The organism is Cellulosimicrobium composti, assembly GCF_009711085.1.
Lineage (GTDB): Bacteria > Actinomycetota > Actinomycetes > Actinomycetales > Cellulomonadaceae > Cellulosimicrobium > Cellulosimicrobium composti.
Window position 1 is genome coordinate 171821 of sequence record NZ_WMKA01000001.1, and the last position, 46320, is coordinate 218140.

Annotated in this window: 40 protein-coding genes, 1 tRNA gene and 1 pseudogene (1 of these 42 running past the window's edge); 11 read left to right on the forward strand and 31 right to left on the reverse strand. The window is 74.5% G+C overall.

All coding sequences use genetic code 11. The features are described 5' to 3' along the window. The 5 genes from GJV82_RS00740 to GJV82_RS00760 form a co-directional block, all read right to left on the reverse strand. Positions 1-6132, reverse strand: the 5' portion of a protein-coding gene (locus GJV82_RS00740) for a GH92 family glycosyl hydrolase (RefSeq protein ID WP_155097886.1). 66 nt of this gene lie to the left of the window's left edge; 6132 of the gene's 6198 nt are visible here — the first part of the coding sequence; it begins with the start codon at positions 6130-6132; its stop codon lies beyond the left edge, outside the window. 140 nt (positions 6133-6272) lie between these two features. Then, a tRNA-Thr gene (locus GJV82_RS00745) sits at positions 6273-6348 on the reverse strand. Between the two features lie 91 nt (positions 6349-6439). Further along, positions 6440-7294 (reverse strand): DsbA family protein, encoded by an 855-nt coding sequence (locus GJV82_RS00750; RefSeq protein ID WP_024841963.1) that lies wholly within the window; start codon positions 7292-7294, stop codon positions 6440-6442. Positions 7295-7383: 89 nt separating this feature from the next. Further along, on the reverse strand, positions 7384-7959 hold the full coding sequence (locus GJV82_RS00755; RefSeq protein WP_143314357.1) for a hypothetical protein: 576 nt from the start codon (positions 7957-7959) through the stop codon (positions 7384-7386). Positions 7960-8037: 78 nt separating this feature from the next. Further along, a complete protein-coding gene (locus GJV82_RS00760; protein WP_024841961.1) occupies positions 8038-9744 on the reverse strand; it encodes a protein kinase domain-containing protein in 1707 nt (568 codons plus the stop codon). 191 nt (positions 9745-9935) lie between these two features. Here GJV82_RS00760 and GJV82_RS19760 point away from each other — a divergent pair, with 191 nt between their 5' ends. The 5 genes from GJV82_RS19760 (at position 9936) to GJV82_RS00780 (ending at position 17216) form a co-directional block, all read left to right on the forward strand. Beyond that, the gene (locus tag GJV82_RS19760; RefSeq protein WP_318657131.1) at positions 9936-11399 is read left to right on the forward strand and encodes an alpha,alpha-trehalose-phosphate synthase (UDP-forming); all 1464 of its coding nucleotides are present in this window, start codon (positions 9936-9938) and stop codon (positions 11397-11399) included. Beyond that, entirely contained in the window at positions 11396-12247 is an 852-nt protein-coding gene (otsB, locus tag GJV82_RS19765) for a trehalose-phosphatase (protein ID WP_318657132.1), read from the forward strand. Before GJV82_RS19760 ends, otsB begins: the two co-directional genes overlap by 4 nt. Positions 12248-12518: 271 nt before the next feature. After that, positions 12519-13643: an ABC transporter ATP-binding protein gene (locus GJV82_RS00770; RefSeq protein WP_155097887.1), complete on the forward strand. Its 1125-nt coding sequence runs from the start codon at positions 12519-12521 to the stop codon at positions 13641-13643. Between the two features lie 196 nt (positions 13644-13839). After that, positions 13840-15510 carry a discoidin domain-containing protein gene (locus GJV82_RS00775; RefSeq protein ID WP_196217155.1) on the forward strand — a complete coding sequence of 557 codons (1671 nt, stop codon included), beginning with the start codon at positions 13840-13842 and terminating at the stop codon, positions 15508-15510. 446 nt (positions 15511-15956) lie between these two features. Further along, positions 15957-17216 carry a DUF4032 domain-containing protein gene (locus GJV82_RS00780; protein ID WP_115943177.1) on the forward strand — a complete coding sequence of 420 codons (1260 nt, stop codon included), beginning with the start codon at positions 15957-15959 and terminating at the stop codon, positions 17214-17216. Positions 17217-17259: 43 nt separating this feature from the next. Here the strand turns inward: GJV82_RS00780 and GJV82_RS00785 are convergent, their stop codons facing one another. The 4 genes from GJV82_RS00785 to GJV82_RS00800 form a co-directional block, all read right to left on the reverse strand. Further along, positions 17260-17475 (reverse strand): hypothetical protein, encoded by a 216-nt coding sequence (locus GJV82_RS00785; protein WP_155097889.1) that lies wholly within the window; start codon positions 17473-17475, stop codon positions 17260-17262. A gap of 77 nt (positions 17476-17552) precedes the next feature. After that, positions 17553-18563, reverse strand: a complete 1011-nt coding sequence (gene rlmB / locus GJV82_RS00790) for a 23S rRNA (guanosine(2251)-2'-O)-methyltransferase RlmB (RefSeq protein WP_024841909.1) — start codon at positions 18561-18563, stop codon at positions 17553-17555. Between the two features lie 126 nt (positions 18564-18689). After that, positions 18690-20120 (reverse strand): cysteine--tRNA ligase, encoded by a 1431-nt coding sequence (cysS, locus tag GJV82_RS00795; protein WP_318657133.1) that lies wholly within the window; start codon positions 20118-20120, stop codon positions 18690-18692. A 79-nt stretch (positions 20121-20199) separates the two neighbouring features. After that, positions 20200-21468 (reverse strand): alanine racemase, encoded by a 1269-nt coding sequence (locus GJV82_RS00800; RefSeq protein ID WP_155097890.1) that lies wholly within the window; start codon positions 21466-21468, stop codon positions 20200-20202. Between the two features lie 44 nt (positions 21469-21512). Between GJV82_RS00800 and GJV82_RS00805 the strand changes: the two genes are divergently transcribed. Further along, complete coding sequence (locus GJV82_RS00805) at positions 21513-22928, forward strand: D-arabinono-1,4-lactone oxidase (RefSeq protein ID WP_318657134.1); 1416 nt, start codon at positions 21513-21515, stop codon at positions 22926-22928. 16 nt (positions 22929-22944) lie between these two features. Here the strand turns inward: GJV82_RS00805 and GJV82_RS19315 are convergent, their stop codons facing one another. Beyond that, complete coding sequence (locus GJV82_RS19315; protein ID WP_024841913.1) at positions 22945-23583, reverse strand: TetR/AcrR family transcriptional regulator; 639 nt, start codon at positions 23581-23583, stop codon at positions 22945-22947. Between the two features lie 158 nt (positions 23584-23741). Between GJV82_RS19315 and GJV82_RS00815 the strand changes: the two genes are divergently transcribed. Then, positions 23742-24308, forward strand: a complete 567-nt coding sequence (locus tag GJV82_RS00815) for an LpqN/LpqT family lipoprotein (RefSeq protein WP_196217156.1) — start codon at positions 23742-23744, stop codon at positions 24306-24308. Between the two features lies 1 nt (position 24309). On the opposite strand, the gene ispF is transcribed toward GJV82_RS00815, so the two are convergent. The 3 genes from ispF to GJV82_RS00830 all read right to left on the reverse strand — a co-directional run bounded on the left by ispF (position 24310) and on the right by GJV82_RS00830 (position 26184). Further along, positions 24310-24858: a 2-C-methyl-D-erythritol 2,4-cyclodiphosphate synthase gene (gene ispF, locus GJV82_RS00820; RefSeq protein WP_024841915.1), complete on the reverse strand. Its 549-nt coding sequence runs from the start codon at positions 24856-24858 to the stop codon at positions 24310-24312. Next, the gene (ispD, locus tag GJV82_RS00825; RefSeq protein WP_115943779.1) at positions 24855-25607 is read right to left on the reverse strand and encodes a 2-C-methyl-D-erythritol 4-phosphate cytidylyltransferase; all 753 of its coding nucleotides are present in this window, start codon (positions 25605-25607) and stop codon (positions 24855-24857) included. Before ispD ends, ispF begins: the two co-directional genes overlap by 4 nt. Before the next feature lie 94 nt (positions 25608-25701). Beyond that, positions 25702-26184: a CarD family transcriptional regulator gene (locus tag GJV82_RS00830; protein WP_024841917.1), complete on the reverse strand. Its 483-nt coding sequence runs from the start codon at positions 26182-26184 to the stop codon at positions 25702-25704. A 314-nt stretch (positions 26185-26498) separates the two neighbouring features. Between GJV82_RS00830 and GJV82_RS00835 the strand changes: the two genes are divergently transcribed. Both GJV82_RS00835 and GJV82_RS00840 read left to right on the forward strand, forming a co-directional pair. Continuing rightward, entirely contained in the window at positions 26499-27005 is a 507-nt protein-coding gene (locus tag GJV82_RS00835) for a hypothetical protein (RefSeq protein ID WP_196217157.1), read from the forward strand. Positions 27006-27116: 111 nt separating this feature from the next. Continuing rightward, positions 27117-27644: a septum formation family protein gene (locus GJV82_RS00840; protein WP_196217158.1), complete on the forward strand. Its 528-nt coding sequence runs from the start codon at positions 27117-27119 to the stop codon at positions 27642-27644. Between the two features lie 91 nt (positions 27645-27735). On the opposite strand, the gene pstB is transcribed toward GJV82_RS00840, so the two are convergent. The 6 genes from pstB to GJV82_RS00870 form a co-directional block, all read right to left on the reverse strand. After that, positions 27736-28515: a phosphate ABC transporter ATP-binding protein PstB gene (gene pstB, locus GJV82_RS00845; RefSeq protein WP_024841920.1), complete on the reverse strand. Its 780-nt coding sequence runs from the start codon at positions 28513-28515 to the stop codon at positions 27736-27738. Positions 28516-28529: 14 nt separating this feature from the next. Further along, entirely contained in the window at positions 28530-29513 is a 984-nt protein-coding gene (gene pstA, locus GJV82_RS00850) for a phosphate ABC transporter permease PstA (RefSeq protein ID WP_024841921.1), read from the reverse strand. After that, positions 29513-30538: a phosphate ABC transporter permease subunit PstC gene (gene pstC / locus GJV82_RS00855; RefSeq protein WP_024841922.1), complete on the reverse strand. Its 1026-nt coding sequence runs from the start codon at positions 30536-30538 to the stop codon at positions 29513-29515. The genes pstA and pstC overlap by 1 nt, the downstream gene beginning before the upstream one ends. 97 nt (positions 30539-30635) lie before the next feature. Continuing rightward, complete coding sequence (gene pstS, locus GJV82_RS00860; protein ID WP_024841923.1) at positions 30636-31775, reverse strand: phosphate ABC transporter substrate-binding protein PstS; 1140 nt, start codon at positions 31773-31775, stop codon at positions 30636-30638. 213 nt (positions 31776-31988) lie between these two features. Further along, positions 31989-32693, reverse strand: coding sequence for a response regulator transcription factor (locus tag GJV82_RS00865; RefSeq protein WP_115943189.1), 705 nt, complete (start codon positions 32691-32693; stop codon positions 31989-31991). Further along, positions 32690-33928 carry a sensor histidine kinase gene (locus GJV82_RS00870; RefSeq protein ID WP_231492900.1) on the reverse strand — a complete coding sequence of 413 codons (1239 nt, stop codon included), beginning with the start codon at positions 33926-33928 and terminating at the stop codon, positions 32690-32692. The genes GJV82_RS00865 and GJV82_RS00870 overlap by 4 nt, the downstream gene beginning before the upstream one ends. Before the next feature lie 220 nt (positions 33929-34148). On the opposite strand from GJV82_RS00870, the gene phoU reads away from it, so the two are divergent. Continuing rightward, the gene (gene phoU, locus GJV82_RS00875; protein ID WP_155097893.1) at positions 34149-34832 is read left to right on the forward strand and encodes a phosphate signaling complex protein PhoU; all 684 of its coding nucleotides are present in this window, start codon (positions 34149-34151) and stop codon (positions 34830-34832) included. 152 nt (positions 34833-34984) lie between these two features. Here the strand turns inward: phoU and GJV82_RS00880 are convergent, their stop codons facing one another. After that, a complete protein-coding gene (locus GJV82_RS00880) occupies positions 34985-35722 on the reverse strand; it encodes a phosphoglyceromutase (RefSeq protein WP_155097894.1) in 738 nt (245 codons plus the stop codon). Between the two features lie 123 nt (positions 35723-35845). On the opposite strand from GJV82_RS00880, the gene GJV82_RS00885 reads away from it, so the two are divergent. After that, complete coding sequence (locus tag GJV82_RS00885; protein ID WP_155097895.1) at positions 35846-36292, forward strand: nitroreductase family deazaflavin-dependent oxidoreductase; 447 nt, start codon at positions 35846-35848, stop codon at positions 36290-36292. A gap of 28 nt (positions 36293-36320) precedes the next feature. Here the strand turns inward: GJV82_RS00885 and mshA are convergent, their stop codons facing one another. From mshA to GJV82_RS19770, 11 genes and pseudogenes are all read right to left on the reverse strand, one after another. After that, positions 36321-37577, reverse strand: a complete 1257-nt coding sequence (mshA, locus tag GJV82_RS00890; protein ID WP_155097935.1) for a D-inositol-3-phosphate glycosyltransferase — start codon at positions 37575-37577, stop codon at positions 36321-36323. Between the two features lie 68 nt (positions 37578-37645). Beyond that, positions 37646-38827: a lactonase family protein gene (locus GJV82_RS00895; protein ID WP_155097896.1), complete on the reverse strand. Its 1182-nt coding sequence runs from the start codon at positions 38825-38827 to the stop codon at positions 37646-37648. A 141-nt stretch (positions 38828-38968) separates the two neighbouring features. Then, complete coding sequence (locus GJV82_RS00900) at positions 38969-39304, reverse strand: histone-like nucleoid-structuring protein Lsr2 (RefSeq protein WP_318657135.1); 336 nt, start codon at positions 39302-39304, stop codon at positions 38969-38971. A 177-nt stretch (positions 39305-39481) separates the two neighbouring features. Then, positions 39482-39661, reverse strand: a complete 180-nt coding sequence (locus tag GJV82_RS00905; RefSeq protein WP_024841932.1) for a hypothetical protein — start codon at positions 39659-39661, stop codon at positions 39482-39484. 26 nt (positions 39662-39687) lie between these two features. Next, positions 39688-41151 (reverse strand): lysine--tRNA ligase, encoded by a 1464-nt coding sequence (gene lysS / locus GJV82_RS00910; RefSeq protein WP_155097936.1) that lies wholly within the window; start codon positions 41149-41151, stop codon positions 39688-39690. 131 nt (positions 41152-41282) lie between these two features. Continuing rightward, positions 41283-42260, reverse strand: a complete 978-nt coding sequence (gene nadC / locus GJV82_RS00915) for a carboxylating nicotinate-nucleotide diphosphorylase (RefSeq protein ID WP_318657136.1) — start codon at positions 42258-42260, stop codon at positions 41283-41285. A 58-nt stretch (positions 42261-42318) separates the two neighbouring features. Further along, entirely contained in the window at positions 42319-42777 is a 459-nt protein-coding gene (locus GJV82_RS00920) for a hypothetical protein (protein ID WP_155097898.1), read from the reverse strand. A gap of 67 nt (positions 42778-42844) precedes the next feature. Next, positions 42845-44545 carry an L-aspartate oxidase gene (locus GJV82_RS00925; protein WP_318657137.1) on the reverse strand — a complete coding sequence of 567 codons (1701 nt, stop codon included), beginning with the start codon at positions 44543-44545 and terminating at the stop codon, positions 42845-42847. Continuing rightward, complete coding sequence (gene panD, locus GJV82_RS00930) at positions 44542-44982, reverse strand: aspartate 1-decarboxylase (RefSeq protein WP_034605323.1); 441 nt, start codon at positions 44980-44982, stop codon at positions 44542-44544. Before panD ends, GJV82_RS00925 begins: the two co-directional genes overlap by 4 nt. A 53-nt stretch (positions 44983-45035) precedes the next feature. Continuing rightward, positions 45036-46061, reverse strand: a complete 1026-nt coding sequence (gene panC, locus GJV82_RS00935; protein WP_155097899.1) for a pantoate--beta-alanine ligase — start codon at positions 46059-46061, stop codon at positions 45036-45038. Continuing rightward, a pseudogene (locus GJV82_RS19770) lies at positions 46058-46320 on the reverse strand (oxidoreductase); the annotation flags it as partial. The pseudogene GJV82_RS19770 and the gene panC, both read right to left, overlap by 4 nt.

The window sequence follows — 46320 nt, forward strand, 5'->3', positions numbered from 1 at the left end:
GGTGACCGTGACGGTCCCCGCCTCGACGCCGCCCGACCGCGACGAGAACGACTGGTAGCCGTTCGCGCCGCCGGCGACGTCCGCGAAGGTCTTCTCGCCGAACGGCGTCGTGACCGTCACGTCGAGCGGGCCGTCACCGAGGTTGTGCGCACGGACCGCGACGTACGCGGTGCCCGCGAGGCAGCGGACCTGGACCTCCGCCCGCACCTGCGGCGCCTGCGGCGTCGCCGCGAGCAGGGCGCCGAGCGCGCTCGCCTGCGTCCTCCAGTCGAACACGTTGGGGTGCTCCGCGGTCCCGCCACCGGCCCACCGCACGCCGAGCCGGTCGCCGTCCGCCCGGTCCTGCGCCCAGATCGTCGCGGCCTGGCGGTCGACGAACTCCTGGTACCGCGCCTCCCCCGTGGTGTCGACGAGGTCCATGACGTACCGCATGAAGATGCCCTTGAACTGCTTGCCGTTGTCGTCGCACGTGCGGTCGAGCGCGTCGCAGGCCTCGGTGAGGACCCCGTCCACGACGAGCGCGTCGGACGCCAGCGCGGCGTCCGCGAGGCGCACGGCCGTCTCCAGCGGGGCGGCGTCTCCCGTGGCCCGGTGGAGCTCGAGGCCCGCACCGATCGCGAGGCCCTGGTTGTAGCTCCACACGGTGCCGCCGTTGTTGCGGCAGTCGCCGGTGAGCCCGTCGTTGACGAGGCCGTCCTCGTTCACCATGCCGCTCGCCCGGAGCCAGTCCCAGCCGGTCTGCGCGCGCTCGAGCCACACGGTGTCACCGTCGATCCGGTTGTGGAGCTCGGCCGCGAGCCGCACGTAGAGGCCGTTGGTCACGGCGTTCTTGTACGTCCTCTCGGCGTCCCACCACACGCCGCCGCCGCACGTGCCCGGGTCCCAGTACCCGTGCACGTACTCGGCGATCGTGACCGACATGTCGAGGTACTTCTGGTCCCCCGTGAGGTCGTAGGCCGAGGCCCACGTGAGGCCCCACCACGCGGCGTCGTCGATCGCGCGGCTCGTGAAGTTGCCGAGGATCTCGTCGCTCGACATCTCGCCCGCGGGGAACGGCGCCTTGTTGCGCTCGAACGTGCGGTCGACCTGGGCCAGGTAGCTCCGGTCGCCCGTGCGCTCCATGTAGTCGATCACGGTGTTCGTCGCGACGGCGGAGTTCCACCAGCTCGACGGCCACCAGGCCTTCTCGGGGTCGTAGTCCGCCATGAGCGTCCGGACCGCGCTCGCCGCCCGCTGGGTCGCGGGCGGGTTCTCGATGAGGGCGTCGACCAGCGGCACGAGCACCGTGCGGGCGTGCTCGCTCACCGCGTCCGCGGACGCGTCGGCGATCGCGGCGCGCAGCGCGGTCAGGGCCTGCGCGACGCCGGCCGCGTGGGCCCCGTCGAGCTGCTCCGCCGCGTCGTCGACGTGCGCGACGAGGGCCTGCGCCGTCCCGGCGTCGACGTCCCCGCTCCGCTGGAGCGCACCGATCTGGGCGCGGATCTCGTCGAGGCCGGTGCTCGCCGTGAGCCACTGCGAGACGAGCAGCGTGAGCTCGGCGCGCGTGCGGTCGTCGAGCAGAGCGGTCGGCGTCGTGTCGACCGCGGCGCGCAGCAGGCGCAGCTGTGCGCGCACGGCGTCGGCGTCGTGCGCGTCCTCAGCCTCCTGCGCCGCGGCCACGAGGCCGCCGAGCCGCTCGGCCGTCTCGGCCGGGATGCGCCCGGCGTCGACCGCCGCGGTGATCGCGTCGTCGAGCTCGCTCACGCGCGGGGCGTGGGCGAGGAGCTCCACCTCCGCGAGCGCCGTCGTCGCACCCGTCGACGCCGTGACGCGCAGGCGGTACTGCCGGTGCACGCCCGGCTCGGCGATCGAGAACGCCCGCGTCTCGCGGCGCGACGCGAACGACTCGCCCGAGCGCTCGTCGAGCGTCGTCCACGTCTCGCCGTCGGTCGAGCCCTCGAGCGTCCAGGCGCTCGGGTCCGTCCCGTCGCCCGCGGCGGACGTGAGGGTGTACATCGCCGCGCGCGCCGTCGTGCCGGTCGCCTCGAACGTGACGCCCGGCGTCGCGGTCGTGAACGCGACCTCGGCCGCCGCGGTGTCGTCGGTGAGCGCGGCGACGTCCGTGCCCTCGTCGTCCGTCGTGACGTCGTAGGTGCTCGTGACGTCGGCGAGCGGGTCGGGCAGGTCGTCGCCCTCGGTGATCGACGGCGGCGCGTCGTCCGCCCCGGTGCCCCATGCCGACGGCGTCGGGCCCATGTCGAACACGATCGTGCCGCCGTCGGCGAGCTGGTCGTGCGTGAGGTACGTCGCCGACTGCGGCACCCCGTCGACCGTCACGCCCTGCACGTAGACGTTCTCCGCGCTGTTGTCCGGCGCCTCGATCACGAGGTCCTCGCCGTTCTCGAGATGGATGGTCGCGCGCGTGAAGAGGGGCGAGCCGATCACGTACGTCGGGCTGCCCACCTGCAGCGGGTAGAACCCGAGCGCGCTGAACAGCCACCAGGCCGACATCTCGCCGTTGTCCTCGTCGCCCGGGTAGCCCTGGCCCATGTCGTTGCCCGTGAACGAGCGGGCCAGCGCGGTCCGCACGATCTCCGCGGTCTTCGCCGGCTCGCCCGCGAACGCGTACATGTACGGGATGTGGTGCGACACCTGGTTGCTCAATCCCCACTGGCCCTGGCGCACCGCCTTGGCCTCGCGCATCTCGTGGATGACGCCGCCGTACGAGCCGGGCTTGGCCGCCGTCTCGGGGGTCGCGAAGAACGCGTCGAGCTTCGCGCCGAGCGCGTCCGGGCCGCCGAGGAGGTTGGCGAGGCCGCGACCGTCCTGCACGGCGTGGAACGCGAAGTTCCAGCCGTCGGTCTCGGTGAACTCGTTGCCCCAGACCTCGGGGTCGAAGTCGGCCGCGGACTGCGCCCACGAGCCGTCCTCGGTCCGCCCGCGCAGGAAGCCGGTGGCGGGGTCGAACAGCGTCGCGTAGTTGAGCGCGCGGTTCAGGTAGTACTCGTGGTTGTCCGCGTACTCCTGGCGGCGCGGGTCGTCCTCGCCGCTCGCGTCGAGCAGCTTCTTCGACATCGTCGCGATGCCGTAGTCGTTGAGGTAGTCCTCGAGCGACCACGACGCGCTCTCGTGCGTCGACGTCGGCGTGTAGCCGAGGAACGTCGCCGGGTCGAGGCCCTTGCGTCCCACGCTCGCGTCCGGCGGCACGGTCGACGCGTTCTTCAGCGCGGCGTCGTACGCGGCCTCGACGTCGATGCCGGGCACGTCCTTGAGGTAGGCGTCGGCGAACGCGACGTCCGAGCTCGTGCCCGTCATGCTGTCGGCGTACCCGGGCGCGGACCAGCGCGAGACCCAGCCGCCGTCGCGGTACTGCTGGACGAAGCCGTTCACCATCTCCCCGGCCTCGGTCGGGTACAGCAGCGAGTACGCGGGCCACGCCGTGCGGTAGGTGTCCCAGAACCCGTTGTTGACGTAGACCTTCCCGTCCTCGACGCGCGCACCGGTCTCGGTCGCCGTCGTGCCCTCGGGCGCGGGGTCCGACGACGCCGACGACTGCACGACGTGCCGGTAGACGGGCTCCTCGGCCGTCCCGACGTTCTCGTGGCCCGAGTTCGGGTAGAGGCTCAGCCGGTAGAGGTTCGAGTAGAGCGAGACGAGGTCGTCGTGGCTCGCGCCCTCGACCTCGACGACGCCGAGCGTGTCGTCCCAGAGCTGCTGCGCGCGGTCCGTGACCGTGTCGAACGTGTCGTCCGCGGAGATCTCGAGCTCGAGGTTGTGCCGCGCCTGGTCGACGCTCATGAGGGACGTCGCGAGCCGGAGGTGGACGACCTTCTCGTCGGACGTGTCGAACGACAGGTAGCCCGTGACGTCGCCGCCCCCGCCGCCCGTGAGGCGGCCGCTGCCGGTCACCGGACGGTCGACGGTGCCGTAGACGAACATGCGCGTCATGCCCGCGGAGCTGCCCGGCGTGCTCACGTCGGTGTAGCCGGTGACGACGCCGGCGTCCGCGTCGAGCGTGAGACCGCCCGCGCTCGTGACGTTGTCGAAGATCAGGTGCGACTCGTCGCCCGTGAACGTGAAACGGAAGATCGCCGCGTGGTCGGTCGGCGCGATCTCGGTGCGCAGGCCGTCGTCGAACGTCACGCCGTAGTAGTGCGCCCGCGCCTCCTCGGCGTCGTGGCTGAACGTCAGGGCGCGCGCCGCGCGGTTCGCGTCGGGCGTCCCGGACGCCTCGGAGGGCATGACCTGGAACGTCTGGCGGTCGCCCATCCACGGGCTCGGCTCGTGGCTGAGCGAGAACGCCTCGATCGCGGTCCGGTTCTGGTCGTCGTTGCGGTTCTGGTACTCGTAGACCCAGCGGTTCGACCCCGCGTCCGTCACCGGGGTCCAGAAGTTGAACCCGTGGGGCACGGCCGTCGCGGGGATCGTGTTGCCGCGGGAGAAGTCGCCGTTCGCGTTCGTGCCGCGGGTGGTGACCACGTAGTCCGAGGGGCGCTCGGCGCTCGGCTGCTCCGGCTCGGCCGTCACGGCGACGTCGTCGATCCAGCCGCTGAAGTCCGCCGGGCCGTCCGGGTTGTCGTAGCCGACGAGCACGCGGTCGATCGTGCGGCCCGCGGCGACGTCGCCGATCCGGGACACGACCCTGTTCCACTGGTTGACGTAGAGGGTCTTCGCCTCGCCCTGGCCCTGCGGGCTCATCCCCGCCCCGTGCCGGTCGACGGCGCCCAGCTCGCTGAGGTAGGTGCCGTCCGTGAACGCGAGGTCGATCGCGGCGTACGTGCTCGCGTAGCCCAGGTCGTTCTCGGCGGCCTCGGGGAAGACCACGTACGACAGCTCGGTCTCCTCGCCGACGGGCACGTCGACGTCGAGCACCTTCGCGTACGCGTACCCGCGCCCGTCCGTCGTGTGGCTGCCGCCGTAGTGCAGGGCGCCCAGGCCGGTCCACCCGACCTCCGACGGCGCGGTGTACGCGCTGCTCGGCCCGGAGCCGACCTCGGCCGTCATGTCGGTCGCGGCGAGCGGCTCCGTCGCGAGCTGCAGCTCGGCGAGCTGCGTGCCGTCGCTCCCGCTGTTGGACGTGATGCCGAGCCGGTAGTACCGGTACTCGCCCGGCGACGCGACCGTGTACGCGCGCGTCTGGAACCGCTCGGAGAACGTCTGGTTCGTCCGCTCGTCGAGCGTCGTCCACGCGGACCCGTCCTGCGAGCCCTCGAGCGTCCACGCGCGCGGGTCGCGGCCCGGCGCGTCGTTCGCGGACGACAGCGCGTACGCGCGCACCGTCGTCGCCGCGTCGAGCTCGTAGGTGACCTGCGCGGTGCGCGCACCGGCCAGCCACTTCGTGGCGACGTCGCCGTCCGCGAGCTTGTCCGCGGTCTCGTCCGGCGGGTTCTCGCGCGTCGCGGTGACGCCCGCGACGCGGTCCGTCACGTCGCCCGGGAAGTCGACCGTGCCGGGCACGAGGCGCCGGACCGACGTCCCGGAGATCACGACGTCGACGGCCGCGGCGTCGTGCGTGCGGATCTGGAGCTGGGGCGTGCCACCGCCCGACGCGGGCCGCACGACGTCCACGGTGACGGTCCGCGGCTCGTCGGAGAGCGTGAGGTACGTGCCGCCGACGTCCGAGCTCCCGCTGTAGACGTTGAGGAACGCGCGGCCGGACCCGGACAGGGTCGCCTCGGCGCGCATCGTCACGCCGCGCTCGAGGTCGGGCATCGGCACCTGCACCCACGTCTCGCCCTGCGCGTCCATCGCCCAGCGCTGCGCCGGGTCGCCGTCGGCCGTGGTCGTCGCCTCGAGCGTGCCGGGCACCGAGCCGACGCCGTTCTGGAACGGCCCCTCCCACGCGAGCTCGTCCGTCGCGCCGCCGAGGACGTCGTCCCCGCTGGGCGTGCTCGGGCTGCGCTCGAGGACGGACGTCCCGACGACTCCCTCGACGCGGGGGCCGTCGGCCGTATCCTCCGGGGTGCTGGTCCAGTCGAGCGGTGGGTCGTCCTCCTCGAACGACGTCGACAGGTCGCCCGGTGCCGCGTGGGCCGCGACCGAGCCGGTCACGAGGGTCGTGCCGCTGAGCAGGAGGCTCAGCGCGACGGCCGCGGCGACGCCGGGCCTGGTCGGGCCCCGGAGCAGGGACGGGTGCGTGCGGTGAAGTGACATCGATGTCCTTCGGGGAGAGGGCGAGCGACGATGCTCGCGCAGGCATGACAGCGCTGGCAGGCTCGACGCTGCCAGATGACGGGGGCAACGGTCAACCCTGCGGGGGGATCGCCCGGGAGGCCGGGCGGCGCGGTCGCGCGTGGAGCCGCCTGTCGGGTTCGAACCGACGACCTTTCGCTTACAAGGCGAGTGCTCTACCAGCTGAGCTAAGGCGGCGTGCCCGGGCGGCCGGGCGAGCGAACAGACTACCTGCTCGCCCGACGGCCCGGGACGACGGGCCGCGCCGGTCCCGGCGCGGCCCGGTGGGTCAGCCCTGCGCGTCCGCGACGGCCTGGGGCAGCGCGTTCGGGTCGCCCCAGTTGCCGTCCCAGCGCACGCCGTCGATCGTGATCGTCGGCGTGCCGAAGCCGCCGGACTGCGGGTTCGCGAGCGCCTCGTCCTGCGTCACGAGGCTCGTCGCCGTCGCGACCCAGTCGCCGTACGTCTCGACGGCCGTGCCGTCCTCGATGCCGGCGGCCACGTCGGCGGGCACGCCCGCCTGCTCGGCGATGTCGGCGATCTGGGCGTCCGTCAGCGTGCCGCTGCCCTCGGCCGGCTGGTTGTCGAACATGGCGGTGTTGAACGCGTTGAGCGCCTCGGGCGCCTGGTCCGCGACCCACGCCGCGGCCGAGGCCGCACGGGTCGAGAACTGCTGGGACTGCGCGACGCGGTCCAGGATGGAGACCGGGTGCAGGACGACCGTGACGTCGCCCGACTCGCGGAGCTGGTCGAGCGTCTCGCCGTTCGTCTCCTCGAACTGACCGCAGATGGGGCACATGTAGTCGAGGTAGACGCCCACCTCGACGGCGCCCTCGCTCTCGGTGCCCGCGGCGCCGTCGACACCCATGGGGATGCCGCCGTCCTCGCGCGCGGTGGACGGGTTCGCCACCTCGGACAGGTTGCCCGCCGCGACGGCGTCGATGGTCTTGTTGCGGTCGTTCATCGCCGGGATCCACACCGCGAGGAAGACGCCGACGAGGACGACGACGCCCGCGACGAGCGCTCCGATCGTGATGAGGCGGTTGCGCTTGTCGCGCTTGGCCTGGGCCTCGCGCAGGGCGAGGGCCTCGGCGCGCGCGGCCTCGCGGCGCTGGGCCTTGGTCTGGGGTTCGTTGGTGGGCATGGTGCGTCCTCCGCGGGAGTGTGCGAGAGCTGGGGTGGGTCGGGTGCGCGCCGTCGAGGGTCGCGCGGGCCGTGCGTCCGACGGCGCCGTCAGACGAGGGCGAGCCGCGGGGGTCCGCGCCGCGTGCGCACCACCGCGTCGGCGAGATGGTGCAGGGCGGCGGGGACGGCGTCGGGCACCGGCCGCGCGACCGTGCGGGCGCCTGCGACGAGCGCGCCCACCGGCCGGAGCACGCCCCGCACGACCGTGCGCAGCGCACGCGCCGCCCCGCCCACGACGGCGCGCGAGCGCTCGTGCGCGCGCCGCGCCCACGCCGAGACGCCCCACGCGACGCCGGCGGCGACGGCGTGCGCGACGACCACCGGGAGGGCGAGCGCACCGACGACCGTGACCATCGCGGCGGGGTCTGCCCCGAGCGCCGTGCCGGACGGGCACTCGGGCGTGGAGCGGACGAGCGCGAGGTGGATCCCCGCGACGCCCCACGCGCCGGGCACCGTCACGCACTGGTGCACGACGGCGTACCCGCGGTCGGCGAGGTGCGTCACCACGGCGGCGACGAGCGTGAGGAGCAGGAGGGCGGGGCCGAGGAGCCGGCCGGCGCCGGGCACGACGGACGTGCGCGTCACGCCGCGCGACCACGCGCGCGGCACCGTCGTCCGGAGCACGGCGCCCATCCTACGCACGACCTCTGGGAGGGCGCTGGGAGCGTCGTGCACGCCCCGCGGTGTTCGGTCGGCGGGCCGTCAGCGCAGCGACGGCGGCCCGGGGAACGGCCACCACGCGACCTCGGGACCGCCCGCGAGGAGCACGACGCACACGACCGTGAGCACGAGCCCGACGCCCGCGAGCACGAGCGTCCCGGTGCGGCCCGGCGCGAGCCGCGCGAGCGCGGTGCGCGTGCCGTACCGCGTGAGGTACGTCAGCGGCCCGGCCCACGCGAGCACGACGGCCGCGAGCGCCGCCACGCACAGGACGACGGTCGTGACCACGGGCGAGTTCCCGCCGTCGGCACCCGCGGCGACGACCCAGCGGTCGGACTCCAGCAACCACCAACCCGCCACGACGACGAGGACGCCCGCGCACGCCGCGACGAGGAGCGACGGCAGGGCGCCGACGAGCGCGCGCACGACGTACCAGGGCGACGCCGCGACGGCGCGCGCCGTGTCGCGCGGCGAGACCCCGCGCCGCTCACGGCGAGCGTGCAGGGACTCGGTGGTGACGCCGACGACGCGCGCGAGCACGACGAGGACGGACAGCACGACGAACGCGACGCCCGGGTACATCGCCCCGAGCAGCACGAGGGGCGCGGCGAGCAGGAGCAGCGCGGTCCGGCGCGCGGGCGGCACGGGCCGCACGTAGAGGGGCTCGCCGTCGTCGCCCAGGGGCGGGGCGCCGAGCTCGTCCATGAGGTCCGGGTCGACCGGGACGGCGGTCGTGCGGCCGTCGTTGACCTGGGACTGCGACGTGGGCAGGGGCGGCGGCACGACGGCGGCCTGGCCGGTCCACCCGGCGGGCACGACGGCGGCGGGCGGCACGACCTGCGTCGGGCCCGTGGGCGGCGACACGAGCTGGGTGGGGGGCGCGGCGTCGCCCGAGTCCGCGGCGTGCCGCAGGGCGGCGACGACCTCGGTGGGGCCGAGGCGCCGCGCGGGGTCGGCGTGCAGGGCGCCGGCGAGCGCGCCGGCCGTGACCGGCCCGAGCCCCGCGAGGTCGGGCCGCCCGCTGCGCGCGCGGGCGAGCACGACGTCGGTCGGGCGGACGCCGAACGGAGCCCGCCCCGTCGCGGCGTACGCGAGGAGGGCCGCCCACCCCCACCAGTCGGTGTCGACGCTCGGCGCCGCGCCCTCGAGCAGCTCGGGCGCGAGGTAGCCGGGCGTCCCCATGACGAGGCCGGTCGACGTGACCCGGGCGTCCTCGAGACCCTGCGCGATGCCGAAGTCGATGAGCACGGGGCCGCGCGAGGAGACCATGACGTTGCTGGGCTTGAGGTCGCGGTGCACGACGCCCGCGGCGTGCACGGCCTCGAGCGCGGCGGCGAGCTGGTCGGCGAGCTCGTAGAGGTCCCACGGGTCGAGCGGCCCGCCCTCGGCGATCTCGTCCTCGAGCGTCGGGCCGTCGACGAGCTCGGTGACGATGAACGCGTCGGGTCCGTCGAGCTCGACGTCGAGGATCTGGGCCACGGCGGGGTGCCGCAGGCGCTGGAGCGCGAGGGCCTCGCGGCGCAGGCGCTCGCGCCCCTGGGCGGCCGTGTCGAGGTCGAGGTGCGCGTGGAGCAGCTTGATCGCGACGAGGTTCCCGCCGCCGTCGTGCGCGCTGTGGACGGTCCCCATGGCCCCCGAGCCGAGCCGCGCGCCGATGAGGTAGCCCCCGACCTCGCTGCCGGGAGCCGGTCCGCGCGACGTCCCGCCGGGGACGGTCCGCGCGTCGACGCGCTGCGTGGGCTCCTCCATGGTGACAAGGTAGCGGCAGCGGGCCGGGTCGGCGGCCCGACAGGGCCCGTCGGGCCCGGCGGAGCGCGGCGGCTCGGGGTGGTCGGACCGTCCGCGCGACGGCGGGGCCGACTACCCTGGGTCGCCCAGACGCGATCCATCGAAGCTCAAGGAGAAGTCCATTGGCAGGCAAAGAGGGATTCGATCTCGTCGTGGTGGCCAACCGGTTGCCCGTCGACTTCACGGTCGGTCCGGGCGGCGACGTCGAGTGGAACCGCTCGCCCGGCGGGCTGGTCACGGCCCTCGAGCCCGTCATGCAGGCGTCCGACGGCGCGTGGGTCGGCTGGTCCGGCGCGCCCGACCTCGCGAGCGAGCCGTTCGACGCGGACGACATGCGGCTCGTGCCCGTCACCCTCTCGGCCGACGAGATCGAGCGCTACTACGAGGGCTTCTCCAACGACACACTGTGGCCGCTCTACCACGACGTCATCTCGCCGCCCACCTACCACCGCACGTGGTGGGAGGCGTACCGCCGGGTCAACCAGCGGTTCGCCGACGCCGCCGTCGCGCAGGTCGCGCAGGGCGGCGTCGTGTGGGTGCACGACTACCAGCTCCAGCTCGTGCCGCAGATGATCCGGGCGCAGCGGCCCGACGTCCGCATCGGCTTCTTCAACCACATCCCGTTCCCCCCGCTCGAGCTGTTCCAGCAGCTCCCGTGGCGCCGCCAGGTGCTCGACGGCCTCCTGGGCGCGGACCTCGTGGGCTTCCAGCGCGCGGGCGACGCCGCGAACTTCATCCGCGCCGTGCGGCGCCTGCGTGCGCACACGACGCGCGGGCCGATGATCACGGTCCCGGGCGAGGACGGGCGCGACCGCCACGTGCGCGCCGCCGCGTTCCCCATCTCGATCGACTCGCGCCGGTTCGACGAGCTCGCGCGCACGCCCGAGGTGCAGCAGCGCTCGCGCGAGATCCGCGCGGACCTGGGCGACCCGGACATCATGATGCTCGGCGTCGACCGCCTCGACTACACCAAGGGCATCCGCCACCGCATCAAGGCGTACGGCGAGCTCCTGCAGGACGGCCGCCTCGACGTCGAGCACGCGACGCTCGTGCAGGTCGCGAGCCCGAGCCGCGAGAACGTCGACGCGTACCAGGAGCTGCGCGAGCACGTCGAGGGCGCCGTGGGCCGCATCAACGGCGAGTACGCGGAGATCGGGCACGCGGCCATCCACTACCTGCACCACTCCTACCCGCCCGAGGAGATGGCGGCCCTCTACCTCGCGGCGGACGTCATGCTCGTCACCGCGCTGCGCGACGGCATGAACCTCGTGGCCAAGGAGTACGTCGCCGCGCGCTCGGACGACCGCGGCGTGCTCGTGCTGTCGGAGTTCACGGGGGCCGCGGACGAGCTCTCGTCGGGCGCGCTCCTGGTGAACCCGCACGACATCGACGGGATGAAGGACATCATCGCGGCCGCCGCGCACATGGACCACCGCGAGCAGCGCAAGCGCATGCGCCGCCTGCGCCGCAAGGTCCTCAACGACGACGTCGCGAAGTGGTCGGAGTCGTTCCTCGGCGTCCTCACCGCGATGCCGTCGCGCGTGCCGCACGGCCGCGCGGACCAGGGCGCGCAGGACTCCGACCGGGTGGGGGCCGCCGCGGAGAGCCGCGCGTGACGCGGCCGGACGACGCGGCCGCGCTGCCCGGCGCGGTCGCCGACGCGGTGCGCGCGTTCGCGGCGCACGGGGCGGACGACCCCGACGCGCGCCTCGTCGCGCTCGACTTCGACGGCACGCTCGCCCCGCTCGTGGACGACCCGCTCGCGGCGTGCATGGCGCCCGCGGCGCGCGCGGCGGTCGACCGGCTCGCGGCGGCCCTCGCCGGGACGACGACGCGCCTCGCCCTCGTCTCGGGCCGCAACCTCGCGGACCTCGCCGAGCGCAGCGAGCCGCCCGTGGGCACGTACCTCGTGGGCAGCCACGGCGCCGAGACGGGCCACGTGACGGCCGACGGCCTCGACGCGGTCCCGCTCGAGCTCGACGCCGAGCAGGCCGACCGGCTCGCGTCGCTGCGCGCGGGCATGGCGGACGCGGTCGCGGGCCGGGAGGGCGCGTGGGTGCAGGACAAGCCGAGCGCTGCCGTCCTGCACACGCGCCTCGCGTCCGCGGCGGACACGCGCGCGGCCGTCGCGGACACGGACGCGGTGGCCGGGCGGCTCGGGCTGCACGCCATGCACGGCAAGGACGTGGTCGAGGTCGCGGTCGTCGAGACGTCGAAGGGCGAGGCGGTCGACCGGCTGCGCGACGTCGTCGGGCAGGACTGCGGGCTCCCCGACGGGCGCACGCGCGTGCTCTACGCGGGCGACGACACGACCGACGAGACCGCGTTCGCCGTGCTGGGCCCGGGCGACCTCGGGATCAAGGTCGGGGACGGCGACACGCTCGCCGCGCAGCGCGTGGCCGACGCCGACGCCCTCGCCGCCGTGCTCGACCTCCTCGCCGGCCTGATCGAGCAGCGGCGCTGACGCGACGCCCGTCCCGGCCTCCGCGGGCCGGGACGGGCGCCGCGGAACCGCTACCGGATCGTGACCCGCGCTGTGACGAAGCACTCAGGACCCGGAGTAGGATCAGGTCCACGATGACGTCGGGTCCTCCGCTCGTACCAGGGGGGTCCCGACTTCTTCTGTGTCGTCGAAGACACGCTCGTCCGCCATCGCGAACAGCTACGTCGACGTGGCACGTCACTGCACAACGGATCGTCCGGCACGTACCTGCCGGTGGAGGGATGTACCAGTCATGGCTACGGTCACCTACGACCACGCAACCCGGCTCTACCCCGGGACCGAGCGTCCCGCCGTGGACCAGCTCAACCTGCACATCGAGGACGGCGAGTTCCTCGTCCTCGTCGGCCCCTCGGGCTGTGGCAAGTCGACGTCGCTCCGCATGCTCGCGGGCCTGGAGGACGTCAACGGCGGTCACATCTACATCGGCGACCGCGACGTCACGGACGTCCAGCCGAAGGACCGCGACATCGCGATGGTGTTCCAGAACTACGCGCTCTACCCGCACATGTCCGTCGCGGACAACATGGGCTTCGCGCTGAAGATCGCCGGCACGCCGAAGGCGGAGATCCGCCAGCGCGTCGAGGAGGCCGCGAAGATCCTCGACCTCACCGAGTACCTCGACCGCAAGCCGAAGGCGCTCTCCGGTGGTCAGCGTCAGCGTGTGGCCATGGGTCGCGCGATCGTGCGCCAGCCGCAGGTGTTCCTCATGGACGAGCCGCTGTCGAACCTCGACGCCAAGCTCCGCGTCCAGACGCGCACGCAGATCGCGTCGCTCCAGCGCCGCCTCGGCGTCACCACGGTCTACGTCACGCACGACCAGACCGAGGCCCTCACCATGGGTGACCGCATCGCGGTCCTCAAGGACGGCCTGCTCCAGCAGGTCGGCACGCCGCGCGAGATGTACGACACCCCGGCCAACGTGTTCGTCGCCGGCTTCATCGGCTCGCCGGCCATGAACATCGGCACGTTCGCCGTGAACGACGGCGTCGCCGAGGTCGGCCCCGCCCGCATCGCGCTCGAGCGCGACACGGTCGCGAAGATCACCGAGGCCGACAACGGCAAGGTCACGATCGGCTTCCGCCCCGAGGCCCTCGACGTCGTGTCGCAGGCCAACGAGGCCGCGTTCCCGGTCGAGGTCAACATCGTGGAGGAGCTCGGCTCCGACGCGTTCGTCTACGGCACGCTCAAGGGCGACCTGGCCTCCCAGGCCGACGTCCACTCGGGCGCCGGCGACAACCAGGTCATCGTCCGCGTCGACCCGCGCAACGTCCCGGCCAAGGGCGAGCGCATCTACGTGACGATCCGCCCGGGTCAGTCGCACGTCTTCGGTGCGGCCTCGGGTCAGCGCATCAGCTGACGCCGCTCAGCACCGCCGCAGGGCGGGTCCTCCTCCGGGAGGGCCCGCCCTTCGTCGTTCCCGGCTCGACCTGCCTCGCGGGCGTCAGACCTGTTCTTGACAGGGGCAACAGTGGACACCAGACTGCTTTTGCACACCAATCACCAGAAGTCGCATGATCGTCAACCAAAACGACAACGCTGTCAATGGGAGCCCCATGCACATCACCAGACCTTCGTCGCGCGCCCGGAGCCTCGGCGCGGCACTGACGGGCGGAGCGCTCGTCGCCGGCACCCTCGTCGCGGCCCCCGCCTCGGCGACGAGCCCGGCCGTCGTGACCAGCCCCTCGCCCGTCACCACCGCCGAGACGTGCGGCGCGGACGACGGGCTCCCCGACTCGCGGATCTCCATCCAGCTCTACACGCACGTCGGCGAGCTCGGCGGCTCGGGGACACCCTCCGCGGAGACGCTCGACCGCGTGCTCGGCGAGGTCGCGAACGCCGGGTTCAGGAACGTCGAGCCGTACAACCAGCCCTACTCGATGCCCGTCGAGGAGTACCAGGCGATCCTCGACCGGTACGGCCTGGAGGTGTCGTCGAGCCACGGCAGCACCGACCGTGCGACGTGGCCCGAGACGGTCGCGTACGCCGTCGCGCTGGGTCAGGACTACGTCGGCTCCGGCGGCATGGCGGGCGGCTACGGCACGTACGAGGAGGCCGTCGCGACGGCCGCGTACGTGAACGAGCTCGGGCAGTACGCGCACGAGAACGGCGCGAACAAGATCGCGCTGCACAACCACCAGGGTGAGTTCACCACGCGGTACGTCCACCCCGAGACCGGCGAGACCGTCAGCGCCTGGGAGGTCATCGAGGAGAACACCGACCCGCGCTACGTCACGTTCGAGCTCGACGTCGGCTGGGCGGCGGACGCCGGCCTCGACGTCCCGGCCTGGATCGAGGAGCACGGCGACCGCATCGAGCTCCTCCACATCAAGGACGCGGTGAACGTCGACGCTCCCGGTGACATGCGGCAGGTCGCGCTGGGCCGGGGCGAGCTCGACCTCCCGGCGATCATCGCGGCGGCCGAGCCGTACGTGCAGTACTTCACCTACGAGTGGGACTGGGCGCCGTCGTTCGAGACGTCCGCGGAGTCCTACCGGTACCTGCGCTGCTTCAAGACCGAGGACGGCGGCGGCGACGACGGCGACGACTCGCTGGCCCTGGGCCGACCCGTCACGGCGTCGAGCGTCGACGAGCCCGGTCACGAGCCCGAGCTCGCCGTGGACGGCAACGCCGGCACGCGGTGGAGCAGCGCGTGGAGCGACCCGGAGTGGATCGCGGTGGACCTCGGCGCGAGCTACGACCTGAGCCGGGTCGTCATCGACTGGGAGACGGCGTACGGGTCCGGGTACGAGGTCCAGACCTCGCCCGACGGCGACACGTGGACCACGGTCCGCACCGTCACCGACGGCGACGGCGGCTTCGACGACCTGGAAGTCTCCGGCACCGCTCGGCACGTGCGGCTCCTGCTCACGGAGCGCGCGACGCAGTGGGGCTTCTCCCTCTACGAGCTCGAGGTCTACGGCACGCCCACGGGCGGGCTCGACCTCGACGTCCAGGCGCAGGCGCGCTGCCTGGCCGGGCAGGCGTACGTCGCGGTCCGCGCCACGAACGGCGAGGACACGCCCGTCGACGTGACCCTCACGACGCCGTACGGCACCCACGCCGTCGCGGACGTCGCCCCGGGCGCGAACGCCTACCAGTCGTTCGCCGTCCGCTCGACCACGGTCGAGAGCGGCACGGTGACCGTCACGGGCACCGCGACGGTCGACGGCGAGGACGTCACCGCGACCTTCGACGTCGACCACGACGCCCTCACCTGCGCCTGACACGACCTGACTGACGAGCCCATCCACGCGCGGGGCGGGTCCGACCCGAGGCCGGACCCGCCCCGACGGACGTGGCGAGCCGCCCCGGGAGCCGACACCGGAGCGACGAACGAAGCGACTCGGCCGCAGAACCGCCCGCCCCCACCAGCGCTCTGCCTGACCCCAGGTCGAGGCGCGCCGACCACGGAGCGGACGCCGGAGCGAGGAACGAGGCGACTCGGCCGCAGAACCGCCCGCCCTACCAGCGCTCTACCTGACCCCAGGTCGAGCCGCGCCGACCACGGAGCGGACGCCGGAGCGAGGGGCGGGGCGGGTCGTGGCGGGTCTGGCGGGAGCCGCGAGGGACGAGCGGCGGATGGTAGACCCGCCCCGCCCCTCGCGCAGGCGTCCGCGACCGCGCCCCGCCGACGCCGACGCCGACGCCCCGACGCCGACGACCATGGACAATGGGTCCCGTGACGGTGCACAACCTGCAGATCACCGCGTCGGCCCCCGACCCGGCTCTCCTCGACCTGCCCTGGGACATCCCGCTCGAGGAGTGGCCGGACGAGACGCTCGCCGCTCTCCCCCGCGGTATCTCCCGGCACATCGTGCGGTTCGTCCGGCTCTCCGGGCGTGTCATCGCGATCAAGGAGATCGGCGAGACGGTCGCGTACCGGGAGTACGAGCTGCTGCGGCAGCTGCGCCGGCTGGAGGTGCCGAGCGTCGTGCCGGTGGGCGTGATCACGGGTCGTCAGGACGCGAACGGGGAGCGGCTGGAGGCGGTGCTCATCACGGAGCACCTGCAGTTCTCGCTCCCGTACCGCGCGCTGTTCAGCCAGTCGCTGCGCCCGGACACGGCGACGCGCCTCATCGACGCGCTCGCGGTGCTCCTGGTGCGTCTGCATCTCGTGGGGTTCTACTGGGGCGACGTGTCGCTGTCGAACACGCTGTTCCGTCGTGACGCGGAGACGTTCGCGGCGTACCTCGTGGACGCCGAGACGGGCGACCTGCACCGCGAGCTCTCCCCGGGGCAGCGGTCGTACGACGTGGACCTGGCGCGGACGAACATCATCGGCGAGCTCATGGACCTGGCGGCGGGCGAGCTGCTCGACGAGGACGTGGACGAGATGGCGATCGGTGATGCTCTCGTCGCGCGGTACGAGGAGCTGTGGGAGGCGCTGACGACGTCGGAGTCGTTCGACGCGAACGAGCGGTGGCGTGTCGCGGCGCGCATCGAGCACCTGAACAACCTCGGCTTCGACGTGGACGAGCTCGCGATCACGACGGACATCGACGGCACGACGGTGCAGATCCAGCCGAAGGTCGTGGACGCGGGGCACCACTCGCGGCGCCTGCTGCGCCTGACGGGCCTGGACGTGCAGGAGAACCAGGCGCGTCGTCTGCTCAACGACCTGGACTCGTTCCGCGCGGCGGCGGAGCGGCAGAACGACGACGAGGAGTTCGTGGCGCACGACTGGTTGAGCGGCGTGTTCGAGCCGACGATCCAGGCGGTGCCGCGCGACCTGCGTCGCAAGCTCGAGCCGGCGCAGCTGTTCCACGAGATCCTGGACCACCGCTGGTTCATCTCGGAGCGTGCGGGCCGCGACGTCCCGATGCCGGAGGCGACGCAGTCGTACGTGGAGAACGTCCTGCGGCACCGCCCGGACGAGAAGGCGATCCTGGGTCTCGCGCCGGGCGAGAAGGACCCGGAGTACTACGGCTGAGGCGCGTCGCGCCGGTGCGTCGACGAGCGCGTGGAGCCGCGGTTCAGGCGACGCGTCCGTTGCACTCCGGGCACTCGTGCACGGCCGTGACGGCGGCGTCGCGGGAGACCGCGCAGCGGTGCTCGCACAGGACGCTGACGCGGTGCGGGACGGGGGTGCCGGGGATCGACCCCCAGGCGATGATGTGCTGGACCCGGGCGCGGGCGGGCGCGCCGCAGCCGGGGCAGACGACGGGGACCCACTTCTCGATGACGCTCATGCCCGGACCATGCCCTGACCCTACGCCACGGCTCGGGGCGTCACGACCGAGCCGTGGGGTCGGGGTGGCCGGCCGGGTCAGGCCTCGCGGCGCAGGCGCGCGACCTCGTAGAGCGAGATGCCGGTCGCGACGGCGGCGTTGAGGGACTCGGTGTCCGAGCCGATGGGGATGGAGGCGACGACGTCGCACGCCTCGCGCACGAGGCGGGACAGGCCCTTGCCCTCGGACCCGGCGACGACGACGAGCGGTTCGGTCGCGAGCTGGAGGTCGCCGATCGCGGTGTCGCCGCCGGCGTCGAGCCCGACGACGAAGCAGCCGGCCTTCTTCAGCTCGCCGAGCGCGCGCACGAGGTTGGTGGCCCGCGCGACGGGCACGCGCGCGGCCGCACCGGCGGAGACCTTCCACGCGGACGCGGTGACGCCCGCGGCGCGGCGCTCGGGGACGAGCACGCCGTGCGCGCCGAACGCCCCGGCGGAGCGCAGGACGGCGCCGAGGTTGCGGGGGTCGGTCACGCCGTCGAGCGCGACGACGAGCGGGGGCCGCCCGGAGGCCTCGGCGGCGTCGAGCAGGTCGTCGACGTCGGCGTACTCGTACGGCGGCACCTTGATCGCGACGCCCTGGTGCACGGCGCCGTCGGTGAGGCGGTCGAGCTCGGGCTTGCCGACCTCGAGCAGGTCGTAGCCGCGGCCGGCGACGATGTCGACGATCTCGCGCGTGCGGTCGTCCGCCTCGAGCCGGGAGGCGAGGTAGACGACCTCGACGGGGATGCGTGCGCGCAGCGCCTCGAGCACGGAGTTGCGGCCTGCGACGATCTCCTGCGCGGCCCCGCGGCCCTTGGGGCCGCCGCCGCGCGTCGCGCTGCCGCCCCGGGTCGTGCCGGGGCGCGCGGTGCCGGGTCGCGCGGTGGCCGCGCGCTTCTCCTCGGCGACCTTGCGCTTGTGCGCGGCGTGGTAGACGCGGTCCTCGGCCTTCGGGGTCGGCCCGCGGCCCTCGAGGCCCTTGCGTCGCTGACCGCCGGAGCCGACGGTCGCGCCCTTCTTGCTGCCGGGCTTGCGGGTCGCGCCGCGTCGTCGTGAGTTGCCAGCCATGGGTGTACCCGTCGTGTCGTGGTGGTGGATCGAGTGGTTCAGGGGTGCGGCGCCCGCGCGTCGCAGGGTCCAGTGTCCCTCAGACTGCGGCCCGGGGCCGAACGTGCCTGGTGGGCACGAGGTGGGTCAGGCGAGCGCCCAGCGCGCGCCGTCGGCGGAGTCCTCGACCGCGACGCCCGCCGCGGCGAGCCGGTCCCGGATGGCGTCGGCGGTCGCGAAGTCGCGCGCGGCACGCGCCTCGGCCCGGGCCGCGAGCTCCGCGCCGACGACGGCGTCGAGCACCGTCGCGTACCGCGAGTCGCCGCGGTCGGCCCACTGCGGGTCGCCCGGGTCGAGGCCGAGCACGTCGAGCATCGCGCGCACGGCCACGAGGTGGTGGCGCGCCACGGCGTCGGCGGCCGACGTCCGGTCGGCGAGCGCGGCGTTGCCGGCGCGCAGGTGCTCGTGCACGACGGCGAGCGCGGCCGGGACGTTGAGGTCGTCGTCCATCGCGGCGGTGAACGCCGTGGGCAGCTCGGCCTCGGCGACGTCACCCACGTCGCCCACGCGCTCGGTCGCGCGCTGGACGAACCCGGAGAGCCGCTCCCACGTGGCCTCGGCCTCGGTGACGGTCGCGGGCGTCCACTCGAGCATCGAGCGGTACTGCACGGACGCGAGCGCGTAGCGCAGCACGGCAGGGCTCGTGGTGGCGAGGACCTCGCGCACGAGGAGGCCGTTGCCGAGCGACTTGCTCATCTTGGCGCCGCCCTGCGTGACCCAGGCGCTGTGCAGCCAGTGCCGCGCGAACCCGTAGCCCGCGGCGCGCGACTGGGCCTGCTCGTTCTCGTGGTGCGGGAACCGCAGGTCGAGGCCGCCGCCGTGGATGTCGAACGTGTCGCCGAGGTAGCGCCGCGCCATGGCGGAGCACTCGAGGTGCCAGCCCGGGCGGCCGCGCCCGAACGGCGTCTCCCACGACGCGGTCTCGGGCTCGCCCGGCTTCGGGGCCTTCCACAGCGCGAAGTCACGCGGGTCGCGCTTGGCCGCGGCCTCCTCCGCGTCGGCGGGGACGTCGTCCGGCACAGGGTTGAGGTCCTCGAGCCGCTGGTTGGTGAGCGAGCCGTAGTCGGACCACGACCGCACGTCGAACCACACGTCGCCGGGGCCCGTCGTGTAGGCGTGCCCGCGCTCGACGAGCCGCTGCATGAGCTCGACCATGTCCGGCACGTGCCCGGTCGCGCGCGGCTCGTACGTGGGCGGCAGGACGCCGAGCGCGTCGTACGCGGCTGTGAAGGCGCGCTCGTACGTCGCGGCCCAGGCCCACCAGGGCTCGCCCGCGTCGGCGGACTTGGCGAGGATCTTGTCGTCGATGTCGGTGACGTTGCGGATGAGCGTCACGCGGGACCCGCCGCGGCGCAGCCAGCGCACGAGCACGTCGAACGCGACGGCGGAGCGCATGTGCCCGATGTGGGGCGCCGCCTGGACGGTCGCGCCGCACAGGTAGATGCCGACCTCGCCCGGGGTCAGGGGGACGAAGTCGCGCACGTCCCGTGTCGCGGTGTCGAACAGGCGAAGGCTCACGTCCGCAAGGGTACCGGGGACCTCCCTCCGGGGCCGAAGCGGCGCCCGTCGGGCCGCGCGCAGGCGGCCGCGCGCCCCGTCAGCCGAAGCTCCTGCCCTCCCCGCGGTACGTCGGCACCACGTCGACGACCTCGTCGCCGCGCACGAGGTGCACGCGGTCGAACCGCTCCATGGCCTCGCCGGCCTTGCCGTGCCGGAACCAGACGCGGTCGCCCACCGCGAGGTCGGGCGCCCCCGCGGCACCGCGCGACCGGCGCAGCGGCGTCTGGACCTCCCCAGCGCCCTCGCGGCCGGTGAGCGACCACCCGGGCGTCGCGACGCGCGGCAGCCGGGTGCGCGACGCCGGGCCGGACGCGACGTACCCGCCGCCGAACGCCGTCGCCCACCCGGGGGCGGGCACGCGCACGACGTCGAGGCCGAAGAACGCGGCGGGCCGCGGGCGGAACGCGCGGTACTCGTCGAACAGCCCGGGGACGTAGAGCCCCGAGCCCGCGGTGACCTCCGTGACGACGTCGTCCGCGGCCGACGTCTCGAGCGATCCCGTGCCGCCGGAATTGACGAGCTCCACGTCGTGCCCGACGACGTCCCGCACCGCCGCGACGACCTCGCCCCGGCGCTCGTCCAGCTCGCGCACCGACAGGCGCTTGACCGCGCGCACGGCGACGCTCGAGTCGGGCATGCCCGCGACCTGCGCCTCGTAGAACATCAGGCCGCGCAGCGCGAGCCCCGGCGTCGAGGCGACGCGCGCGGCGAGGGACGCGACGTCGCGCGCGTCGTGCAGCGGCGACCGCCGCGTGCCCAGGTGGACGGTGACGAGGCCGAGCCCGACGCGCAGCGACGCGTCCACGTCGAGGCACGCGCGCACGGGCGGGGCGTCGCCCGCACCGGCCTCCGCGAGCGCCTGGCGCACGAGCTCGAGGTGGGCGGCGTCGTCGACCATGAGGGTGACCTCGCGCCGGCCGGCCTCGTGGCGGGCGAGCGCGGCGAGGGCGCCGCGGTCGACGGACGGGTAGCCCACGAGGACGTCGCGGAACCCCTCGTCGACGAGCCACAGGGCCTCGCGCACCGAGTAGGCCATGACCCCCTGGAAGCCGCGCTCGACCGCGCGCGCGACGAGCGGGCGCACGCGCACCGACTTCGACGCGACGCGCACGGGCACTCCCCCGGCGCGGGCGAGCAGCTCGTCCGCGTTGGCGTCGAACCGGTCGAGGTCGACGACCGCGAGCGGCCCGTCGAGGGCAGCCGTCGCACGGGTCAGACGGGCGAGCAGGGACGGGGTCGTGCCCCGCTCCTGGGCCGCTCGAGCGGCCTCGTCCACGTTCGTCCCCGCTCCCGCGTCGGTCGTCATGGGGAGAACGTACGCCACGCGCGGAGCGTGAGACAGTACGACCTGTGAGCAGCGACGACGCCCTCTCCTGGACCAACTGGGCCCGCACCGCGACCGCGAACCCGCAGCGCCGCGAGTCCCCGCGCGACGAGGCGGAGCTGAGCAGCCTGGTCGCCCGCGCGGCGGCCGACGGCCTGTCCGTGCGCGCGGTCGGCGCGGGCCACTCCTTCACCGCCGCGGCCGTCACGGACGGGCTCCTGCTCGACCTGGACCGCATCGGCCTCGTCGAGCGGATCACGCGCGGCACGGGCGCGCCCGGCGGCGCCGACGCGGACGCGATCCTCGTGACGGTCGGCGCGGGCATCCGCCTGCACCGGCTCAACGCGGCGCTGGCCGCGGCGGGCCTCGCGATGCGCAACCTCGGGGACATCGACCGCCAGTCGGTCGCGGGCGCGATCTCGACCGGGACGCACGGCACGGGGGCGCGCCTCGGCGGTCTCGCCACGCAGGTGCGCGGCGTCCGCGTCGTCGGGGCGGACGGCGAGGTCCGCGAGGCGTCGGCGACGCAGGACCGCGACCTGTTCGAGGTGAGCCGCCTCGGCCTGGGCGTCACGGGGGTGCTGTCCGCGGTGACGCTCGAGGTCGTGCCCGCGTTCCTCCTGCGCGCGCAGGAGGAGCCGTGGCCGCTCGACCGCGTCCTGGAGGACCTGGGGGCGCCCGACGACCCGGACGGCCTCGTCGGCGGCAACGACCACTTCGAGTTCTACTGGTTCCCGCACACGCGCCGGGCCCTGACCAAGCGCAACAACCGGCTCGCGCCCGACGAGGAGGCCGCCGAGCTCGACAGGCTGCGGACCACGGGTCCGAGCCCGGTCGCGCGGGCGCGCACGTGGCTCGACGAGGAGCTGCTGTCGAACGGCGCGTTCGAGCTCGTCAACCGGCTCGCGACCGCCGTCCCCCGCGTCACGCCGCGGCTCAACGCGGTCTCGGCCCGGGCGCTCGCGCCGCGCACGTACGTGGCGCCGTCGTACCAGGTGTTCGTCACGTCGCGCCGCGTGCGGTTCCGCGAGATGGAGTACGCGGTGCCGCGCGAGCGGCTCGTGGACGTCCTCGCGAGCATCGACGCGTGGCTCGGCCGCTCGGGCGAGCACGTGCCGTTCCCCGTCGAGGTGCGCTTCGCTGCGCCGGACGACGTGTGGCTGTCCACGGCGCACGGGCGCGAGACCGCGTACGTGGCGGTGCACCAGTACGCGCGACTGCCGCACGAGCGCTACTTCGACGCGGTCGAGCGGATCGTGGCGGAGGTCGGCGGGCGGCCCCACTGGGGCAAGCTCCACGGCCTCGACGCCGACCGCCTGCGCGCGCTGTACCCGCGCTTCGACGACGCCGTGGCCGTGCGCGACGCGGCCGACCCCGAGGGCGTCTTCGCCAACCCGTACACGGACCGCGTGCTCGGCCGCGCGCCGGGCGCGCGGGCCTGAGGAGCGCGGGCGCGCGTCAGTCGACCGGCTCGGGACCGTGCTCGCGCACGGGCGACCCGTCCGGCCGGACCATGACCGACAGGACGTATTCGGCGAGCGCGTGGAAGCTGCGGATCGCCGTCTCGTCGTCCTGCTCGACGAGCCAGGCGATCTCGATGCCGTCGATGTACCCGGCGACGATGCGCGAGAGGAACCCGAGGTCCATCGAGTACGTGACGTTGCCGCGGTCCGCGACGTTCTCGAGGAAGCCGCGCGTCATCGCCCAGGTCTGCTCGAGATGCGTGTGCGCGACCGAGCGCAGCGCCCGGCTGCGCACGCCCGCGGTCGCGAACTCGAAGGTGAGGAGCCGCATGTGGCGGCGCGGGGTGAGACCGCTCCACAGCCCGTCGGCCGCCGCGTGGGCGAGCTCGACGACGTCGCCGTCGACGTCGAGGGCCGCGCGGACGGGCTCGGACGCGACGAGCGCGAGGCTGTTGCCCATCGCCTGGAGGAGCTCGTCCTTGTCCTCGAAGCAGTAGTGCACCACGCCGAGCGAGACGCCGGCCTCCGCGGCGACGCCGCGGATCGTGACCGCCTCGACGCCCTCACGGACGGCGATGGTCATCGCGGCGTCGACGAGCTGCGCGCGGCGCTCTTCCACGGACATTCGGTTCATGTGCGATTCATCCCATGTGTCGATCTTGGGAAAGTCAAACACATCGATGCGCTCCCAGCGATCGTAGTGTCTGTGGCTGGCCCTGGCACGCGGGACGCGCGCCGACGAGAATGGCCAGCCGAGCCCCGCTCGCCTCCCTCTGCCGACGAAGGACGACCGTGCCCCGACCCCGCCCCGCTCGCATCTTCTGGACCCCCGCGCTCCTCGCGGCGACGGTCGCGCTCGCCCTCGGCGGCTGCTCGGGCGCGGACGCCGACGGCGGTGACGGCGAGCCGACCGCCTACGACGTCCCCGACGTCCCGGTCCAGCTCACGGCGCCCGCGGGCTGGGAGCGTGTGACCCGCGACGGGGCCTTCGTGCTGCGCGCGCCGGGCGGGTCGCAGGAGTTCCGGGCGAACGTCGTCGTGACGGGCGAGAAGTCCGCGCAGACGCTCGAGCGGGCGGGCGCGGAGACGACGGTGGCCGTCGGGGCGATCCCTGGCTGGATCCCCGACGTGGACGGCCAGGGCGCGACGACCCTCGGCGACCTGCCCGCGTTCCGCGTCGCGGGCACCTACGACGCGTCCGGGACGGTCGTCGCGCAGGAGATCGTCGCGGTGCGCACCGGCGACGGCGCCGACGCGTGGGTCGTGGACCTCACGGCCTCGTACGCCGTCGACGACGCCGAGGGCGCGGCCCAGGCGCGCGAGATCCTCGAGAGCGTCGAGCTCGCCCCGGCGGGCTGAGTCAGCCGGCCGGCCGCACGGCGACGACGAGCGCCGTCGCGACCGCCGCGACGCCCTCCCCGCGGCCCGTGAGGCCGAGCCCGTCCGTCGTGGTGGCCGTGACCGTCACCGGGGCCCCCGCGGCCCGCGAGAGGGCCTCCTCGGCCTCGGCGCGACGCGGCCCGAGGCGCGGGCGGTTCCCGATGACCTGGACCGCGACGTTCCCGATCTCGAACCCCGCGGCGCGCACGCGGCGCGCCGCCTCCGCGAGCAGGCTCGACCCGCTCGCGCCGGCCCACTCGGGCGCGCTCGTGCCGAAGTTCGAGCCGAGGTCACCGAGCCCCGTCGCCGAGAAGAGCGCGTCGGCCGCGGCGTGCGCGGCGACGTCGGCGTCGGAGTGCCCCGCGAGGCCGCGCTCCCCCGGCCAGTGCAGCCCCCCGAGCCACAGCTCGCGGTCCTCGCCCTCGGGCGCGAGCGCGTGCACGTCGACGCCGACGCCGGTGCGCGGCAGGGCGGGCGCGGCAGCGGCGGCCGGTCGCGGATCGGCGGCGTGGTGGTCCGGGCTCGTCATCGTTCCTCCCCGAGAGTCAGCGCGGCGACCCGCAGGTCGTGCGCCGTCGTGATCTTCGCGGCCGCGGCGTCGCCGGGCACGACGTGGACGGGCAGGCCGAGAGCCTCGACGAGGCCGGCGTCGTCCGTCGCGGCGAGGGCCTCGTCGCCGGCCCGGTGCGCGGCTGCCTCGTGCGCCCGCACGAGCGTCGCGCGGTCGAACCCCTGCGGCGTCTGGACGGCCCGGAGCGCCGCGCGGTCGACGGTCTCGGCGACGGGCTCCGCCCGGGTCGGGTCGTCGGGACGCGCAGCCGTCACGCGCTTCACCGTGTCGGCCACCGGGAGGCCCGGCACGACAGCGCCGTGCCCCGACCGCACCGCGTCGACCACGCGCCGGACGAGGCGTGGGGGCGCGAGCGGGCGCGCCGCGTCGTGGACGAGCACGACGTCGACCGGCCCGTCCGCGTCGGACGTGCTCGCGTCGAGGCCCGCGCGCAGTCCGGCGGCGACGGACGCCTGGCGCGTCCCCGCGCCCGCCACCACGCGGACGGGACGGTCGACGGCCGGGTCGTCGCCCAGGAGCGACGCGACGTGGTCCTCGAGCCCCGCCGGGGCCGTGACGACGAGCGCGTCGACCGCGCCGGACGCGCACAGGCGCCGGGCGGCGTGCACGACGAGCGGCAGGCCGTCGAGCTCGACGAGGGCCTTGGGCAGATCCATCCCGAGGCGGGTCCCGGAGCCGGCGGCGGTGAGGACGGCGAGAGTCGGCACGGGCACACGCTACCGGGCACGACGACGGGGAGGGCGCCGTCCGTGCGGACGGCGCCCTCCCTGGTGTCCGTGTCGCGGGCCGGAGCCCGGGACGTCAGGAGGCCAGCACCTCGTCGAGGATCGCCTCGGCCTTCTCCTCCTCGGTGTGCTCCGCCAGCGCGAGCTCCGAGACGAGGATCTGGCGGGCCTTCGAGAGCATGCGCTTCTCGCCGGCCGACAGACCGCGGTCCGCGTCGCGGCGGGAGAGGTCGCGCACGACCTCCGCCACCTTGATCACGTCGCCCGACGCGAGCTTCTCGAGGTTCGCCTTGTACCGGCGCGACCAGTTGGTCGGCTCCTCGGTGTAGGGTGCACGCAGCACCTCGAACACGCGGTCGAGGCCCTCCTGGCCGACGACGTCACGCACGCCGACGAGGTCGACGTTCTCGGCTGGGACTTCGATGGTCAGGTCGCCCTGCGCGACCTTGAGCTTGAGGTAGATCTTGTCCTCTCCGCGGATGGTGCGCGTCTTGATCTCCTCGATCAGTGCGGCTCCGTGGTGCGGGTAGACAACGGTCTCGCCTACTGTGAACGTCATCTGCAGATGTCCCCTTTCGCGGTGGTCCACCTTACCACGTGGAAGGGCGGAATTCCGAGCCCCTGAGCCCCTTGACAAGCCGTGCTACGACGCGTCGTCGCAGGTCAGAGCGCTGGCAGCGGGGCTCACGAACCTCGCCGGAGGGGCCCGAGGGCCCGGGCGCGGACCCGGTCGCGGCGCGGCCGGCCCGTTCCTCGCGCGTGACGCGCCTCACGCGACCGCCCCGGGGAGCGGGTTCCGGCCGCCCGACCTCGCGCGACGCACTAGGCTGGGCGCGGAAACCGAGTCCCCCCTTCGCAGCCCAGGAGTGCCCCGTGACCCGCATCCCGACCCCTCGAGCAGCGACCCGCGCCGCGTCCCGAGCGACCGGCCGCGCGCGCTACTGGGCCGTCCCCCTCGTGGTCGCGAGCGTGGCCGTCGCCTCCGCGTGCTCCCCGATCGAGACGACGCGCCCCTACTCGCCGTCGGACGGCGTGCGCGTCGACCTCACGGACGACCTGCGGGGGCTCAACCTCCTCGTCGTGAGCGCCGCCGAGGGCGACGCGGGCGCGCTGATCGGGGCGTTCGCCAACGACTCGACCGAGGACGTCGAGTTCGACGTCCTCCCGGAGGGCGGCGCGGCCGTGACGATCCCGGTCGCCGCCGGCGAGACCGTCTATCTCGGCGCCGAGGACGGGTTCGACGCGCAGATCGGCCGCGTGGACGCGGCTCCGGGGGCCACGCTCCCCGTCACCGTGAGCGTCACGTCGGGCGAGGAGCAGGACCTCGCCCTGCCCGTCCTCGACGGCACCCTCGAGGAGTACGCGCACCTGCTGCCGTGAGCCGCGCGGACCGGGGCGGAATGAGGTTCCGCCCTGTCACCGGGCGGCGCTAGCCTTCGCGAGCCCGTCCCCGCCATCCCGGCGAGGACCACGTTCCCGAAGGACACCCAGGTGACACCCACCCGTTCCACCCGCCGGCCGCTCGTCCTCGTCGTGAGCGCCGTCGCCCTCGCCCTCACCACGTCGGGCTGCGGCGCCGTCCTCGACGAGATCAGCGGTCCTGCCGAGGCCCAGCGCGACGAGCCCGGCGGCGAGGTCACGGCGGCGTCCGACGCCGACGTCTTCTCGATCCAGGTCGGCGACTGCATCGTCACCGCGAAGCTCACCGACGGGGAGAACGTCGAGTCCGTGCCCGTCGTCCCGTGCTCCGAGCCCCACGACGCCGAGGTCTACGCGGAGACCGAGCTCCCCGAGGGCGACTTCCCCGGTGACGAGGCCCTCGCGGCGAGCGCCGACGAGTTCTGCCTCGGGGAGTTCGAGTCGTTCGTCGGCGTCTCCTACGACGAGTCGGCCTACTACTACTGGCCCTTCACGCCGCTCGAGGAGGGCTGGAACACGATGGACGACCGCGTGATCCAGTGCGTCATCGACACCGACGGCACCGACGTCACGGGCACCCTCGAAGGTTCCGCGTCCTGACGCGTCGCCTCCGCGCACGACGGCGCCCCTCCCGCCCGGGAGGGGCGCCGTCGTCGTCTCGTCCTGACGTGCCTGCGGCGCAGGCGCGCACTCAGCCGAAGCGCCCCGAGATGTAGTCCTCGGTGGCCTGCTGCGACGGCGAGGAGAACATCGTCGCGGTGTCGTCCATCTCGATCAGGCGCCCCGGCCTGCCGGTGCCCGCGATGTTGAAGAACGCGGTCCGGTCGCTCACGCGCGCGGCCTGCTGCATGTTGTGCGTGACGATGACGATCGTGTACTCGTCCTTGAGCTCGGCGACGAGGTCCTCGATCGCGAGGGTCGAGATCGGGTCGAGCGCCGAGCACGGCTCGTCCATGAGGAGCACCTGCGGCTTGACCGCGATGGCGCGCGCGATGCACAGGCGCTGCTGCTGCCCGCCGGAGAGGCCCGAGCCCGGGCGGTCGAGGCGGTCCTTCACCTCGTTCCACAGGTTCGCGCCGCGCAGCGACGACTCGACGAGGTCCTCGGCGTCGGACCTCGAGATGCGCTTGTTGTTGAGCCGGACCCCCGCAAGCACGTTCTCCCGGATGGACATCGTGGGGAACGGGTTCGGCCGCTGGAACACCATGCCGACCTGGCGGCGGACGGCGACCGGGTCGACGTCGTCGCCGTAGAGGTCGACGCCCTCCATCTCGACGGTCCCCTCGACCCGCGCGCCGGGGATGACCTCGTGCATGCGGTTGAGCGTCCGCAGGAACGTCGACTTGCCGCAGCCGGACGGGCCGATGAAGGCCGTCACGGACCGCGGTTCGATCGTCATGCCGACGTCCTGCACCGCGAGGAAGTCGCCGTAGTAGATGTTGAGGTCCTTGACGTCGATGCGCTGTGCCATCGGGCTGTCCTTCTCTAGCGGAGGGTCTTGGGGGCGAACCAGCGGGTGACGAGCCGCCCGACGAGGTTGAGCAGCATGACGAGGAGGATCAGCGTCAGCGCGGCCGCCCAGGCCCGGTCGTAGTTGATGTCGGGCAGGCACACGGCGTCCGTGACGCTGCTGCAGGGGACGAGGCCCTGGCTGTACTGCCGGTACACGTACACCGGGAGCGTCATCATGCGGCCCTCGAAGAGGTTCCCGTTGATCGAGTCGACGACGCCGACCGTGATGAGCAGCGGCGCCGTCTCGCCGATGACGCGCGCGACGGCGAGCATGACGCCCGTCGTGATGCCGGCGACCGACGTGCGCAGCACGACGCGCACGACCGTGAGCCACTTCGGGACGCCGAGCGCGTACGCGGCCTCGCGCAGCTCGTTGGGCACGAGCCGGAGCATCTCCTCGCACGAGCGCACGACGACCGGGATCATGAGCACGGACAGCGCGACGGAGCCGACGACGCCCATGCGCACCCCCGGGCCGAGGATCACGGCGAAGAGCGCGTACGCGAAGAGGCCCGCGACGATCGACGGGATGCCGGTCATGACGTCGACGAAGAACGTCACCGCGCGCGCCAGCGGCCCGCGCCCGTACTCGACGAGGTAGATCGCGGCGAGGAGGCCGATCGGCACGGAGATGACCGCGGCGCCCAGCGTGATGAGGAGCGTGCCGAGGATCGCGTGGTAGATGCCGCCCGCGTCCATGCCGCCGAACACGCCGCGCATGGAGTGCGTGAGGAAGTACAGGTCGAACCGCTCCGCGCCGTGCACGACGACGGTCCACGCGACGGACGCGAGCGGCACCATCGCGAGGGTGAACGCGCCCCACATGAGGACCGTCATCGCGCGGTCGGTGCGGCGTCGGCGCCCGTCCGCGCCGCGCAGGAGCGCGCGCACGGCCGTGGTGCGCGCGGGGTCCTGCACCGCGTCGCCGCGTGCGGGGCTGGTGCTGAGGGCGCTCATCAGTTGGCTCCCGAGAAGTCCTTGCGCCGCGCGACGATCGCGCGGGCGCCCATGTTGACGAGCAGGGTGATGAGGAACAGCGCGAGGCCCGTCGCGATGAGCGCGCTCACCCCGAGCGGGTTGGCCTCGGGGAAGTCCGCCGCGATGTTCGCGGCGATCGTCTGCTGCTGCCCCGCCTGGAGGATCGCGAACGAGTAGAGGAGCCCGGGCGAGAGGATCATGAGCACGGCCATCGTCTCGCCGAGCGCGCGCCCGAGGCCGAGCATCGCGGCCGAGACGACGCCCGAGCGCCCGAACGGGAGGACTGCGGTGCGGATCATCTCCCAGCGCGTCGCGCCGAGGGCGAGCGCCGCCTCCTCGTGGAGCTTCGGCGTCTGGAGGAACACCTCGCGGCTCACGGCCGTGATGATCGGCAGGATCATCACGGCGAGCACGAGCGCGACGGTGAGCAGGACGCGACCGGTCGGCGACGCCGGACCGGCGAACAGCGGGAACCACCCGAGGGTGTCGGCGAGCCAGGACCACACCGGCACGACGACCGGCGGGAGGACGAGCGAGCCCCACAGGCCGTACACGACGCTGGGGATCGCCGCGAGCAGGTCGACGACGTACCCGAGGGTCGACGCGAGCCGGCGGGGCGCGTAGTGGGAGATGAACAGCGCGATGCCCATCGCGACCGGCGTCGCCAGGACGAGCGAGAGGGCCGCGGCGAGCAGCGTGCCGAAGACGAGCGGGCCGACGAAGGACACGAGCGACGCGCCTTCGGGGAACCACGCGACCTCCTCGCCCAGCACGTCCCCGCCCGCGGTGAGCGCGGGCCACGCGCGCAGGACGAGGAAGATCGCGACCGCGGCGAGCACGCCGAGGATGAGGCCCCCGGCACCGGTCGCCGTCCAGCGGAACACGCGGTTGAGGCCGCGGTCGGTCGTCCGTGCCCGACGGCGCGGCGCGGCCGCGCGGGGCGCGTCGCCGCGCTCCCGGCCCGGGGCCGGGCCCGGCGTGGTCGGTGAGTCTGTCGTGGTCACTCGTGCTCCTGGTGGCGGTGCTGCGGTCCGACGGCGTGCCTCGCGGGTCGGGGCGGCGGGGCCCGCAGGCCCCGCCGCCCCTGGCGTCCGCGGGTCGTCAGCCGACGGTGCCGACGGTGATGGCCTCGATCGCGGCGTGGACGTCGGTGCGCAGGTCCTCCGAGATCGGCGCGCTGCCCGCGGCCGACGCGGAGGCCGCCTGGCCCTCCTCGCTCGAGAGGTAGGTGAGGAACGCCTTGACGAGGTCGCCCGTCGCCTCGTCCTCGTAGCTCGTGCACGCGATCGCGTACGAGACGAGCACGAGCGGGTAGGCGCCGGCCTCCGTCGTGGTGCGGTCCAGCTCGACCGCGATGTCGTGCTCGGCGCGGCCCTCGACGCGCGGCGACGCGTCGACGACCTTCGCGGCGGCCTCGGGCGAGTACGCGACCCACTCCTCGCCGACCTTGATCTTCGCGGTGCCGAGGTCGCCGGCCTTCGAGGCGTCGGCGTAGCCGATGGTGCCCTCGCCGCCCTGGACGGTCTGCACGACGCCCGACGTGCCCTGCGCGGACTCGCCGCCCTGCGTCGGCCAGTCGCCGCTCGGCTCGTGGCCCCAGGCGTCGCCCGCCGTCGCGGCGAGGTACTCGGTGAAGTTCTCGGTCGTGCCCGACTCGTCCGAGCGGTGGACCGGCGTGATCGCGAGGTCGGGGAGCGTCGTGCCCGGGTTGTCGGCCGCGATCTCCGGGGCGTCCCACCGCGTGATGGTGCCGTTGAAGATCCCCGCGATGGTGGCCGGCGCGAGGTTGAGCTCCGCGACCTCCGGCAGGTTGTAGATGATCGCGATCGGGCTGACGTAGACCGGCAGGTCGATCGCGCCGTCGGGGCCGCACACGGCCTGCGACTGCGTGATCTCCTCGTCCTTGAGCACCGCGTCCGAGCCGGCGAACGCGACCCCGCCCTCGAGGAACTGGGTGCGGCCGCCGCCGGAGCCGACGGGGTCGTAGTTCACCGTGACGTCGGGGTTCGCGCTCTGGAACCCGGCGCGCCACGCCTCCATCGCGGACTCCTGCGAGCTCGCCCCGGCGCCGTTGAGCTCGCCGCTGAGGTCGCTCGCGGTCTCGGACGAGCCGTCGGCCGGGCCGGTGGCGTCGCCGCCGGCGCCGCCGACGGGGTCGTCCGACCCGCACGCGGCGAGGGTCAGCGCGAGCGCGCCGATCGCGACGGCGGATCCAGCACGGGAGATTCGGCTGAGCTTCACGTGTCGTTCCATCCTGTTCAAGCGTCTCGTGCACCAGCGAGCGCCGGTGACGAGCCCGACGCTAGGAGCGCCGGGTGACGCGCCGCCCGAGAGCGGGTGAACGACGGATGAACAGTGCACAGACCTTCCGTGCCGCCCGACGACGACGGCCCCGGCCGTCCTCGCAGGACGTGCCGGGGCCGTGCGCGCGCCGCGCGGGCCGGTCGGGCGGCGTCAGGCCTGGCCCACCCCGTCCGCGATCTTGTACCCCAGGCCGCGCACCGTGAGCAGGTAGCGCGGGCTCGCGGGCTCGGGCTCGATCTTCGACCGGATGCGCTTGACGTGGACGTCGAGCGTCTTGGTGTCGCCCACGTAGTCCGTGCCCCACACGCGGTCGATGAGCTGCCCGCGCGTGAGCACGCGCCCGGCGTTGCGCAGGAGCAGCTCGAGGAGCTCGAACTCCTTGAGCGGGAACGGCACGACCTGCCCGTCGACGCTCACCGTGTGGCGCTCGACGTCCATGCGCACCGGACCGACCTCGAGCGCGCCGTCCCCGGCGGGCTCGCCCCCGTTCTCCCCGCCCTTGCGGCGCAGCACGGCGCGCACGCGCGCGAGCAGCTCGCGGAACGAGTACGGCTTGGTCACGTAGTCGTCGGCGCCCAGCTCCAGGCCCACGACCTTGTCGATCTCCGAGTCCTTCGCGGTGAGCATGATGACGGGGACGTCCCCGCGCTGCCGCAGCTCGCGGCACACCTCGGTGCCGCTCAGGCCGGGGAGCATGAGGTCGAGGAGCACGAGGTCGGCCCCGTCCGCGTCGTACCGCTCGAGCGCCTCGGTGCCCGTCGCGGCCTCCACCACGTCGAAGCCCTCGCGCCGCAGCTGGTACGTCAACGGGTCGCGGTACGACTCCTCGTCCTCCACCACCAGGATGCGCGTCACGCGTCTACCTCCTCGTCCTGTCCGTCGTCGGGTGCGGCGGCCTCCACGGGCTGCCGCTCGTCGTCCTGCCCCCGCTGGTCCGCCTCGGCCGGCGCGGTCTCCCCCGCAGCCGGGATGCGCAGCGTAAAGGTCGAGCCGCGCCCCGGCTCGGACCACATCGTGACCTCGCCGCCGTGGTCGGCCGCGACGTGCTTGACGATGCTCAGCCCCAGGCCCGTGCCCCCGGTGTCGCGCGAGCGCGCCGGGTCCACGCGGTAGAACCGCTCGAAGACGCGCGCCTGCTCGTCCGCCGCGATGCCGATCCCCTGGTCCACGACGGCGATCTCGACGAGGTCGCCCGAGCGCGTCACGCCCACCCCGACGCGCGTGTTCTCGCCCGAGTAGGCGACCGCGTTGTCGAGCAGGTTGCGGACGGCGGTCACGAGCAGGTTGTGGTCGCCGTAGACGGCGGCGTCGAGCTCGCCGCCCGTCGTGAGCGTGATGCCCTTGCCCTGCGCGGTCGTGCGCGCGCGGTCGACGGCCTCCTCGACCACCCCGCGCACGGGCACGACCGTGACCTCCTGGAGCGCGCCGGCGACCTGGAGGCGCGAGAGCTCGATGATCTCCTGCACGAGCGCGGACAACCGTGTCGCCTCCGACTGCATGCGCGCGGCGAAGCGCCGGACGGCGACGGGGTCGTCCGCGGCGTCCTGCACCGTCTCGGCGAGCAGCGCGAGCGCGCCCACGGGCGTCTTCAGCTCGTGCGACACGTTGACGACGAAGTCGCGGCGGATCGCCTCGACGCGCCGTGCCTCGGTCCGGTCCTCGGCGAGCACGAGCACGTTGCGCGGCCCCACCTGGGCGACGCGGACCTGGAGCATCACCGTGCCGCGGCCGACCGGGCCGCGCGGGAGCTCGAGCTCCTCGTCGCGGATGACGCCGTCCTTGCGGACGTCGTCGATCATGTCGCGGATCGCGGCGTGCGCGATCACGTCGCCGCGCACCACGCCGAGCGCGTACGCGGGCGGGCTGGCCCGCACGACCTCGCCCTCGTCGTCGAGCACGACGGCCGCCGAGCGCAGCACCGCGAGCACGCGCACGAGACCCTCGTCGAGCTCGGGCGCCGGCTCCGGCCGGGCCGCGCGCTGCTGGCGCTCGCTCACGCGGAACGCGATCGCAGCGATGACGCCCACCACCACGCCCACGACGCCCGCGAGCAGCACGGTCGCGCCCTCGATCAGACTCTCGGCTTCCACGCGTCCAGCGTACGGTCGCGCACGCGTCGTCCCGGCCGCGAGAGGGCCGTGCGGGGCCCGTGCCGCCAAGAGTTCACCTGGCCGCGTCCTGCCGTTCACCGCGCGGTCGACCGGGCCTGCGAGCGTGACCGGAGCCCACGGCGTGCCCGGGCGCCGTGCGGCGTGCCGGCGCGCACGCCGTCACCGGACCGGACGGGCTGGTCACGACGAGAGGGAAGCGATGCGGGAGATCTTCGAGGCCGAGCTGAAGCAGGTCGGCGACGACCTGGCCGAGATGAGCCGGCTGGTCGAGTCGGCCGTGAACCGCGCCGGGCAGGCGCTCCTCACGGCGGACCTCCAGCTCGCGCAGTCGGTCATCGGCGACGACCGGACGATCGACGCGCTCGAGCGCGAGCTCGACGAGCGCTGCGTCCTGCTCCTCGCGCAGCAGCAGCCCGTGGCGACCGACCTGCGGGTCGTCGTCAGCGCGCTGCGGATGAGCGCGACGCTCGAGCGGATGGGCGACCTGGCGCGCCACATCGCGCAGGTCGCGCGCGGACGGTACCCGGCGCACGCCGTCGTGCCGACGCTGCACCGGACGTTCGAGCAGATGCACGACGCCGCGGTGCGGGTCGCGCGGCGCACGACGACGCTCCTCACGACGCGCGACCTCACCGTCGCGGCGAACGTGCAGCGCGACGACGACCTGCTCGACTCGCTGCACCAGGACACGTTCACGGCGCTGCTCGACGGCACGTGGACGGGCACGCCGCAGGAGACGGTCGACGTGACGCTCGTGGGCCGCTACTACGAGCGGTTCGGCGACCACGGCGTGTCGATCGCCAAGCGCGTGACCTACCTCGTCACGGGCGACTTCGCCGACGACCGCGGCGCGCCCGCGGGCCCCGCCCGCGCCACCGCCTGACGACGGGGCCACGGCCCGCCCGCGAGGGAGAGCCTCCGGTCTCGAGCGAGAACCCGCGGGCCCCCACCTCGGTGCACGCGGCTCCACCTCGCGACGACGGCCCGCCCCGGAGCTCCCGGGGCGGGCCGTCGTCGTGCGTGCGGGTCGCGCGGTCAGCGGCCCTGGTTCGCGACCGCGGCGGCGGCCTCCGCGGCGGCCTCCGGGTCGAGGTAGCGCCCGCCCTCGGTGACCGGGACGAGGTTCTCGTCGAGCTCGTAGAGCAGCGGGATGCCCGTCGGGATGTTGAGCCCGGCGATGTCCTCGTCGGAGATGCCGTCGAGGTGCTTGACGAGCGCGCGCAGCGAGTTGCCGTGCGCGGCGACGAGCACGGTCTTGCCGGCCTTGAGGTCCGGGACGACCTCGCTCTCCCAGTACGGCAGGGCGCGCTCGAGCACGTCCTTGAGGCACTCGGTGCGCACCACGGGGGCGTCGGCGTAGCGCGGGTCCGCGTCCTGCGAGAACTCCGAGCCGAGCTCGATCTCCGGCGGCGGGACGTCGTACGAGCGGCGCCAGAGCATGAACTGCTCCTCGCCGAACTCCTCGAGCGTCTGCTTCTTGTTCTTGCCCTGGAGCGCGCCGTAGTGACGCTCGTTGAGGCGCCACGACCGCTTCACGGGGATCCAGTGGCGGTCCGCCGCGTCGAGCGCGAGGTTCGCCGTCGTGATGGCGCGGCGCAGGAGCGAGGTGTGCACGACGTCGGGCGAGACGCCGGCCTCGGTGAGGAGCTGACCGCCGCGCTTCGCCTCCTCGGTCCCCTTCTCCGACAGGGCGACGTCCACCCAGCCGGTGAACAGGTTCTTGGCGTTCCATTCGCTCTCGCCGTGGCGGAGCAGCACGAGGGTGTAGGTCATGGCTCCATCCTGCCGCACCGTCCGGCGCGCGGGCACGGGCGTCCCACGTGGTGGTGACCGACGCCGCCGGCCGTGGGACGAAGGTCCGGGAATCGGCGGCGCGGCCCGCGCGTTGCCGCTCACATGCCGATCGACGGAGAGTACGCACCCAGCCCGAGCACCTGGTCACGCCGGCAGGCCGAGGCCTACGAGTCGTCCGGCGGGACGCGCAGCACGACCCTGAACGGGATGCCGGTCGTCGTCCTCACGACCGTCGGGCGCCGCACGGGCAAGGTCCGCAAGACGCCGCTCATGCGCGTCGAGCACGACGGCACGTACGCGGTCGTCGCGTCGCTCGGGGGCGCGCCGAAGCACCCCGTCTGGTACCACAACGTGGTCGCGCACCCGCGCGTCGAGCTGCAGGACGGGCCGGAGCGCCACGACTACGTCGCGCGCGAGGTGCACGGCGAGGAGAAGGCGCTGTGGTGGGAGCGCGCCGTCGCGGCGTACCCGCCGTACGCCGACTACCAGGAGCGCACGACGCGCGAGATCCCGGTCCTCGTCCTGGAGCGCGGCGAGCCGGGCGCCTGACGCACGACCGATCGGCCCGGGCGCGGGCTCAGCGCGCGGCGCGGACCTTGCGGGCCTGCGCGTAGACGTCGAGCATGCGCAGCGCGGCGGCGTCCCAGCCGAAGCGCTCGCCCGCGCGCCGGGCGCCGTCGCCGAACCGGGCGAGGCGCGCGTCGTCGGCGAGCAGGTCCGCGAGCACGCGCGCCCATGTCTGCGGGTCGTGACCCGGGACGAGCACGCCCGACACCTGGTCCTCGACGACGGTGCGCAGGCCGCCGACCGCCGCCGCGACGACGGGCGTCCCGCTCGCCTCGGCCTCGGCGGCGACGAGGCCGAACGTCTCGTTGTGCGACGGCACGGCGACGACGTCGGCCGCGCGGTACCAGCGCACGAGCTCGTCCCGCCGCACGGGCGGGCGCACCACGAGCCGGTCGCTGACCCCCACCTGGTAGGCGAGCGCCTCGAGCTCGCGCACGGCCGTCGGGCGGCCGCTCGGCCCGCCGAGGACGACGAGCGTCGGCACGGGCTCACCCCGCTCGGCGAGCACGCCGAGCGCCCGGACGAGGACGTCGGGCCCCTTGAGCGGCTGCACGCGGCCCGCGAAGAGCACGAGCCCGCCGTCGACGGGCAGCCCCAGCTCCGCGCGCAGCCCGCGACGGTGCGCGCGGCGCGCCGTCGCGTCACCCGACGTCGCACCGGGGGACGGGGAGAACAGGTCGAGGTCGACGCCGGGTGGGACGACGTGCACGCGCGCCGGGTCGGCGGCGTAGTCGCGCACGAGGTCCTCGGCCTCGGCGTCGGTGCTCGCGACGAGCGCGTCCGCCTCGGCGACGACCTGCTCCTCGCCGATGATGCGGCCCAGCGGCTCGGGCGCGTCGCCCGGCGCGAGGGCCGCGTTCTTCACGCGCGCGAGCGTGTGCATCGTGTGCACGAGCGGGACGTCCCAGCGGTCGGCCGCGAGCCACCCCACCTGGCCCGAGAGCCAGTAGTGGGTGTGCACCACGTCGTACCAGCCCTCGCGGTGCCGGGCCTCCGCGCGCAGCACGCCCGCGGTGAACGCGCAGAGCTGTCCGGGCAGGTCGTGCTTGTCGAGCCCCTCGAACGGGCCCGCGACGACGTGACGCACCGTCACGCCGTCGGACACCTCCACGGCGGGAGGCTGGCTCGACGCGGTCGCGCGCGTGAAGATCTCCACCTGCGTGCCGCGGCGCGCGAGCGCGTGCGCCAGCTCGGTGACGTACACGTTCATGCCGCCCGCGTCGCCGGTGCCCGGCTGGTCGAGCGGCGACGTGTGCACCGAGAGCATCGCGACGCGCAGAGGGGTCGCCGGGTCCGGGGAGACGCCCCCCGGCAGCTCGAGCGCGGTCACCGCGGTCAGGCTTCCACGACGCACGCCGGCGACGGGAGCGCGAGCACGTCGAGCACGTGCGCCGCGCCGTCCGAGCGGCGCACGCGCAGCAGCGCGAGGTTCGACGTCGGCTGCTCCGGGCCGGCCGCGACGGCCCGCTCGATCAGGGGGTCGTCGTTCTGGTTCGCGACGACGACGAGGTCGTGCAGCACCTCGCCCCCCTCCCCCGCGTCGCCCGAGAGGACCGCGAAGTGGCGCGGCCACGCGCCGCCCACGGGCGAGTCGGCGAGGTGGCGCAGGGCGGGCACGCCGCCCTCGGCGCCGGGCTCCACCGCGTGCACGGCGAGCACGTCGGCACCGCGCACCGCGACGAGGACGCGCTTGCCGTCGGCCGTGACCGCGACGTGCGAGGGGTAGTTCGCGCCGTCGGCGGGAGCCGGAGCGTGCGTGGCGTCGTGGCGCGCGACGACGTCGTAGGTGCGCGCGCCGTCGGGGCCGTCGACGGGCGCGAGGACGAACACGGCGGGGTCGAGCTCGCCCACGACCACGAGGTGGCCCGACGGGAGCGCCGCGAGGTGCCGCGGGCCCGTGCCCGGGGGGAAGGTCGCGACGACGCGCGGCGCGGTGCCGTCGGGCGCGCCGGGGTCGTGCCGGCGCAGCTCGTCGGTGCCCAGGTCGACGACGAGCACGTCACCGCTGCCGTCGTCGGCGGCGCCGAGGTGGGCGAGCGGCGCGACGAAGTGGGCGTGCGGACCCTCCTGGCGGTCGGCGACCGGGCCGGTCCCCGCATGCCGCTGCCGGCGCGGGCCGCCGTCGGACGCCCCCTCGAACGCGCCGTCGTCCGCCGTCGGCACGACCGTGAGGACGCCGTCACCGTAGTTCGCGACGAGCACGTCACCGCTCACGGTGACGTGGCACGGGAAGGAGCCGCCCGTCGCGACGGGCTCGCCGCGACGCTCGAGGCCGCCGTCGGGCCCGACGGCGAACGCCGACACCGAGCCCGACTCGGTCTCCCCGACGGCGTACAGCGTGGCCCCGTCGAGCGCGAGGAACGACGCCGAGGGCGACGGGGCGGCCGGCGCGCCGCCCACGAACGACCCCGTCCCCGCCACGACGTCCGCGTCGAGCTCGACGCGCCACACCCCCTCCGGACCTCCCGTGGGGTGCGGGTAGGTGCCGATCCAGAGGGCGCGGGTCGCGGAGGTCATGCCCCGAGCCTAGTTCGCCGGGCCGCCGCCCCGGGCACCGGGCGGGGCGACGGAGCGGGCGCGGCGGGAGACGCGAAAGGGCGCCCGGCCGACGGTGCTCGTCGACCGGGCGCCCCCGGCGTACGCGGTGTGCGGGACGCGTCAGTGCGCGGCGTCGTACGCCGCCTGGATCTCCTGCGAGATGCGGCCCCGGTCGTTGACCGTGTAGCCGTTCGCACGCGCCCACTCGCGGACCTCCGTCGCGCGCGCCGAGCCGGCCGAGCGGGCGCTGCGCCGGGCGGGGCGCGTCGTGCTCGTGCGGGAGGAGACCTTGCGGGCGTTGCCGACCCAGGACGCGAACGCGTCGCGCAGCTCCTGCGCATTCTTGGTGCTCAGGTCGATCTCGTACGAGACCCCGTCGAGGGCGAACGTGACGGTCTCGTCGGCCGCCCCACCGTCGAGGTCGTCGACGAGAATTACCTGGACTTTCTGGGCCACTGTGGTTACCTCACGTCTCACGGGAAGAATTGTCCTCGCCAGGATGCCATCGTGACGACGCGAGCGTCAATTGGACACGCTGTTCCGCGGGCTTCGCTCTTCCGTGATCCGCGTGCATTCTTGGACACCGGTACATTTGTTCCGTCGATTTCCGGCCCGGAAATGCCCGGCCGACGATCAGGGCTCGCGGACGGGGGCGGCCTGGGCCGCCGCGGCCCGCGCCTCCTCCTCGTCCAGCCGCGCGAGCGCGGCGCGCTCGTTGCGGTCGGCGCGCACGATCGCGCGCATCGCGACGTAGAAGAGCACGCCGACGCCGATCGAGGGGATCAGCGCCGCGACGGTGGGCCAGATGTCCATGCTGTCGATCCTAGGTCTGCCGCGCGCTACTGCTGCGCGGGCTTCACGAGCGGGAAGAGGATGGTCTCGCGGATACCGAGGCCGGTGAGCGCCATGAGGAGGCGGTCGATGCCGAGGCCCATGCCGCCCGACGGCGGCATGGCGTACTCCATCGCGGTGAGGAAGTCCTCGTCGATGCGCATGGCCTCCTCGTCGCCCGCCGCCGCGAGCAGGGCCTGCGCCTCGAAGCGCTGACGCTGCACGACGGGGTCGACGAGCTCGGAGTACGCCGTCGCGAGCTCGACGCCGCGCACGTAGAGGTCCCACTTCTCGACCTGGCCCCGCACCGTGCGGTGGTCGCGCGTGAGCGGGGAGGTCTCGACGGGGAAGTCGCGCACGAACGTCGGGGCGACGAGGTGGTCGCCCACGAGGTGCTCCCACAGGCCCTCGACGAGCTTGCCGTGGTTGACGTTCTTCGGGTCGAACGAGAGCTCGAACTTCTCCGCGTAGGTCAGCAGCGTCTCGACCGACGTCTCCGGCGTCACGGCCTCGCCCAGCGCGTCCGACAGCGAGTCGTACATCTTCAGCTGCGTCCATTCACCGCCGAGGTCGTACTCCGTCCCGTCGGCGAGCGTGACGAGGGTCGTGCCGAGCGCGTCCTGCGCCGCGCGCTGCACGAGATCCTGGGTGAGCACCGCCATGGTGTCGTAGTCGCCGTACGCCTCGTACGCCTCGAGCATCGCGAATTCCGGCGAGTGCGTGGAGTCCACGCCCTCGTTGCGGAAGTTGCGGTTGATCTCGAACACCTTCTCGACGCCGCCGACCGCCGCGCGCTTGAGGAACAGCTCGGGCGCGATACGCAGGAACAGGTCGATGTCGAATGCATTCATGTGCGTCTCGAACTGGCGCGCGGCGGCGCCTTCCGGACGCGTCTGCAGCATCGGCGTCTCGACCTCGACGAATCCGCGCTCCCAGAAGTTCTCGCGGATCGAGCGCACGACGGCGGCGCGCAGGCGCACGGTGTCCCGGGCGGCCGGGCGCGCGATGAGGTCCACGTAGCGCTGGCGCACGCGCGCCTCCTCCGACAGCTCCTTGTGGAGCACGGGGAGCGGGCGCAGCGCCTTCGCGGCGATCTGCCACGCGTCGGCGAACACGCTCAGCTCGCCGCGGCGCGAGCTGATGACGCGGCCGTGCGCGAACAGGTGGTCGCCGAGGTCGACGTCGGCCTTGAACGCCGCGAGCGACTCCTCGCCGACGACCGCCTGGCTCAGCATGACCTGGAGGCGGTTCCCGGCGCCGTCCTGCAGCGTGGCGAAGCAGAGCTTGCCGGTGTTGCGCAGGAACACGACGCGGCCCGCGACGCCGACCTCGTCCTGCGTCTCCTCGCCCGTCTCCAGGTGCGCGTAGGCGGCCCGCACCTCGGCGATCGTGTGCGTGCGGGGCACGGAGACGGGGTACGCGTCCTCGCCGCGCGCGAGGATCCGCTCGCGCTTCTCGCGGCGGACCTGCATCTGCTCGGGCACGTCGTCGACGTGCTCCTCGGGATCGGGCACGGCAGGAGAGGGGGTTCCGGCGGGGGAGGTCACCCGAGGATTCTACCGGCGCCGCGCACGGGCTCCCGGGCCCGGCGGCTAGGGCTCCCCTAGCGCGACGGCGGCGCGGGGAGCAGGTCGAGCGCGAGGTCGAGGATCGGGGCCGAATGTGTCAGGGCGCCGACGGAGAGGTAGTCGACGCCCGTGCCCGCGACCTCGCGCGCCCGGTCGAGCGTGAGGTTGCCCGTCGCCTCGAGCTCGACCTTCGCGGGCACGCCGTCCGTGCCCTCGAGCACCCGGACGGCCGCGACCGTCTCGGCCAGCACCGGCGTGGGCATGTTGTCCAGGAGGAGGAAGTCCGCGCCCGCGGACACGGCCTCGAGCGCCTGCGCGGTCGTGTCCGCCTCGACCTGCACGAGCACGTCGGGGAACGTGCGGCGGATCGCGTCGATCGCGGCGCTCACCGAGCCGGCGGCCACCACGTGGTTGTCCTTGACCATCGCGACGTCGTACAGGCCCATGCGCTTGTTCGTCCCGCCCCCGGCACGCACGGCGTACTTCTCGAGCGCGCGCAGACCGGGCGTCGTCTTGCGCGTGTCGAGGACCTGGGCCCCGGTGCCGGCGAGCTCGCGCGCCCAGGCACGCGTCGCCGTCGCGACGCCCGACGCGCGGCTCGCGAGGTTGAGCAGCGTGCGCTCGGCGGTCAGGAGCACCTGGACGGGGCCCGTGAGCGCGGCGAGGACGCGGCCCCGGCCCACGGCCTCGCCGTCGGACGCGACGAACGTGACCTCGACGCGCGGGAGCCCGAACCGCTCGGCGACCTGGCGCGTCACCTCCTCGACGACCACGAGGCCCGCGACGACCCCGTCCGCGCGCGCGACGAGGTGCGCGGTGCCGGTGGCCGACGACGGCACGGTCGCCTGCGTCGTCACGTCGCGACCGGGTGCGGCGCCGAGGTCCTCGTCGAGCGCCCGCGCGACGGTCTCGGCGACCCATGCCGTGTCGAGGCCCGGCTCGACGCGCGTCGGGACGCGCGGCGCCGGGGCGTCGGACGAGGGCTCGGGACGGGGCTGGGCAGGGGTGCTCACGGTGCCCCACCGTATCCGCTCGCGGCGTCGCCGACGGCGCCGCGGTCGCCGTGGGTGGTCAGCCCGCGAGCCGCGGGACGAGCGTCAGCGCGAGCGCGCCGACCCCGAACAGCGACGGCGGCCCCGCCCACCACGCGATGCGCCGCTGCTGGCGGGGGTCGGCGCCCGCCGCCCTCAGCTCGGCGCGCCACCGCGTGTACAGGCCGGGGGTCAGCGGCGCGGTCGCGACGGCGAGCGGCGCGTACGCGAGGAGCGCGGGCACGAGGACGACCAGGGCCCACGCCGGGCTCCCCGCGGCCCGGCCCACGGCGTCCCCGAGCGCGACGAGCAGTCCGTAGCCCGCGAGCGCCGCGAGCGACACGGCGAACGACCACGGCCCGGCCCACGCGCCGCGGCGGCCGGCCCGCGGGACCCACCACCGGGCGAGGCGGCGTTCCGCGTCCACGACGACGTCGAGGAGCACGACCCACCCGACGAGCGCGAGGCCCGCGACCAGCACGGCCCACCCTCCGGTCACGGCGGACCCGCTCCAGGCCCGGTCGGTCCCGCGGCCGCCGTGCGGGCCGCGGGGAGCGTCGCGCGCGTCACCGGACGCGCAGCGTCCCGTCGGCGTCGAGCGACACGACGACGCGGCGCTCCCACGCCGGGTCGGTGTCCGGGTGGTCGGTGCGGAAGTGCCCGCCGCGGCTCTCGGTGCGCAGGGCGGCGGCCGCGGTGAGCGCGGTCGCGACCTGGTGCACGTTCGTCGTCTCCCACTCCGCGGCCTGCGGCTGCGCGACGACGTCGCTCGCCTCGTGCGCGTCGGTGCGGACCGCGGCGAGGCGTGCCGCGGCCGCGGCGAGGCCGTCGCCGTCGCGGATCACGCCCGGACCGGCCGAGGCGATCGACTGGATCCGCGAGCGCGCCGCCGCCGCCACGAGCGCGGACGGCCCGGGACGGTCGACCGGCTCGACCTGCTCCAGCTCGCCCGCGGCCACGCGCTCGGTGACCTGCCGCGCGGCGCGGTGCGCGAACACGAGCCCCTCGAGCAGGGAGTTGGACGCAAGCCGGTTCGCGCCGTGCACGCCCGTGCACGCGACCTCCCCGATCGCGTAGAGGCCGTCGAGCGTCGACCGGCCGTGCAGGTCCGTCACGACGCCGCCCGAGTGGTAGTGCTGCGCGGGCGCCACGGGGACCGGCTCCTCGGTCCAGTCGAGCCCGTTCTCCGCGAGCCGCTCGGTGATCGTCGGGAAGCGCGAGCGCAGGAAGTCCGCGCCGAGGTGGCGCGCGTCGAGCAGCACGTGGTCCGAGCCGGTCGCGGCCATCTGCCGCACGATCGCGTGCGCCACGACGTCGCGCGGCGCGAGCTCGGCCATGGGGTGCTGCGCGGGCATGAACCGGTGGCCGTCGGTGTCGAGCAGGATCGCGCCCTCGCCGCGCACGGCCTCGGAGATGAGCGGGAGCTGGCCCTTGGCGCCGAGCCCGAGCCACAGGACCGTCGGGTGGAACTGGACGAACTCGAGGTCGCCGAGCGTCGCGCCCGCACGCAGGGCCGCCGCGATCCCGTCGCCCGTCGCCTGCGGCGGGTTGGTCGAGGAGCGGAACACCTGGCCCACTCCCCCGGTGGCGAGCACGACGGCGCGCGCGAGGACCGCGCCGACGCCGTCGCGCGTGCCCTCGCCGCGCACGTGGAGCGTGACGCCGCACGCACGCGTGACCGGGCCGTCCGGCGTGCCGGTGGAGGACGTGCCGGTGAGCACGTCGAGCACGAGCGCGTTCTCGATGACCTCGATGCCCGGGTCGCTGCGCACGGCGTCGAGCTGCGCGACGAGCGCGCGCGAGATCTCGGCGCCCGTCGCGTCCCCGCCCGCGTGCGCGATGCGGTCCGCGTGGTGGCCGCCCTCGCGCGTGAGCGCGATGTCGCCGTTCTCGGCGCGGTCGAAGTTCGCGCCGCGCGCCACGAGCTCGCGCACCCGCGCCGGGCCCTCGGTGACGAGCACCTCGACCGCGGCGGGGTCGCACACGCCGACGCCCGCGACGAGCGTGTCCGCGAGGTGCGCCTCGGGCGAGTCCTCGGGGTCGAGCGCCGCCGCGATGCCGCCCTGCGCCCAGACCGTCGACCCGGACGACAGCTCGCCCTTCGTCACGAGCAGGACGTGCGGCACGCGCGTGCGCAGCTCGAGCGCCGCGGTGAGGCCGGCGATGCCGGACCCGACGACGACGGCGTCGACCGTCGTCGTCCAGCCCGGCGCCGGGGCGGCGAGGGTCCGGGCGAGCACGGGCGCCGCGGCGCCGGGCGTGCTCACGCGGGGCGCACCACGTCCGCGCCCTCGCGGAACGGCGCGAAGGGCAGGCCGCTCGCCTCGAGGCCGTGGCCCGCGGGCACGAGTCCCGGCTCGTCCGAGAGCTCGACGATCCGGTTGTGCTCGTCCACGAACACGACGTGCGGCAGGTAGGTCCGCGCGTCCGCGTCGTCGAGCATGCCGTAGGCGATGAGGATGACGACGTCGCCCGGCTGCACGAGGTGCGCCGCGGCGCCGTTGATGCAGACCTGGCCCGCGCCGCGCTCCCCCGGGATGACGTACGTCGTCAGGCGCGCGCCGTTGGTGACGTCCACGACGTCGACCTGCTGACCCGGGTAGAGGTCCGCGGCGTCGAGCAGGTCGGCGTCCACGGTGATCGAGCCGACGTAGTGCAGGTCGGCCTGGGTCACCGTCGCCCGGTGGATCTTGCCGATCATCATGGGGCGCTGCAGGGACGCCGGGCGGCGCTGCGGGCTCGGCGGGGTCGGCGCGGTCACGCGGTACCTCCAGGTGCGGGGGCACGGCCGGCGGGGTCGTCGGCCCGGGTCGCGGGCGCGATCTCGACGGTCGCGTTGTCGATGAGTCGGGTGGTGCCCACGCGTGCCGCGACCAGGAGGAGCCCGGGCCCGACGGCGCCGGGCGCCAGGTCCTCCACGGTAGCGGGATCGACGAGCGCCACGTAATCCACCTCAACACCGTCGGCGGCGTCGAGGATTCCCCGCACGGCTGCCAGCACGGCGGGCGCGTCCGCACCCGACGCGGCGGCGTCGGCCCCCGCGCGCAGCGCCCGGCTGAGCGCGAGCGCCTCGTCGCGCTCGGCGGGCGAGAGGTAGGCGTTGCGCGACGAGCGCGCCAGCCCGTCCGCCTCGCGCACCGTGGGCACCGCGACGATCTCCACGTCGAGGTCGAGGTCGGCGACCATGCGGCGCACCGCGAGGAGCTGCTGGGCGTCCTTGGCGCCGAACACCGCCGCGTCGGGCCGCACGAGGTGGAGCAGCTTGAGCACGACGGTGAGCACGCCGTCGAAGTGGCCCGGGCGCGACGCGCCCTCGAGCACCGTGCCGAACCGTCCCGACGTGACGCGCACGACCGGGCCCGCGCCTCCTGCCGACACGGCGAGGTCCGGGTACATCTCGTCCGCGGCCGGGGCGAACACGACGTCGACCGCCGCGTCCGGGCCCGCGGCGGCGAGCAGCGCGACGTCCGCCGCGACGTCGCGCGGGTAGCGCTCGTAGTCCTCGCCGGGTCCGAACTGGAGCGGGTTGACGAAGTCGGTGACGACGACCTGGCCGCCCGGCCCGGCCTCGGCACGCGCGCGGCGCACGAGCTCGAGGTGGCCGGCGTGCAGGGCGCCCATCGTCATGACGACGACGCGCCGCGCGCGCGGGTGGTCCGCGCGCCACGCGTCGAGGGTCGTGCGCAGGTCGGCGCGCGTCGTGACGACGCGCGGGGTGCGGTCCGTCGCGCCGGACGGCGCGGCCGGGGCGCCCGGGACCTCCGGGCGGGGCGAGGTGGTCATGCTGTTCCTTCGTCGTCGTGCGGGTCCTGGTCGCCGTCGGGCCGGGGCCCGCGGGGCGGGCCGTGCGGGCCGTCCGGGGAGGCGTCGTCGAGCGCGTCGAGGACCGCGCGCTCCGCGCCCTCGTCGAGCCGGCCGCTCGCGCGCGCCCGGGCCGCGGCGGCCCGGCCGAGCGCCCGGTAGGTGGGCGGCACGTCGGCCGCGTCGCTCGTCGCGGCGAGCGCGTCGAGGGCGCGCAGGTGCTCGCGCACCGTCCCGACGT

Coding starts and splice junctions, on each gene's coding strand:
- GJV82_RS00750 (WP_024841963.1), bottom strand. CDS start 7,294: ATGCCCACCAACGAACCCCAGACCAAGGCCCAGCGCCGCGAGGCCGCG.
- GJV82_RS00760 (WP_024841961.1), bottom strand. CDS start 9,744: ATGGAGGAGCCCACGCAGCGCGTCGACGCGCGGACCGTCCCCGGCGGG.
- GJV82_RS00770 (WP_155097887.1), top strand. CDS start 12,519: ATGGCTACGGTCACCTACGACCACGCAACCCGGCTCTACCCCGGGACC.
- GJV82_RS00775 (WP_196217155.1), top strand. CDS start 13,840: ATGCACATCACCAGACCTTCGTCGCGCGCCCGGAGCCTCGGCGCGGCA.
- GJV82_RS00780 (WP_115943177.1), top strand. CDS start 15,957: ATGGGTCCCGTGACGGTGCACAACCTGCAGATCACCGCGTCGGCCCCC.
- GJV82_RS00785 (WP_155097889.1), bottom strand. CDS start 17,475: ATGAGCGTCATCGAGAAGTGGGTCCCCGTCGTCTGCCCCGGCTGCGGC.
- rlmB (WP_024841909.1), bottom strand. CDS start 18,563: ATGGCTGGCAACTCACGACGACGCGGCGCGACCCGCAAGCCCGGCAGC.
- GJV82_RS00800 (WP_155097890.1), bottom strand. CDS start 21,468: ATGACGACCGACGCGGGAGCGGGGACGAACGTGGACGAGGCCGCTCGA.
- GJV82_RS19315 (WP_024841913.1), bottom strand. CDS start 23,583: ATGAACCGAATGTCCGTGGAAGAGCGCCGCGCGCAGCTCGTCGACGCC.
- ispF (WP_024841915.1), bottom strand. CDS start 24,858: ATGACGAGCCCGGACCACCACGCCGCCGATCCGCGACCGGCCGCCGCT.
- GJV82_RS00830 (WP_024841917.1), bottom strand. CDS start 26,184: ATGACGTTCACAGTAGGCGAGACCGTTGTCTACCCGCACCACGGAGCC.
- pstB (WP_024841920.1), bottom strand. CDS start 28,515: ATGGCACAGCGCATCGACGTCAAGGACCTCAACATCTACTACGGCGAC.
- pstA (WP_024841921.1), bottom strand. CDS start 29,513: ATGAGCGCCCTCAGCACCAGCCCCGCACGCGGCGACGCGGTGCAGGAC.
- phoU (WP_155097893.1), top strand. CDS start 34,149: ATGCGGGAGATCTTCGAGGCCGAGCTGAAGCAGGTCGGCGACGACCTG.
- GJV82_RS00880 (WP_155097894.1), bottom strand. CDS start 35,722: ATGACCTACACCCTCGTGCTGCTCCGCCACGGCGAGAGCGAATGGAAC.
- GJV82_RS00885 (WP_155097895.1), top strand. CDS start 35,846: ATGCCGATCGACGGAGAGTACGCACCCAGCCCGAGCACCTGGTCACGC.
- mshA (WP_155097935.1), bottom strand. CDS start 37,577: ATGCTCTCGGTGCACACGTCGCCGCTCGACCAGCCGGGCACCGGCGAC.
- GJV82_RS00895 (WP_155097896.1), bottom strand. CDS start 38,827: ATGACCTCCGCGACCCGCGCCCTCTGGATCGGCACCTACCCGCACCCC.
- GJV82_RS00905 (WP_024841932.1), bottom strand. CDS start 39,661: ATGGACATCTGGCCCACCGTCGCGGCGCTGATCCCCTCGATCGGCGTC.
- lysS (WP_155097936.1), bottom strand. CDS start 41,151: ATGCAGGTCCGCCGCGAGAAGCGCGAGCGGATCCTCGCGCGCGGCGAG.
- panD (WP_034605323.1), bottom strand. CDS start 44,982: ATGATGATCGGCAAGATCCACCGGGCGACGGTGACCCAGGCCGACCTG.
- panC (WP_155097899.1), bottom strand. CDS start 46,061: ATGACCACCTCGCCCCGCCCGGAGGTCCCGGGCGCCCCGGCCGCGCCG.